The sequence below is a fragment of the Natrialba magadii ATCC 43099 genome (assembly GCF_000025625.1).
Lineage (GTDB): Archaea > Halobacteriota > Halobacteria > Halobacteriales > Natrialbaceae > Natrialba > Natrialba magadii.
Genome location: NC_013922.1, coordinates 908,965 through 966,635 on the forward strand (window position 1 = coordinate 908,965; position 57,671 = coordinate 966,635).

A 57,671-nucleotide genomic window follows, 5' to 3' on the forward strand; every position below is an offset into this window, starting at 1 on the left:
GATGGTAACATCGCTAATATCAACGATGGAGAACTGACTGACTCTGAATCGAGTGATGTTGACAACAACGACTTCGAGATCGCTCAGCAGGACTTCGACGCTGAGTTCGAATCCGACGAAGTCGCTGACAGTAACTCCGACTTCGAAGTCGAGTTCGACTCCATCCGTAACCAGTACGATGTCAACGTCTCGTCTGACGACCTCGACGAGGACGACCTCGACGAACTCCTCGACGAGATCGGCCTGTCCAACGAGGTTGACGACGAGAACGAAGTTGCAACTCTCAAAGACGTCTCTGACGGTGCTTACTCGCTGAACTTCACCGACATTGACGCCGGCGAATACGAGTTCAACTTCGATGTTACGGACACGGCCGCTGAATCCAGCGCCACCGTGAACGTGACTGAGTCTGCTGCTGCAGACCTGAGCTTCGCCGAATCTGACTTCACTGAAGAGCGCAGCAACATCGCTGCAATCGACATCGAACTGCAGGAGACGTCCGATGCCCACGTCCAGATCGGTGAAGAGGACGAAGTCAACTACGAGGTCCAGCTCCAGGTTGAGGACGGCAGCGACGACGGTAACGTCACGCTCCTCGTTGACACCACTGAAATGCACACCGCTGACGACAGTGCATTCTGGGCGGCTCACGAGGAAGATGATGTCTCCGTTGAAGATTACGAAGCCACATCCGACGTTCTCGAGGGAGGCGACTACACGCTCTCGCTCGCGAACGACGCTAGCTTCGACGACGAGCACGACACGGCGTTCTTCACGCTGAACGACCGCACTGAGCTCGCTGACGATGCCGTCTCGATCTACACGGCACCAGATGACGTCGAAGACTTCAGCGATTACAACGACACGACGGTCACCTCGACCGACTACATCGCACAGAACGACACGCTCCTGGCAACTGTCGACACCACCAGCCTCTTCGCGTACTTCGACGACGCTGACGAGTTCAGCGACGTCGACGACACGCTCGAGCTGGCGATCGTCGAACAGGACCCAGGTCCAAACGCTGACCCAGTCGTCTTCAACGCAACTGACAATGACTTCGATGTTGACGTTGTCGACGCCAACCAGTCCGCAGGCCAGCTGATCTTCGCTGTCGACTACAGCGAGGCTTACGATGGCTCGGACGAATTCGAGCTGGAGACTGACTACGATCTCGAGTTCACTGTGAGCGACGAGAACGCCTTCGCAGAGGACAACGAGTCCGCTGCAAGCGAATTCGTCGTTGAAGAGCGCGAACTCGAATGGGACGACACTGCTGAAGAAGTTCCGAACAGCGACAGTGCAATCGTGACGGGTGAGACTAACGTCGCACCAGGTACGGAAGTCACGACCCGCGCTCGCTCGACCGGCAACTTCACCACTACCAGCGACACTGTTGTCGAAATCGACGACGACGGTGACCGGTACTTCGAAGCTGAGTACGACCTCAGCGACTACGCAGCAGGTACCGAGTTCACGCTCACCGCAAACGAGGACGAAGAGTCGGCAGAGATCGACTCCGTGCTCGTTGACGCTGACGAGGCAATCATCACGGTCGACGCTGACGCACCATCCGACGCTGAAGTCGGTGAGGACGTCACGCTGGACGTGACTATCAGCAACACTGGTGGCACCTCTGACGAGGTTGACATCGGTGTTGTCATCGCCGGCGAAAACGTCGATGAAGTGACCACTGAACTCGAATCTGAGGGCACCTGGTCCAACAGCTACGAGTTCACGGCTGATAGCGAAGGTGACGTCGAGTGGAGTGTCACGGCAGGCGACTACGACGAGGAGTCTGGTGTGACCACCTTCTCCGACGACGACAAGTCTGACGACGACAAGTCCGACGACGACAAGTCCGACGACGACGGTGCTGACGACGACGGCGCAGCCGACGACGGCGCTGACGACGACGGCGAAACCGACGACGGCGAAACCGACGACGACGGTTCGCCTGGCTTCGGTGTCGCAGTCGCACTCGCAGCACTCCTCGGCGCTGCAATGCTGGCTCTGCGCAAGCAGAACTAAGCTGAGCAGCTCCCCACACTAACTACCGGACTTCGTCCGGCTTTGCCGCACCTCGATTTTCTTTCGACCGCTACACCAACCAGCGACAGCTATCGCTCGATTGCGTTGATTTTCATACCCGTGACGTCCTCGTCTTCCCGAACTACTGCTGCTCCGGTGCCTGAACGAATACCCGCCGTGGGCGGACAGCCGGTAGTGAAATCACTGCACACTCACTCTCGTAACACTACAAGACGGAATCGGTTCTCGAGATCAGCTCCTCGAGTTGCGAGTTCGGCCTGGGTGGGCTGTGGGTGATGTGGGGGAAGTGTGAGTGCGCGGAGTGGCTGGTAGCGCGGTGGAGTGCTAGGGTGCTGGCGGGACTGAGAGCCGTCGATCGGCGACTGACAGTCGGTGGTCGAGTGGCTTCGATGGCTTCGATGGCTTCGATTGTGGTGACACCGTGATCGACAGCGAGTCACCACGGTGGGTTCGAGCTGTCAGTGGGAGCCGGCCGACGGCAACGAGGCGAAGAACGCCACCCCCAGGGTAACGCCACCCCCGTTGCCAGCACCAGCACACCAACACCATATCGCTACCACACCAGCCCAGCACTCACTCCCACACCCACCCAGTGTTCCGCCGCAACTCGAGTTGGTTGAGACGGTTTGGGTTGGGTTGGGTTGGGTTCGGTTCAGTTCGGTTCGGGTCGGCTTGGTTCGGTTTGAGTCGAACCCAAGTGGGCCAACTCGAGTTGAGCCGAACCGAACCACCTGCTTCCCTGCGGCCGTCACTGGGGGGTCGACGGGAGCGGGAGGGTACTCGAGTGGTGGTGTGATGGTGGTTACTGAGTGTGTGAGTTGTTTTGGGTGTCAGTTTGCGTGTCGGGTTGAGTGGCGGGTGCAGTAGCGTGGCCGCGGTCGGTATCGTGACCAGTCGCGGATGACGAACCGTCCCGTCCGTTGCGTCGGCGGTTGCGCGCCCGCCGAGCGAATCCTGGGGCGACACGACAGCCGCAGGGGCCGGCGATGGCTTCCGTGGGGCTGGTCATGCTGGTGCGTGTGACAGGGTGATCACAGCGGGGACAGTTGGGGAGCGAGGTGGTGTCGGGGTCGGGGGTGTAGTCGGGGTCGAGCCCGAGGGCAGCTTTGAGATCTCGAGTGGTGGTGTACTTGCTGTCAGCGTCAGCGTTCGAGTCCGAGCCCGAGCCCGAGTCGGTATCGGTGTCGTCACTCATGGCGACCACCGAGGAAAAATCGCAGTCCTACGGGTAGTTGGGTGCTGTTCGGTGGGTATCGTGCGGGACGTTTATATCCCGGTCGGATGTATGTAATCATGGCTTCAACGCGAGTCGCGTTTTGGAAGCCACGTCTCGGGTGCTGCAACACCCGGGGCACTTTCGTACCCACGTTGTGGCTTCCGTTCTAATTGTTGACTGGTATTGTCTTATAACTATCGCTGAGGTATCGAATATGATCGCTCGGTTCGTGTTTCGTTTGGGTTGTACTCCGTAGGAACTGTTCTCCGAGTAGTACGCCACTACGAGCACCGTCGAGGTGAGTGCCGCCGCGTTCCCCAGGCGACGAGAACAGGTTCGTCGAGCACTGGCCCACACCGACCTTGTTAAACCCTGATGGAACATTTTTGTAATACTGTCTCGTAATACTCGCACGTATGACCACGGTCTCGGCAAAAATTCCAGATGAGATGAAGGAGGAACTCGAAAAGGAAGATATCAACGTTAGCGAGGTTATCCGTAACGCGCTCGAGGAGGAAATCACCAAGCGCCGGCGCGAGAAACTTCGACGGGATGTCGATTCCCTTCGAGAGAAGATAGATGACGGTGTTGAAACTGACGAGATCGTTGGAGCGGTTCGTGAAACCCGCCAGGAGAATTAATGTCTGACTATCTCTTTGACGCAAGCTCGGTGGTAGAACTTCTCATTGGAGAACGCGGCGTCAATGTGGATATTAGTATCCTGTTCGATGAGTATCTGCTCGATTTGACGATGTACGAGGCGGCGAATGCACTCTGGAAAACCGGCCTTGCTCACGATAATCTAACTGAGTCTGAATTAGAAGACGCTGTTACTATTCTCTCACGACTTGGTACAGAGGTTCGACTCGAGACCGTGAGTAACGAAACCCTCACTTCAACGATGGATGTCGCCCAATCAAACGGACTTACGTTCTATGATGCGGCGTATCTTGCAACCGCAGAGCGTACTGACCTCACCCTGGTAACTGAAGATAGCGCGCTTCGAACGGCCGCACGTGAGCAAGAGATTCGAGTAGAGAGCGTGCGTACGGATGGCTCACTCTAGCTCTCACGTTCCACTCTGACAGCTGAAAGTCAGGATACAAAGCGGAGTTGCGTGGTGATTTACTGCACACCCTGCGAAGCAGGCCGGTGGAGTGGATTGTGAACTACGCCGAGACTGCTCGCTTCGCTGTGCGTCTCGTCTCGTTCAAATCCTCCAGAACAGACATTCGGCTCGCGAACTTGCTCACCGAAACGTAACCGGTGGAGGGATTGTGAACCACGGTCGCAGCGAAGCTGTTCCCTGATTCAAATCCCTCCACTGCTTGCTTTGCTCCTCACGTAGTGTTCGTCGCAAAAGGCAAGCCGGTGGAGGGATTTGAACCCTCGACCTAATCCTTACGAAGGATTCGCTCTGCCAGTCTGAGCTACACCGGCGCGGTTCGAGTGCGTTTACTCATAGGTTCGATAGCAGGCATAAGGATTGCGAATCGTCGTGGTCGTGCCAGTCTGTTTCGTGGAACGGCCTATCGCTCGAGTCGAACGTCCAGACAGACGTTGAGCTCGTGCGGAGCATAGGAACGAACCACTCGCTGCGTTTCCACAGTCACCTCGTACTCCGGTTCCGCTACCTCTCGAATCGCGCGCTCACCCGGCCCGAACGGGTCGTCTTCGGGCTGAATATCGTAGTAGTGAATCACGCAGTCGTCGCCCGCGGTCGCGACAGCAGACTCCACGAACTCGTCTGCGCTGTGGGGTAAATTCATCACGATGCGGTCTGCCCAGCCGTCGTACTCGCTGGAAACGTCGCGCACGTCGTCACAGATCGCCGTCACGCGGTCCGCGACGCCGTTGCGGCGCGCGTTCTCGCGCAGGTATTCGATGGCATCCGGATTCACGTCGACGCCGACACACTCCGCGCCGCGGTTTGCGAACGGGATGACGAACGGGCCGACGCCGGCGAACATGTCGAACACCTGTTCGTCAGGTGCTGCCTGCTCGGTGACCCGGTGGCGCTCCGTCGCGAGCCGTGGCGAGAAGTAGACCGCGGCGAGGTCGAGTACGAACTCACAGCCGTACTCGCGGTGGACGACCTCGGTATCGTCGCCCGCGAGGAGGTCCCAGTCGCGAACGCGGGTCTCGCCTTTCACCTTCGAGGCTTTGTTCAGCACGGTGTCGACGGGGAGGTCGGACTCGAGTACGGCCGCAGAAATGTCCCGCGCTCGCTCGGCGTCGTCCTCGTCGAGGAGGACGGCGGTGCCGAGGCGTTCGTAGGACGGATCGAACCCCAGTAGTTCGGCGGGTGTGGTCTGGGTGTCGCGTTCGCCGACGGTTTTGGTGACGAGTTGGGGGGAGTGGCTGGGGCTGTCGGTGTTGGAGTCGGGATCGAAATCGGAGTCAGAGTCGGAACCGGCGTCGTCTTGCGTCTCGTGCTCCGGCACAGCGCCCTCGGGTGCGAGTTCGAGCACCTCGCGAACGGCGTCGACATCGCTGATCGGGATGTAGAGCCAGCCGTCTTCGACGGTGATCTCGTAGTCGTCGGCAATCAGGTCCGCGTCGGCGAGTGTGCGACGTGTGGCTTCGCCGTGTTCGCGGGCGACGCGAACGCACGGCACTTCCCCGGACATACCGGTAGTCACCGGTCGGTCGCCGTAACGCTGACGTTTCCACTCGAGTAGAATCGTACGTATGGGCGTTCGAATGCGGTTGACGTCGGTGGAGACGGTGTACGAGGAGCGGTCGTGGCTGTTTACGGTTCGTGATCGGCACGGCGACCCGGAAGAGGTGATTCTCGTGCCGTGTACAGGCGAGCGGGGTGAGACAGCATCCGCCTCGGAAGCAGCGGTAGAGCAAGCAGCAGAGGAGAAAACGACGGCTGAGAATCGCGGCGTCGAGGCCTGGGTGAACCAGTGTACGCACGAGTTCCAGCGCCTCGACACGGGACGCGGCGTGGCGATGCGCGATGGGCAGATCATCTGTCCGAAACACGGCTCGATGTTCGACTCCTGCTCGGGCTACTGCGACAACGGCGAGGCCGCGGACACGACGCTGCCCTCGGTCGAAATCACCGTCGACCGCGGCGACGTTTATCTGACTGACGACGACGTGACGTTCATGCACCAGGGCGGAATCGACGGTGGGGACGACGACCCGTCCTCGAGCTCGCACCTGTCGCTGTGAGGTCCGCAGCAGAGCCACTCGAGGAAACAGCCAAATCCGGTCGCTGAAGTACGACCGCAGCGCAGTCACTGCTATGCTCACCTTCATCGGCCTCGGCCTCTACGACGACCGCTCGATCACCGTCGAGGGCCAGGAGGCCCTGCGCAGCGCCGACCGCGTCTACGCCGAGTTCTACACCAGCAAACTGATCGGCGCAACTGTCGAGGAACTCGAGTCCGCCCACGAGATCGAGATCGAGGTCCGGGACCGTGCGGGCGTCGAGCAACACCCCGAAGACATGCTCGACGCCGCCGAGAGCGAGGATGTGGCCTTCCTGACGGCCGGCGATACGATGATCTCGACGACGCACGTCGACCTCCGACTACGGGCACACGACCGTGGGATCGACACCCACGTCATTCACGGCGTGACGGCCCAGACGGCGACGAGTTCGCTCACGGGACTCCAGAACTACCGCTTCGGCAAGGCGACGACGCTGCCGTTTCCCTATGCCCACGGCGCGGACGGCTTGCCCGCGAGCGTCACCGACACCATCGACGAGAATCGTGCAGACGGCCTCCATACCGTCGTCTACCTCGACATCAAGGTAGGCCACGAGCGAACCGACGAAGACGAGTACATGACCGCGGACGTCGGTGCGGACCTGCTCGCCGAGGAGTACCCTGACCTCGTCGGCGTCGTCGTCGCCCGCGCGGGCAGTCCGGAGCCGCTCGTCGAGGCCGGGACGATGACCGAACTCGCGGATCAGGAGTTCGGCGAGCCACTCCATCTGCTCGTGGTCCCCGGCGACTGTCACCTGCTCGAGGCTGACGCGCTGGTCGAACTCGCTGACGCGGACCGCGAGACGCTGGATATCGTGTGAGCTGCCGTCGTTGTACCGCTCGAACTGAGCGCTGTCTCGAAGCGAAGTCCGTACTCGAGTACACCACATCGTCCAGCACCACGAAAACTGAGAGTTCGATCCGCACCACCTGATCGAAAGAAGACAGAACAGCTACAGCCGCTCGATAACCGCCGCCGTCACGTCCGCCGTCGACGCGTTGCCGCCCAGGTCCGGCGTTCGCGGCCCATCCGCGAGCGTCTCTTCGACTGCCGCATGAACCGCCGCCGCCTCCTCGTCGTAGTCTAGGTACTCGAGTAGCATCGCTGCGGAGATGATCGTCGCGGCGGGGTTGGCGACGCCCTCGCCGGCGATGTCGGGGGCGGTGCCGTGGACGGGTTCGAACAGGCCGCGGTCGGGGCCGATGTTCGCGCTTGGGAGGAGGCCGAGACCGCCGACGAGGCCGGCGGCGAGGTCAGAGAGCACGTCGCCCGCGAGGTTCGGGCAGACGATGACGTCGAACTGCGTGGGGTCGAGACAGACTTTCGTCGCGAAGGCGTCGATGAGCACCTCGTCGGTGTCGACGCCGTTGTCGGCGGCGACTTCGGCGACGGTGTCCCGGAAGAGGCCGTCGGTTTCGCGCATGACGTTCGCCTTGTGCGCGATGGTGAAGCCGTCGTGCTCGCTCTCCGGGCCGGCGTACTCGCAGGCGAATTCAGCCAACTGTTCGGAGGCGGACTGCGTGGTCACGCGGGTCAGCGTCGCCACGTCCTCGGTTAGCCGGTCCTCGTGGCCCGAGTAGACGCCCTCGGTGTTCTCCCGGAGGAAGACCAGGTCGGTCTCGGGACGAACGGCGTCGATGCCCGGGTACGCCTTCGCCGGGCGGATATTGACGAACGAGCCGACGGCCTCCCGCAGCGGGAGGATGACGTCCGCAGCGGTCTCTCCCGCCGCACCGAACAGCGTGGCGTCGGCCGTCGCCGCGAGTTCGTACGTCTCCTCTGGCAGTGCTTCGCCGGTCTCCGCTTTGACTGCGTCGCCAGCCTCGGCTTCGGTGAACGAAAAGTCCACGTCCAGCGCCTCGAGCACCTCGACTGCGGCGGGTGTAACCTCCTGTCCGATTCCGTCGCCGGGGATGACGGCGATCTCGTGAGTCATGTCGACACCTCTCTCGGGCGGCGAAAAGAGGGTATCGATAGCGTCAACGTTGCTCCCTCGAGTTGCCACCTCGAGTTGCCCCCGCTCTCGTAGCGTCGACTCTCAGCAGGCGGACTCGATTCGCTCCTGTCGATCCGGCTCATCGAGCGGGCCGTCCGGCCCGACTGGTTGTTCGACGTGGACGACGGTCACCGACTCGACCGGCTGGTCGAACTGCCCGCCGACCTGCTCGCAACTGAACGCAGCCACCGGTTCGTAGTAGACGTCCCCGACGTACCGTACGTTCACCCCGTAGCGTTTCCAGAGTGTCGACGGATAGGCCGTCGTCCCGTCCGGTGGCCGGTCAGCGCGGACGGTGGTTCCGTCCACGTGCGTTTCGACTGTCTCACCGGACTCGAGTGTCGCGTCGATAGCGTACCAGCTGTAGGCGTCGGGTGGATTCGGCGCGAAGAACGACCAGCTACCGAGGTCCTCGTCAGCGTCGGTGATTGCAGCGGGGCCGCCAACGCCGACGGCCGCAGCGTGCCAGAACAGCAGTGTCGCGAACAGACACACGACGAGGGCGGTGCTGAGAACACCCACCCCGCGGCTCGCGTTCAGCGTGGCCCACAAGCCCTGCGGTGAGTCAGATGGCGTGGACGCCACATCATCAGCACCGCGTCCCGCTGTTCCACCGTCACCACGCGCCGGTCGGCCAGCCACCAGCCGCTCCGGCGTCCGCGTTTCGACGACGGACTCGAGTTCCCGCCAGACTGGCGACGGCACGAACAACAGCAGACCCGAGATCATGACGAGCGGGAAGACGCCGAGTCGCATCGTCGCGGCCATCCCTAGATGCGTTCCGACGAAGCCCGCCACGAGTGCGAGTCGGAGTCGACCGGTGACGACGAGCAGCACGACGCTACTCGAGAGCAGCGCGATCCAGAACCAGTTGGCTGCGGTAAGGGCCAGCGAGAGCTCCGAGAGGGCGGAGCCGATCGGCGTCATGTACTGTTCGAGGTGGAGTATCCGCTGGACGGCGATGCCGCTGAGCCAGGCGTCGCTCTGGAATTTGAGGATCGCGTTGGTACCGTAGATGAGCGTGAAGTGGACGAGCATCGTCGCGGTTGCGAGCGAACAGGTGCGACTGTGACTGTCGAGTCCCGTCCGTTTCTGGCTCGCCGAGTCGTTCGCGCGCCGACGTGCGTCGATCGACCATCGAGCGCTGAGCGGGAGAAAAAGCCCGAGTGCGAGAAACGAGAGGAGGATCGTATCGCCGCCGTTGAGCACCAACGGATTGCGGGCGTGGAGCGACGCGGTGAGAGCGAGCGCGCCGACCGTCGCGAGCCGGGTTCGGTAGCCGACGAGCAGCGAGGCTGCGAACAGGCCGGCGAGCGCGAGAAGCAGTGCCTGGAACCACGCAGCGCCCGAGAGGGCGTGGATCGAGACCACTTCGAAGAGGGGGTACGTTTCCGCGAGCGTTTCCCTGGGAAACACGCCCTGATCGGTGTAGAACGTCCGCAGCCCGGGCAGTCGCAACGTAAGGAGATCGATCAGTAGTACGAGACCGAGTCCGATCCGAAACGCAGCCAGCGCTCGCAGGTCGATTCCCAGCCGGGACTCGAGTGCGTCGGTCCAGAAATCGGGCGCTGCGACCAGTGAACGGGGTGTAGACGGACGGGATGTCATCGGGGACCAGCCAGTCGAATACCCAGAGTTTCAGTCAAGACAACAAGTGCTTTGTCCTCTGGTGGCCGGCGAGAGAGGTCGCTTTCAGACGCAGATCGTCACGAGAGGACAGTATCGGAACCAGACAGGCAGCTGAAAACAGGAACCGGCAACCGACGCGGACGTCCCTCAGTCTCAGTCTCAGTCGGCGCTCGAACTGGATTCGGATTCAGACCCGGACCCGTTCGCTTCCGCGTCTGAAACGTAGGGAAGCTCGGCTGCAGTCTCCTGCACCGCACCGGCGTTCGACTTCATCAACGCCGTCGTATCCCAGACGCCCTCGACGAGCGCCTTGCGCTGGGCGTCGTCGACGGTGACGTCGACGGTGGTGTCACCGTACCTGACCTGTTCTGCTTCGACGTCGATCTCGAGTTCCCCGTCGGGATTCGCGTCGACCCAGTCCTGGATCTCCTGGATCGTCTCGCTGTCAGCCGTGACGGTCGGAATGCCGAGCGCCAGGCAGTTGCCCGCGAAAATCTCGGCGAAGCTCTCGCCGATGATGGCGTCGATTCCCCAGCGCATCAGCGCCTGGGGTGCGTGCTCGCGCGAGGAGCCACAGCCGAAGTTGGAGTTGACGACCATCACCGAGGAGTCCTGGAACTGGTCCTCGTTGAACGGGTGGTCTTTGAGGTCGTCGTCCTCGGTAAACCGCTGGTCGAAGAACGCGAACTCGCCGAGGCCGTCGAAGGTGACGACCTTCATAAAGCGCGCGGGGATGATCTGGTCGGTGTCGATGTCGTTGCCGCGGACCGGGAGGCCCGACCCCGAGACGTAGTTGACTTCCGGGATCTCGACTTCATCTGTGTCGGTCATTAGGCAGTCACCTCCGCTTCCGGCAGTTCACGAACGTCCGTCACTTCCCCAGTAATCGCCGCTGCGGCGACCATCCGCGGGTTCATCAGGACGGTGCGTCCGTCCTTGCTCCCCTGGCGACCCACGAAGTTCCGGTTCGAGGAGGAGGCGCAGGCCTCGTCGCCCTCGAGTTGGTCTTCGTTCATGCCGAGACACATCGAGCAGCCGGCGTTGCGCCAGTCGAAGCCGGCGTCCTCGAAGATATCCTTCAGGCCTTCTTCCTCGGCGGCCTCCTGTACGCGCTGGCTGCCGGGGACGACCATCGCGCGAACGTCGTCTGCGACCTGACGGCCCTCGACGATCCGCGCTGCGCGACGGAGGTCAGGCAGGCGCGCATTGGTACAGGAGCCGAGGAAGGCCACGTCGATTTCGTAGCCGTCCATCGTTTCGCCGGGCTCGACGCGCATGTGTTCCTGTGCGCGTCGGGCGGTGTCCTGCTTGTCTTCGGGCAGGTCCTCGGGTGCCGGAATCGGGTCCGTGATACCGATCCCCTGACCCGGGGTCGTCCCCCAGGTGACGACCGGCTCGAGTTCGTCCGCGTCGATGTGGACGACGTCGTCGTACTCGGCGTCGTCGTCCGACCGGATCGACTCCCAGTATGGCTTCAGTTCCTCGAACTTCTCCGGATTCTCCTGGAAGTAGTCGGTCTCTTCGAGCCACTCGTAGGTGGTCTCGTCGGGGTTGACGTAGCCCGCGCGAGCGCCGCCCTCGATGGACATGTTACAGATCGACATCCGACCCTCCATACCCAGGTTCTCGATGGCCTCGCCGGCGTACTCGTAGACGTAGCCGACGCCGCCCTCGGTGCCGAGGCGGCTGATGATCTCCAGAATGACGTCCTTTGCCTCGACGCCGTCGCCGAGTTCGCCATCGATCTGGATCTTGCGGACCTTCTGTTTCTCCATGGCGACTGTGCCCGTCGCGAGCACGTCGCGGATCTGGCTGGTCCCGATCCCGAACGCGAGCGCGCCGAACGCACCGTGCGTCGAGGTGTGGGAGTCGCCACAGACGATCGTCTTGCCGGGCTGGGTGAGTCCCTGCTCCGGGCCGACGACGTGGACGATTCCCTGGTCGCCAGAGTCCGGATCGGAGAACTCGATGCCAGCCTCGCGAACGTTCTCCTCGAGTTCGCGCATCATTTCCTCGGCGGCGTCCTCCTCGTAGGGACGGGACTGGTCCGCGGTCGGGATGATGTGATCGACGGTCGCGTGGGTGAGTTCGGGATAGGCGACCTCGAGGTCGCGTTCCTCGAGCATGCCGAACGCCTGCGGGCTCGTGACCTCGTGGATGAGGTGAAGACCGATGAACAGCTGATCCTGTCCGGTCGGTAGGGTTGTCACCTTGTGGTGGTCCCAGACCTTGTCGTAGAGCGTTCCCTCGCTCATTCCTCTGCTACACCCGTGTCCGTGTCTGTGTCTGCGCGGCCGGCGCCCTCGGTCTGGGTCGTTCGGCCGCGCTCGAAGACGCGGTTCGCGTCGTCGGTTCCGTTCGGTGGCGTGTGGGACACGTCTCGCATCGTGTCTGCGTTCGCGTTTGCCTCTGCTGGCGCATCGGCTGCCGAGTCATCAGCACGGCGCGACTTGGGATCCGTCGCGGCCGGACGCCCACCGTCCGTCGCGACGATCGGGCCGCGGTTGAACAGGTTGCCCGCCGTCTCGCCGGTATAGGGGTTGGTGTGGCTGACTTCGCCCATTTTTTGTGCCGCGTTCGTTCGATTCGTTCGATTTCGGTTCCGTTTCATTTCGGTCGACTGTGATTCGTTCGTGGTCATCGGTTCGTAGGTCGTCGGTTCCTGGTTCCTGTTTCGGGTTGCAGTGCGTGCTGACTCAGTTTCGGGTCGCAGTCCCGGTCTCGGACTCTGCCTCAGTCGTCAGCCGGCACTTCTGCTTTCTCTGATTCGCTCTCGCTCGATTCCTCGTCTGCCCACGCGAAGAGGTCACGCAGCCGCTCGCCGACCTCCTCGATCTCGTGGTCCTTCTCGGCCTGGCGAAGCTGGTTGTAGCTCGGTCGGCCAGCCTGGTTCTCGAGAATCCACTCGCGAGTGAACTCGCCGTTCTGGACCTCCTCGAGTACCTCCTCCATATTCTCGCGGACGGAGTCATCGAGGATGCGCTCGCCGCGGGTGAGGCCGCCGTATTCGGCGGTGTCGGAAACGGAATCCCACATGCCGCCGTTCCCACCTTCGTACATCAGGTCGACGATCAGCTTGAGCTCGTTCAGGCACTCGAAATAGGCGATCTCAGGGGAGTAGCCCGCGTCGACGAGCGTCTCGTAGCCGTGCTTGACCAGCGCGGTGACACCGCCACAGAGGACGGCTTGCTCGCCGAAGAGGTCGGACTCGACTTCCTCCTGGAAGTCGGTCTCGATGACGCCGGCGCGGGCGCAGCCGATCGCCTTCGCATAGGCGAGCGCGCGGTCGTGAGCGTCACCGGTCGCGTCCTGGTCGATCGCGAGCAGCCCGGGGGTCCCCTCGTCGTTCTCGTAGTTCCGGCGCACGAGGTGGCCCGGGCTCTTCGGGGCGACCATCGTCACGTCGATGTCTTTCGGTGGCTGGATCTGTCCGTAGTGGATGTTTAGTCCGTGGGCGAACTGCAGCGTGTCGCCGGCTTCCAGGTTCGGCTCGATCGCGTTCTCGTAGACCGCCGACTGGACGGTGTCGGGAACGAGCACGGACACGTAGGACGCCTGTGAGACGGCGTCTGCCGGCGTTTCGACCGTCAGGCCGTCCGCTTCGGCTGCGGAGCGCGAGGACGAATCCTCGCGGAGGCCGACGACCACGTCGACCCCGCTCTCGTGGAGGTTCTGCGCGTGTGCGTGGCCCTGGCTGCCGTAGCCGAGCACGGCCACGGTGTCGTTGTCGAGGGTCGATACGTCTGCGTCATCGTCGTAGTAAATCTCGGTGGTGAATTCGTCAGTCATCGTCTGCTGGTGCGTATTGATTCTGCGGGTGGCTCGCCGCTTCGGCGGTCGATTCTGTCGTGCTCGCGGGTGCAGCGGTGCTCTGGGTGCCACGGGCGAGCGCCGTGGTTCCCGTCCGGTCGATCTCGCGGATGCCGAACTGCTCGAACGTCTCGATTGCAGCATCGATCTTCTGGCGCGAGCCGGTGATCTGGATCGTCGCCGTCTCGGGGCAGGAATCGACGGTCTTGCCGTCGTACATGTCCGCGACGGCCGCAACCTCCGATGGTTGATCCGCGTCGATCTTCACGAGCGCGAGTTCGCGTCGCATCGCATCGGACTCGAGTTCGCGCACGGAGATGACGGGGACCAGTTTGCGCAGTTGCTTTTTGATCTGGTCGATGCCGGGGTCGGGTTCCTCGACGACCAGCGTGATCCGCGCGCGGTCGTCGTCGGTGGTCGGACCGACGGTGAGGCTCTCGATGTTGAACTGCCGTCTCGAGAACAGCCCCGAGACATCAGAGAGCACGCCGGGTTCGTGCTCGACGAGCGTCGAGATGACGGTCCGGCGCGGCTCTTGCTTGGCCTCGACCTCGGGGTCGATCCGGATGCCCTGTTCGTTGCGCCGCCCTGCTGGGGTCGGCCGCTCCTCGGGAGCGGGGCCGTCGAGGCCGCGTCGGTATCCGGGCTCGTTCTGCCCGTTCTGTTCGTTCGGTTCGGTTGGCTCGTTCTCGCCGCTCATAGCTGATCCTCCGCCAGCGCGAACTGGCCGTTGTCGCCACCGCTTGGAACCATCGGGTAGACGTTCGCCTGCGGGTCGATGTGGACGTCGATCACCGAAGGGCCGTCCTCGGCGAGTGCGGCCTCGATCGTGTCGGCGACGTCGTCGTATTCGTCGATTCGGAAGCCGTTCGCGCCGAAGGCCTCGGCGAGTTTGTCGAACTCGGGCATCCAGCCGTAGTCCGAAGCGGAGTGACGGCCCTCGAAGAAGGCGTCCTGCCACTGTCGGACCATGCCGATGTACTCGTTGTTGAGCACGGCAACGGTGATGTCCAGGTTCTCGCGGACGGCGACGGAGAGGCCCTGCAGCGTCATCAGGAACGAGCCGTCGCCGTCGATGCAGACGACCTCCTGGTCGTCGTCGGCGGCGAGACGCGCGCCGATGGCCGCGGGCAGGCCGTAGCCCATCGTCCCGAGACCGTGACTCGAGACCCACGTCCGAGGCTCGGTGAACGTCCAGTACTGGCAGGCCCACATCTGGTGCTGGCCGACGCCGGTCGTGACGATCGCACGGTCGCTCGTGGCTTCGTCAAGCGCCTCGACGACGAACTCCGGCTGAATCGGTTCGTCCGCAGGCACGTCGTAGGCCATCGAGTAGTCCGACTTCCACTGCTGGCACTGCGCGCGCCACTTGGTCGCCTTCGGCGAGGTTTCGACGGCGCGTGCGAGCTGGGAGACGACGGTGTCGGCGTCGCCAACCAGCGGATAGTCCGCGTGGATGTTCTTCGAGATTTCCGCGGGGTCGATATCGACGTGGATGATCTCCGCGTCGGGCGCGAAGGTTTCGATGCCGCCCGTGAGGCGGTCGTCGAACCGGGTGCCGACAGCGATCATCGTGTCGCAGTGCGTGATCGCCATGTTGGCGTAGCCGGTGCCGTGCATGCCGGCCATCTCCATCGAGAGCTCGTGATCCTCCGGGAACGCGCCGATACCGGGCATCGTCGTGACGACCGGAATCTCGTGCTCGATGGCGAACTCTTGGCAGGCCTCGCTGGCCTCGCCCTTGATGACGCCGCCGCCGAGCAGCATGATCGGTCGGGTCGCGTTCTCGATTCGCTCGGCTGCGGACGCGACGATCGTCGGATCGGCTTCCTCCGTGACCTCGTACGTGTCAGGCGTCGTCGGCTCGTCGGGTTCGCGGTTCGTCTCGGCGTTCGTGACGTCCTTCGGCAGGTCGACCAGCGTCGGTCCTGGGCGGCCCTCACGGGCGAGCGCGAAGGCTTCGCTGACGTCGGTACCGACGCGGTCCGGATCGGCAGCGAACGTGTTATCCTTCGTGACCGGCGTCGTGACACCCGTCGTGTCCGTCTCCTGGAACGCGTCGTTGCCGACGAAGTCCGTCGGAACCTGGCCCGTCAGCGCGAGCATCGGGTCCGAGTCCATGTCGGCGTCCGCGATGCCCGTGACGAGATTTGTCGCGCCCGGCCCCGAGGTCGCCAGACAGACGCCCGGCTCGCCAGAGACGATGCCGTAGGCGTCGGCCGCGTGCGATGCGCCCTGTTCGTGGGCCATCGTCACGTGCGTAATATCCGAATCGTAGAGTGCGTCGTAGACGGGCATGATCGCCCCGCCCTGCACGCCGAAGGCGTACTCGACGCCGGCGTTCTCGAGTGCGCGGACGACGGATTCGGCACCCGTCGTGACTGGGTCAGGCTGCGCGTCGTCACCTGTGGCTGCCGTATCAGTGCTGGTTGCGCCTGCGGTGGTGTCGTTTCCGTCCGCGTTGGCTGTTGCGTCTGCGTTCTGGTCTTGGTCCTGGTCGTCGTGCTGTTCCTCCGGTGGGATCGAGGTTGCGCGTTCGCTCATCGGTTCCCTCCCGCCGTCGTGCGGCGATTCGGTTGGGTGAATCGCTGTGAACGATACCGTTGTGTCCGTGTTGTCATCTGTGTCGTGACTGCTGGCTCTGAAGGCGATGCGGCAAATTCGGGTCGGCGATAAGGAGTGATGTGAGGGGCTAGTAGGCCCCTACAATACGAATCGAAGCGAACGCGCTGCTGTCGCCCGACTGGCGAGCCGACAGCGAAGCGCGGACCGTCATTGCTGGTAACGTAGGTCCGCCGACCGACATAACTGTTGGGGGTGGGGTAATCGTTGCCTTTCGCCACGGGCGAGCGAGAGAGCAGGGGCTCAGGAGTGGGTGCAAACGAGGCGGCCATTGCTCAGATGCGCACCTCCTCGTGCTCCTCGTAATCGCGGTCGTCGCGGTCTCGCTCCGTCGATTCGTGTGCTTGCTCTCGGTCTTGCTGACGGTCGACGTCAGCGTCCTCGGCGAAGCGCTCCAGATCGCTGACCGTGACGCGGCGCTTTTCTGCGCCGTAGTCCTTGACGCGACGGGTTACCGCTCGTACCTCGTCGTCGGTTGGATCGTAGCCGCGCTCGTCCAGTCGCTCCCGTACCGAGTGGGTGCCCGTGTGCTTGCCCATGACCAGTCGGCGCTCGGCACCGACCATCTCGGGAGTCATCACACCTGGTTCGAAGGTATCGGAGTTCTCGATGACGCCGGCGGCGTGGATGCCGCTCTCGTGGGAGAAGGCGTTATCGCCGACGATGGGCTTGTTGCCCGGCGTCGCCATCCCGCTCTTCTCCTCGACGATTTCCGAGAGCTCGGTGATGCGGGTCGTGTCGATACCGGTGTCACACTGGTAGAGCGACTCGACGGACATGACGAACTCCTCGTAGGCGGCGTTGCCGGCCCGCTCGCCGATCGAGTTGACCGAAACCTGTGCCTGATCGGCACCGGCTTCGATGCCGGCCAGCGCGTTCGCGGTGGCCAGCCCGAAGTCGTCGTGGGTGTGGACGTCGATCCGGGCGTCAGTGTGGGCGCTGACCTTCTCGATCATGTCGCCGAACCGGCCCGGCGTCGCGACGCCGCAGGTGTCGGGAACGTTGATCCAGTCGACGTCGGCCTCGCTGACCGCTTCGACGACGTCGATCAGGAACGCCTCGTCGGTTCGCGTTGCATCCATCGGCGAGAACATGCAGGTCACGCCCGCCTCTTTGATGCGTTCGACCGAGTCGACTGCGCGCTGTGCGACCTCCTCCCGCGTGGCGTGCATCGAATCCTCGATCTGGACGTCGCTGGTGCTTACGAACGTGTGCACCATCTCGACGCCAGAATCGAGCGCCGCTTCGATGTCGCCGTCGACGACACGGGCCAACCCGCAGGTTGTCGTCGACGTCGAGGAAGCAATATCACGAACGGCCTCGAACTCCGCGTCGGAATTGACCGGGAAACCAGCCTCGATGACGTGGGTTCCCATGTCGTCCAGAATCGCGGCGATCTGCCGTTTATCGTCGTAGGAAAACGACGTTCCGGGTGACTGTTCACCATCCCGGAGGGTGGTATCGAAGACACGTGCTGACTCAATTTCGTCAGTGGAATCTAACGTGCCCTGGAAGAACTCGACCCCCCTGATTGGTATCAGAGGATGGGCTGTCTTGGTGAGACATTGTATCCGTTCCCAGGGAGGAAGTGGTATATAAACCTGGCGCAGAAACACCCGATTCAGTGTATCGTGATGAATGATGAGGGATTCTTGCTGTTCAAAACCGCCAGACAGCGACGCCTATTGTGTGTTTATATGCCCTAATAGAATACAACGTCGACCGGCCGACGCGTTCGCTCGACGGGGAAACCATGGCCAAATTTGCCTCGACTCCACCCTCGACTCGCTGGCGCGCGCATCGCAATGGACGTTCGGTCACTGACATCCAAGTCGAAAGCCACGCAGTAGTCCTTCGTCCAATAATTGGGGTTTCTGAGAACGCTTGTCCAACAAGCTCTCCGAGAAACAGATGAACGCATGCCCGGCGACGATCTGCTTGCCACCCTGGAAATTCTCACCTGCACATTTCGCCTCACTCACTCTCGAGTGACTCTCTGTGCGCTTCGTACTCGTCGACGTACCGACTCTCACAGGAGTGACAGCAGAACGTCTTTCGCTCCCCACCCACCGTCGTCGTCACGCCGCCATCCGTGATCTCCTTCCCGCAAAGGACACAGTCGAGAGCGAAGCCAGCCGCCGACAGCGCGAGCCGCCGGTCAGAGCGAGTGAGTGGGGTTACGTCGTACTCGAGTACACGCGAGAGATCGAGTTCGGTTGCGAGCCAGGACCGAACGTCGCTGCCAGGGATCGCGGCGTGGACGAGGACGTGGCCGTCCATGCCCTCGAAGACGTGATCGACGCCCTCGAGGGCGGTAACGGTGTCGTAGACGTCGGCGACGGCGTCGGGCCTGGGGTGGAGGTCGACGAGGACGGCGGTTTCCTGGCGGAGCGTCGAGCGGTCGATGTCGACGGTAAAGCCCTGGATGACGCCCTGCTCCTCGAGCCGCGAGATGCGGTCGGAGACGGCGGGTGGGGTGAGGCCGACGTGGTCGGCGATTTCGTTGTACGGCCGGCGGGCGTCCTCGGTGAGCAAGGAGAGGATTTCGAGGTCGGTGTCGTCGAGGTCGCGCATACCTGTGATTCGGGCGGGCGAGTGGGTAAAGACTGTGCTATAGTAACAACTGCAACTATTCACACACTGATCGCCGAGTCATCTGGCGAGCAGGTGTGCAGTGACTTGCAGTGGCTACTATAGGTACCGACCGTCTCGTGTGCAGGTACCAGCATTTTACGCCCGGTTGTGGGAGCACTGCCCGTATGACGACCGACGAAATAACCGACCTGCTGACCGAAGCCTACATCGACGAACTCGAGACCGTGATGAACTACCTGACCAACGCCATCGTCCTCGACGGCGTCCACGCCGAGGAGGTCAAAGAGAGCCTCGAGGACGACGTCCAGGAGGAACTCGAGCACGCCCGTCGGCTCGGCAACAGACTGAAGCAACTCGAGGAGTCCCCGCCAGGCTCAGCCGCGTTCGAGGCGAGTCAATCGAGTCTGCAGCCGCCCGAGGATACGACCGACGTGCAGTCGGTCATCGAGGGGGTACTCGAGGCAGAAGACGAGGCGATCGAGACGTACCGAGCGCTGCACGAAGCCGCCTCGGAAGCGAACGATCCGGTCACGGAGGACGTCGCGGTGTCGATTCTCTCCGACGAGGAGGCCCACCGGACGGAGTTCCGTGGCTTTCAGAAGGAGTTTCCGACGGACTGACGCTGCTAGCTGGCACTTCCGCGGTGCTCGTTTGGCCGACGACGCCAGCCAGAGTGATGCGGCATGCGAAGACTCTCTCGCAGAGGAACGTTTTTCTCGTCGCGCTCCCACGAAGCGCACATGAGCGACTTCGACCTCGATCTGCGGACGGTCGAGGAGCATATCGACGAGGAACTCGATATCGAAGGGAGCATCGTGCTCGGCGTTCTCGACGGGGAGACGCCGGAAGACGAGTGGGCCGAAGCAATTTCGAAGGGGAACGTCCTCGTTCTCTGTGTCGAAGGCGACGTCAACGAACTGGCATCTGGCTTCGCCCGCGACGTCAAGGAAGCAGGTGGGAATCTCGTCCACTTCCGTGGGTTCTTGCTCGTGACGCCGCCGGGCGTCGACGTGAACACGGAGCGGCTGTAGGCAACGAGCACGGGTGGTCCTGTTCTGTCCTGCCCTGCCCTGCCCTGCCCTGCCCTGTCCCAGTAGCGACTCGAGTACCCGTTCGCTTCTCGCACTCACTCGCCGCCGAGCAGTGTCCCACCGCTCCCTCATCCGGATACTGCCATACCCTGTGTCTCACGCAGACGATGAGACAAACGTGAGGACGTGCCCATCCGGATCACGAACGACCACGCGCTCGGCAGACTCCTCGTCTACCTGTCGCACCTGGTCTACCACCGCATTTAGCGCAGCAGTCGGCTCGTCGGTCTTGAATCCAAGGTCGACGTGAACCCCACCCCGGGCGTCCGCGATGCCCAGGTGTGGCTCCCACAACTCGAGTGCCATCGGGCCGCTCATCCGGACCCGCTTTCTGTCGTCGCCGACATCGACGGTCTCGAAGCCGAGGTCGCTGTAAAAGGACTCGGCGCGCTCGAGTGACTCGACCTCCAGGACGACCTCGAAGATGCCGTCGATTCCCGGCCCGGCGACGTCCTGCTGGCCAAGTTCCACGCAGTTACCGTCAGGATCGTAGAGATAGAGCGACCGGACGGGGCCGAACTGGGCCTCGTCGAGGTCGTATCCGGCCGTCTCGAGTCGATCCCACCAGTCGTCGTACTCCGCCTCCGGAATCGAGAACGCGTAGTGGGTGTGCAGGCCGCCGCGGGGCACGCCGTCGGGACGGCGCAGGACGAGGTCCGTGTCGCCGGCCGCGAGCGCGAGTTCGTTCTCGTGGCCGGACTCGCCCACGCCGTGTCTCTCGTCGTTGTCGTTCGATGGTCGTCGTACCGACAACTCGAGTACATCCGTATAGAACTCCCGCGCCGACTCGAGGGACTTGACCTCGAGTGCGAGCCAGGAGAGGGTAGTGAGCATAGCGGCCCTTCTTTGGAGAGATGTATAGAGGCATCGCCGAGTTCGGGGATGGGGACGGTGTCACGGGAGTGGAGTGCGGGCGGTGGGATTGCGGGAGTGGAGTGCGGGCGGTGGGATTGCAGGAGTGGAGTGCGGGCGGTGGGATTGCAGGAGTGGAGTGCGGGCGGTGGGATTGCAGGAGTGGAGTGCGGGCGACGAAAGAACAACTGTCCACGGTAGTTGCCTGTCACGTTTATGTGACGACCGCCCGTAGCGACCAGCATGGCATTTCGCGTCGACGAACGCGCAAGCGAGTTTCAGGTGATCGACCGCTTCGATGGTGGTGTCGGCTGGATCGCCCATCCCGACGAGCGCATGCAGCGTGCGAGCCACGCCCTCGTCGTCGACAGCGATCAGACCCGGAGCGCGTCGGGCAAGGATGTCTGGGTTTTCGACCCGGTCGACGCGGAGGGACTCGACCAGTTGCTCGCCGAGTACGGCGAGGTCGCCGGCGTGGTCGTCCTGCTGGACCGACATACGCGCGACGCAGCAGCGATCGCGAACCGCCACGACGTACCGGTCTACCTGCCGGCCGCGTACGAGGGCGTCTCGGACGAGATCGATGCCCCGGTCGCACGCTTCTCCAGCGAACTCTCCGATACCGGATTCGAGGCCCATACGGTGGTCAACAACCGATTCTGGCAGGAAGTTGCGATCTACGATCCCGAACGCGGAACCCTGCTCGTCCCTGAAGCAGTCGGCACGGTCTCGTACTTCCTCGCCGGTGACGAACGCCTCGGTGTCCATCCGATGCTCAGACCCGTCCCACCGACGGACGCCCTGAGCGGGTTCGCCCCCGAGCGCGTCTTCGTCGGCCACGGCGCAGGAGTCACCGAGTCCGCAGCGGTTGCACTCGAGGAGGCACTGTTGAACGCCCGGCGTGGTGCACCGCGGGTGTACGCTGGTGCGGTGTGGCGGTTGTTGCCGGTGTAGTACGACGGGTGCCCACGGTTCTCGTCGGGGAGTTTTGGGCTGGACTTGGGGTTGGATCTGTGCCTGGGTATAGGCCTGGGTCTGCGCCTGGACTCGGGTCTGGTTCGGGTCTGGGTTTGCCGGGGCGTACATCTAACTACGCGCTCCACGTAGATGCCGCCGACATGGTATACATCACCCGCGCGCTCGTTGACGTCCTGCTTGATCTCGCCAGTGATGCCGACCCGGACCGCGTGACTACTGGCGTCTCGGTGACGCCCGCGGGCGAGCTTGCGGGTGGCGGTGCGGGCGCGATCCCGCCAGACACGCCCGTCTTCACCGATTTTTACCTCCCCGATCCCGGGAACGCGATCAACGCTGTCTTTGGGGTCGATCTCTCGACACCTGCGCGGCAGGCCCAGGGCCGGTTCGTCTCGCACCCGCTGCGGGAACTCGAGGTGACGAAACGCGACGACCTCGCACAGGTGGTCTTCGTCGCGGTGCCGCCGTGGACGGACGACGAGGATTCCTTCGGTGCGTTCGACCGGTCGGGGAACCGCAAGCCACTCGAGATTATCGACGCCGAGCCCCCAGAGCAGTCGCTATCCGGCTAACCGCAGGCGCTGACCGCAGAAGTTGACGGGTCGAAGATGCAAACGCGTCCGCCGAGACGGTAAGCAGACCAACGATCTGTGTCTCCGACAACACTCATACTCCGTAAAATAGTCGATTTGTGGCCGCAGTGGTGAGAACGACACCAGCAGCAGCAGCAGCGGCAGCGAAAGCAACAGCAACAACAACAACAACAGCAACGACGACGACCGCCATCAGCCGCTGTACAGCAGTCTCACCAGCCGCTGGCGACAACGTCAACCGCCACTCGGCACGCCGCCGCCGATAATTCGGTCGATGATACCCCGACGTCCCGTCTCGCTGCGTTCGTCCTCCTCATCACGGTCTGACGATGGGAAGCTCGGAACGTGTGGCATGATTCGGTCGACCTCCGTGTGGGAATACAGTCTCGAGTCGGAAAATAGCATTGCCGAGCGCTGTTCGCCCCCCTCCGCCCCCCCCACACTCTCTTCGGTGCGCACAAGGACTACTCGAGATACCCGAGCCCACGAAGCTGTTCGGTGATCTCTTCGAACTCCGCCTCCGTGAGTTCGCCCTGTTTCTGGTGTTGGATGACGATGCTTCGCAGCAGGAACCGGACGAGGTCGCTCGTGCTCTGAAAGCTCGTTCCTTCGATGGTTTCGTCGACTCGGTTGGCGAGATCCTTCGGGATCGAAACCGTCGTGTACTCGGTCATAGTCGATACTCCGTCGCGGGCGTCAAATGCGTATCGCCACCGAGAGATGTCTCCGGTTTCTGCATTCGAACCATAACACATCCAATTCAGTCCGGAAAACCGCACGAACTCCGTAGCGGTTTTTATATTCCGGCAGTCTACACCATGGTATGGGAGTCCGGCCACCATCGAGCGGAGACGACGACGACCCGGAGAGTGTGGAGTTTGGAATCGCCGCTGTCGATGCGCACCTCCGAACTGCAGACCTCTCGTTTCCGGCAACGAAAGACGACGTCGCAGCAGAGCTCGGCCACGAGCGAATTCCGTACGACGTCCACGGGAACGACGTGGCGCTGGGCGAGATGCTCGACGAGGTCCAGGCGCGCGAGTTTCGCTCGAGACAACAGCTACTGAACGAGTTGCACCAGCCGTTCGAGGAGTATCGCCAGGAGCATTCGGGTGGGATGTTTCAACAGGTCCGGTCGATGCTGCCGTTCTGAGTCTCTGTTCCTGCACGCTGTCGTCGGGCGGTGAACGCGATACGTATCGGACAAATGTCCCCAGAGAAGAGAGATGGGACCGTCGTTCGACTACTCGTCGCGCTGCTCGCTGCCTTCGTCTTCGTACTCGAAGGCGCGATCCGACTCGTTTGCCGGACGCTGATCGCGTGCGTTTCGCGTAATCTGTTCGAGTCGTCGACGCTGCTCGCGATGTAAGGTCACGAGCATGTCCGAGAGGACGCCGAACATGAGTAGCTGTACGCCGAGCAAGATGGCGGCGGCGGAGACGAGCGCGAGAATCTCGTGGCCAACGCCGTACTGGAGCCAGCGCCAGAGCACGTAGGTCGCAATTGCGCCACCTGCTGCGATGCCACCGACGCCGAGGCTCCCGAAGTAAAACAGCGGGTTGTTCGTCTTCGCGAGCGAGTACAGTGCGAGGATGATCGTCCCGCCGTCTTTGATCGGGTGGAGGTTCGTCTCTGATTCCTCCGGGCGAGCGCTGTAACTGACCGGGACGACCGTGGTTTCGACGCCGTGTTTCACACACTCGACGGCGAGTTCGGTCTCGATCGTAAAGCCGTCCGAGTCGAGTGAGAGTCGGTTGAACGAATCGACGGTGAACGCGCGGTACCCAGAGAGGATGTCCTCGTAGTCCGCACCGTGAATGAACCGGAACGAGCGGTTGATGAGGCGGTTCCCGACGCCGTTCAACGCCTTCATCGCGTCGTCGTCCATGTCGGCGAATCGGTTGCCGATGACGTGCTCGTAGCCCCGGGCGAGTGGTTCGAGCATCGTCTCTGCGTCCGTCGGATCGTACGTGCCGTCGCCGTCGAGCATCAGGACGTAGGGCACGTCGATGTAGGACACTGCCTCGCGGACCGCCTGCCCCTTGCCCTCGCCGGACTGGGTCAGTACCTGTGCACCGTGTTCGTGGGCAATCTTGCGAGTGTCGTCCGTCGAGCCGCCATCGATGACGACGACGTTCGTATAGCCGAGTTCCTGAAAGTCGTCGACCACGTCACCGATCGTCGCCGCTTCGTCGAGGGTTGGAATGAGGATGCAGACGTCCTCGGCCGAAATCTCGCGCCGCTCGTCGGTCATGGTGAGCACGCCTCCGGTCTCGGAGGCCGGATCGACCGACTCTGCACGAGTTCCGTCATACTCCATCGCTCGTCACTCGTCGTGCGGTATGCAAAAGGATACTGATACGCTGGTTTGGTGTCGCCATCGTCGCCGCTGGTTTGCTGTCGCGGGCCGGCGCCACGACACCACTATGCCGCTCGTTTTTGGTCCCGACAATACCGACCTCGACCTCAACCTCAACCTCAACCTCGATCTCGACCTCGCTACCAGGTCAGACCCTCGTACACCTCGAGGTCGCGCGCATCAACCTCGATCCGCCGGCCGTCGACGACCACTCGCTGCGCCATTCCATCGAACGACAGCTCGTCGAACTCCGGCCAATCGGTTGCAACGACTGTGCCGTCCGCATCGGCCAGGGCATCCGCCGATGAGGCAGCGAACTCGAGTGCCCCGTCGAATCGCGTCTCCCCGTACTGCTCTCTGACGTTGTCCATCGCGACCGGATCGTAGGCGACGACGGTCGCACCACGCGTTTGGAGTTCGTCGATCACGTCGAGCGCGCGGGACTTGCGGATATCGTCGGTGCCGGGCTTGAACGAGAGTCCCAGGACGGCGATCCGCGCGGAATCAAGTGAAACGTGGTCTGCGAGCAGGGAGACCAGCCGGGTTGGTTGCTCGTCGTTGACTGAGACGACGGCGTCGAGCAAGTCGGGGTCGTAGCCCTGCTCGCGAGCGCCGGCCCGAAGCGCGGCGACGTCCTTGGGGAAACAGGAGCCACCCCAGCCGAGTCCCGACCGCATGAAGCGGGCCGAGATGCGGTCGTCGAGACCGACCGCCTCGAGGACCTCGTAGGCGTCAGCGCCGTACTCCTTGGCGATGTTGCCGAGTTCGTTCACCAGTGAGACCTTCGACGCGAGGAATGCGTTGTTCGCGTACTTGATGAGTTCGGCCTCGCGCACGTCGGTTTCGACAAGGTCCGTTTCCTCGCGTTCGAGGATGGGCGCGTAGAGGTCGCGAAGCGTCGCAGCAGCGGCGTCGCTCGTCGCACCGACGACGACCTTGTCGGGTTCGAGGAAGTCCTGCACGGCGGTTCCCATCCGCAGGAATTCGGGGTTCATCGCGAGATCGAGACCCTCACCGATCGCGATGCCGGACTCGCGCTCGAGGATGGGGCCGACGACGTCTTCGGTGGTGCCGGGGAGGACGGTGCTCTTGACGACGACGAGGTGGTCGTCCTCGTTTGATTTCTCTGCGAGTGCGCGGCCGAGTGACTCCGAGCCGGCACGCATCGGCGCGAGGTCGAGACTGCCGTCCTCGGCCTGTGGCGTCGGGAGACAGAGGAACGTGACGTCAGTCTCGCGAACGTCGGCGTAGTCGGTCGTCGCGCGCAGGTTCCCGCTCGCATTGGAACCATCGGGGCCGTGGTGGTCGGTGTCGGGACCGTCGTGGTCGACATCGGGACCGGCGTGTTCTGCATCGGAACCGTCGTGGTCGGCATCAGGACCGGCGTGTTCTGCATCGGAACCGTCGTGGTCGGCATCAGGACCGGCGTGTTCGGCGATCCGCTCTGCCAGTCCGGACTCGTGAATCGGTGCCTCGCCGGCGTTGATCGTCTCGACGATTCTCTCGTCGATTTCGACGTTGACGACCTCGTGGCCGAGGTCCGCGAGGCAGGCGGCGATCGTCGTTCCGACGTAGCCGCTGCCGATGATAGAGACGTGCATACTGGTAGTCGTACGCGAGCAGACGAGCGACTGCGATTAGTCGTTTTTGGATCGGGAAGACGGCAGTTAGCCGTCGAGAATCGTCTCCATCTGTCGGCGCATCCGCGCGTCGATCGGAATCTTCGCACACCGGTCGTCGAGGCCGATCGTCTGCAGGATGAGACTCGAGTCGTCGAGCAGCGAGAGCTGAAGGTAGGTTCCCTCCCGATAGCCGTCGCTCGTCCGCTTCATGTCGATGATCTTCAGCGTTTCGTACTCGCGCAACTGGTCCGTAATTCGCTTCTTCCCGAGGACGTTCGCGTCGATCGCTTCTGCAAACGCCCGGTAGACGCGGTACATCTCCGTCGCCTTGAACGCCGACCGGTCGGTAAATTCGTCCATCGTCGCGAGCGCGGCGATAGCGATCTTTGCCTGTGTCGGGCAGCCACGGATTAGATCCTGAATACGCGTGACTTCGGCGTCGTCGTTCGCGACGCGGACGTGTTCCTCGCGAACGCAGTCGGCGTCGTTGTCCCGTGCGACCTCGCCGGCGAGTCGGAAGAGGTCGATCGCCCGTCGGGCGTCGCCGTGTTCCTGGGCAGAGAAGGCTGAACAGAGCGGGATTACATCATCCGAGAGGACGTCATCTCGGTAGGCGTCACGCCGTCGAGTGAGGATATCACCGAGCTGGTTCGCATCGTAAGCCGGGAAAACGATCTCGTCCGGTGAGAACGAACTCTCGACGCGAGTGTCAAGCCGATCGCCGTACTTGAGATCGTTGCTGATCCCGATGACCGTGATGCTCGCGTCGACGTCGTTCTCCTCGCCGGCCCGGGAGAGTTGCATCAGGAGTTTGCTGTCGTCGGCGTCCTCCGGTGGGACGTTCTGGACGTCGTCTGGGGGCGCGAGCCGGTCGATTTCGTCTAACACGACGATGATCGCATCGTACAGTTCGTCGATGACTTGCCACAGGCGGTCGTAGTACGCTCCCGTTGCAATACCCGAATGCGGAATTGTGATCCCGGTTTCCTCTGGCTCGTTGAGTCGCTTTGCGAGGTGGATGACGGTCTGGACCTCGGAACGGCGCTGGGCGCAGTCGATAACCGCGCGACCGATCCTGACGTCGTTCTCCTCGCCGCGTTCGACGACTTCTCGGCTGACGTAGCGAGTGACGAGTGTCTTTCCCGAACCGGACTTGCCGAGCAGGAGTGTTCCCTTCCCCGTCCCACCAGAAATCGTCGGCTTCAGTCGCCGCGCGACGGTTTCGATCTGATTGTTCCGCCCGACGATCTTGTTCTGATCGGGCACGTGATCGATCCGCAGCAGATCCTCGTTCGCGAAAATGCGATCCTCTTCGTCGAGAACCGCCAGCGGATCGTCGCGAGATTCAGAGCGAGAGTGAGCAACCGCCCCGTGCTCGGCCGCGAACTCGCCGAGCGTTGCTCCCCCCTCCGTCGACAGTGTCATACACCGCCTTTCAAATGAATTCGGTTTAGTTCTTTCTTTCTCACCGATCTTCGAACGAGAGGGACTCGAGTACTCCTCTCGTGTCACACGAGCGGAATACGGCAACCTAACTGTTGGATGTGGTCGATACGGCGAGACTGACACCGCATTTCAGATGAATTGGGGCCACAGTGTGGTGCTGGTTCCGCTGGTGGCTGTTGGAGAGGGGAGACCCACACCGGGTTTCAAATGATTTCGTGAGTGGATGAGGTGGGGGTCGGTGGACAGCTGAGGTGGTGGGACTCGAGTTGTGACGGCGAAGACGGGAGACCCACACCGGATTTCAGATGTAATTCCCGAGATGGCCCGGTGGTATGGTGGGGAGAAGGAGTGACGAGCTAGTGCTGTAGAACAAGGAGTGTCGAAATAGCGTTGTAGAACAAGGTGTGGTAAAATAATGCTGTAGAACAAGGGGTGACGAAATAGTGCTGTGGGAGCACGAGTAGCAGAACAGGGGAACGGCCTGATAGAAGAAGGACCTGGACAGAAGCTGTTGACGAGTGGAGAACAGCGTGTCGGTTGCCACTGAAATCATCTGAAACCCGGTGTTCCGAGTGAGTGGATCCACATCTACAATGCTTGGACAGTCATCTGGTGACATATAAATCAAACACTATTCCACTCTGTGAATTTCGGTATCCCTGTCATTGTCGTCTGTTACTTCTTTCTACTGGACTAGTAGTAGTACTAGATAACCTGTATAGTAATAGTTATAATAATGTTTCAAATTTGTCGACATCTTACCGCTCAGATATCCGCATTTGAGCGCCCCTGATGCCAATATTCGGCATCTGCGTCCGACTCTACCACAATCTCCACCTCACACCCCACCCCTTACCCCACCCCTCACGTCCGCTGCATTTCATCTGAAATCCGGTGTGGGGGCGTCAGTATTCGTCGTTCGAGTACTCCTCGTCTCGAAACAACCCTCACGGCGAAGATGACGCCGTCATTCAGAACCCTGGCTGTCGTGCCGTCTGCAAGGAGAGATCGGTAACTCTACTCGAGTACGGTTGTGCGTCCGCTCACTCAGTCTGGCTGGCCACTGGTGAGTCCCCCTGGAGACGCTCCGTGGCAGTCTCCTGGTCTTCGGGATAGCCGACGTCGATGCGCCAGCCGTCCATACGAATTGCGTCGATCGTTCGGCCGGACTGGATGAGGAGGTCGATCGCGTCGGGGAGTTCGTACTCGCCGCGGTCGCTGGGCTGGACGAGGTGGCAGGCGTGGAAGATCGCGGGGGTGAAGGTGTAGAAGCCGGTCATGACGAGGTTCGATGGGGGTTCGTCGGGCTTCTCGACGACTTCGACGATCTCGCCGTACTCGTTCGTATCGAGGACGCCGTAGCGCGAGGCCTCCTCGTAGGGGACTTCTTCGACGAGGAACGCTGCGTCGGCTCGCTCCTCTTGCTGGCGGTTGACTACGTCGCCGAGGTTGCCCCGGAAGATGTTGTCCCCGAGCATGAGCATGAAGTCGTCGTCGATGTGCGGTTCTGCCTGCAGGATGGCGTGGGCCAGACCCAGTTGCTCGCGCTGGTGGGCGTAGGTGATCGGGACGTCCTCGTACTCGTCGCCGTAGCGTTCGATGATCTGCTCTTTCTGATAGCCGACGACGACGATGAACTCCGTCGCACCGATCTCGAGAAGATTGTCGAAGACATCTTCGATAAGCGGCGTTCCGTCGACTTCGACGAGGACCTTCGGTTTGTCCTCGGTCAGGGGCCGGAGGCGGGTTCCCTTGCCCGCGGCCAGTACGACTGCTTGCATATAGCTAGTGATCCGATGGAAGTCCTATATGTCTTCGGGCATCGTGATTGTCCAGTTTTATCGGTGCTCCTCTTTTGGTGGTGCTGGTGTACAACCGGAGACCGTTCTTCATTCACGATTCACTCACGAGACAGACCGATGCAAATCTCGGTCGTGGTCTGTCACCCTGAGCCTGCCTACCAGCAGTTATTCAAGGACACTCGGGCAAGAGCATCTATGAGCGAAGAGACCGTGCCGGCCGTCGTACTTGCGGCTGGTGAGGGTCGTCGGCTCGATCCACTAACGAACCGACGACCGAAACCCATGGTTCCGGTCGCGAACCGACCGATACTTGACTACGTCGTCTCGGCACTCGCGGGTGCCGGTATCGATCGCATCGTCCTCGTCGTGGGCTACCGACAGGAACGAATCAGGAACTACTTCGGCGACGGCGACGACTGGGACGTCGACATCGAGTACGTCGTTCAGGAGACACAGCTCGGGACCGCCCATGCGGTCTTGCAGGCCGAGGAGGTCGTCGACGGCCCGTTCCTCGTGCTCAACGGCGACCGGATCGTCGATCCCGCACTCGTCTCGCAGGTCCGCGACGCGGTCGCAACCGACGCCGACCGTCCCGTCCTCTCGGTCACCCGATCGGCTCACGCGAGCGACTACGGCGTCGTCTCCCTCGAGGGCAACCGCGTCACCGGAATCACCGAAAAGCCGATCGCCCCCGCCCGTTCAGAACTGATTAACGCGGGCGTCTACGGCTTTGCGAACGACATCTTCGAAGCGATCCGGGAAACGCCGACAGAAGAAGGCGAGCTCGCAATCACGACGACACTCGAGACCATCCTCGCTGATCGGTCCGCCAGCGCCGTTCAGGAGCACGACATCTGGCTCGACGTCTCCTATCTCTGGGACCTGCTCGACGTCAACGCGGCGATTCTCGGCGACGACGAGTTCGAAACCACGCAGGAGTCGACACTCGAGGGCGAGGTTGCGACGGACACGGCGATCGGGACCGCCGTCTCACTGGGTGCCAACGCGACCGTCGGCGGTAGCACCGCGCTCGGTGACAACGTCACGATTCAGCCGAACGCGGTCGTCTCGAACGCGGTCGTCTTTCCCGACGCAGTCATCGAATCCGGTGCCGTCGTCCGGGACGCCATCGTCGCGAGCAACGCCAGAATCGGTGCGAACACGACGATCGCAGGCGGAACGAGTACCGTTGTCGTCGACGGCGAGGTCCACGAAGACGTCGACTTCGGCGGCGTAATCGGGGACAACGCCACCCTCGGCGGCGGCGTCACCGTCGATCCCGGAACCGTCCTCGGCGACGATGCCGTCGTCGACGCCGGCGCACACGTCACCGGTCGAATCGAACCCGATGCGGTCGTCAGGAGGGGGTAATCATGTGTGGAATCGTCGGCTACGTCGGTGACGGTCCCGTCGGATCGATCGTCCACAACGGACTCGAAAACCTCGATTACCGCGGCTACGACTCGGCAGGCATCGCGCTCGTCGACCGCGACTCCGCCGACCTGGCCATCACCAAACGCGAAGGCGAAGTCAGCGGCCTCGACGTGCCGTCCGTCTCGAGTGCAACCTGTGGCATCGGCCACACGCGCTGGTCGACCCACGGCCCGCCGACCGATACCAATGCCCACCCGCACACGGGCATGACGGGCGAGGTCGCCGTCGTCCACAACGGCATCATAGAGAACTACGCGGCCCTCAAGGACGAGCTCATCGCAGACGGCCACGAGTTTACGAGCGACACCGACACCGAGGTTGTCCCACACCTGCTCGAACAACAACTCGAAGCGGGCCACGATCTCCAGTCGGCACTCGAGTCCGTCGTCGACGAACTCGAGGGGAGCTACGCAATCGCCGCCGTCGAGGCAGGTTCAGACCGAATCGTCGCGACGCGCCACGAGAGTCCGCTGGTCGTCGGCCACGGCGACGGAACTGCCTTCCTCGCCAGCGACGTCACCGCGTTCTTAGAGCACACGCGCGATGTCACGTACCTACAGGACGGCGACGTTGTCGTTCTGGACGACGGCGAAGTGACGATCACACAGGATGGGGACCCTGTCGACCGCCCCATCGAAACCGTCGACTGGGACGCCAACGCCGCCGAAAAGGGCGGCTACGACCACTACATGCTCAAGGAAATCCACGAACAGCCCACCGCGCTCCGGCAGGCGCTCTCGGGACGCGTGAACCTCGACGACGGAACCGCCGACCTCGACCTCGAGTTCCCGCCCGGATTCCTGGAGTCACTCGAGGAGATCCAGCTCATCGCCTGTGGCACCTCGTACTACGCCGCCCAGTACGCGGCAGGGCTACTCGAGAGCGTCGCTGACGTGCGCGCGTCGGCCCAACTCGCGAGCGAGTACACGTTCAACGGCGGCCGCGACCCCTGGCGGACGCTTACTGTCGCCGTCACCCAGAGCGGCGAGACGGCCGACACGCTCAGCGCGCTGCGCCGCGCCAACGGCGCTGGCGTGCGGACGCTCGCAGTGACGAACACGCTCGGTAGCACGGTCACGCGGGAGGCCAACGACAGCCTCTTTATCCGTGCAGGCCCGGAAATCGGCGTCGCTGCGACCAAGACGTTCGCCTCGCAGGTCACGACCCTCGCACTGCTCTCGATCTTCGTTGCCCGAGAACGCGGCACGCTCTCGGCGGCCGACGCTCGGAGTGCACTCGCAGACCTTCGCGGCCTCCCCGGCGCAGTCCAGCAGGTGCTCGACGAAGCCGAGACAGTCCGCGAGGCGGCCGAAACCTACGTCGACGCCTCGGCGTACTTCTTCGTCGGCCGGACCTACGGCTATCCGGTTGCACTCGAGGGCGCACTCAAGTTGAAAGAAATCGCCTACGACCATGCGGAGGGGTTCGCTGCAGGCGAGTTGAAACACGGCCCGCTCGCACTCGTTACTGATGAGACGCCACTCCTTGCCGTCCTGACCGAGGGAACGCGACCGGCAGAGACGCTCAATAACGTTGCCGAAGCACAGACTCGCGGCTCGCCCGCGATCGGTATCGTCGACGGAACGGTCGAGACGAACGCGCTGGACGTTACGTTCGAGGTGCCATCACTTGGAACCGCGACGCCACTCGTGGCGAACGTCTATCTGCAACTGTTCGCGTACTACATCGCGGATCTGCAGGGTCGACCGATCGACAAGCCGCGGAATCTGGCGAAGAGTGTGACTGTCGAGTAAGGCGCACCCATATCCGTTTCTCTGTCTGACTTTACCGTCTGACCTTGCCTTCTGACTCACCGATAGTTGTTCGTGAGAATCGGGGCCAAGAAGTATGTGAAGTGCGTGAACTCTCAGGACACGAGCGGAATCCGAACCGGCGAATTTGCAACGACCGTGGATCGGAACCGACGCGAAATCGTGAACAGCGTCGTAAAGTACGTGCCAGCTCCGACCGCAACGAGGAGGACGAGTATCACCACGTTCTGCTCGAGGATTCCGGTCGCTTCGATGGCGTTCTGGCCTCCGAACACGATTGCTGCCATTACGACGGCTGCACTGAGCTGCCGGGCAAGCTCACCGTACGGAATGTCGAACGCAACGAGCCGGTGGAGTTCGCGAAGCGAGAGTGACAACCCGATCGTTGCGGACAGTGCGGTCGCGATCGCTGCACCGAGCCAGCCGAGCCAGACGATCAGCACGACGTTGAGCACGACGTTCGCAACGATGGCGACCGCGTTGACCCTGAATGCGACATCTGGCCTGTCGATTCCGTTGAGCACGTTGACGAGTTGCTTCTGGTAGCCACGAGCCAGTGTCGCGACGATTAACACGCCGAGGACGGCAGTTCCCTGGACAAACTCCGACCCGTACAGCAGAAGCAATCGATCGCCGAGCAGTATCGCACCGAACAATCCGGGAATGATGACTAACCCGCCGTACGTGAGTGCATCGCTGACGAGTGCAGAAACCGTTTCACTGTCACCTTCAGCGTCCGCAACGCTTAGTTCCGGAAACAGCGTCGCTTTCACTGCTGTGCCAAATACAGTGAGAAACTTCGCGATGCTCCAGGCGACCGAATAGATCCCGACGAGTGCGGGGGAGACTAACGCACCGAGAATAACGATGTCCACGTCGTTGAACGATCTCGACTCGAGATTCCCGAGCCACGAGTACTTCGCGTAGTCGAAGAGACTACGGAAGTGCTCAGTCGAGGGCCGTGCGAGCGTAACCGAGACAAATACCAGCGCAACCAGTGACGCGATCAAGATGCCGACTCCCTTGCCGACGATCATCCCCGTAAGCCCGAAGCCGGCGAACACGAGGCCAATCTGGATGACGGCTCGCGAGCCTGTCTTCAACGGATCGAGGAGTCCGTATATGTGAACCAGGTGCTCACCCTGTAGAACGGCAGTCAGAAGCGAGTGAACGAGTTTGAGGACGAGCAAGAAGACGACGAACACTGCGGCTTCCACTCCGACGTAGTCGTTGACCGCATCTCGAAAGACGATGACGCCGACCGAAAGCACAGCCGCAAGGATTCCGATAGCGATCGCACCTGCGGTAAAGTACGCAGACTGCTCTTCGCCCTCACTCAGGCGCTTCGTTATCGCCGACGAGATGCCGATCTTTCCGCCGAGTTCGAGCCATGCGACGAGTGCGAGAATTAACGCATAATAGCCAAGGATCTCAGCGCCGAGTACTCGAGCGAAGTAGATCGTCGCGACGAAGCCAAGGGCTGCTTTTGCAAATTTAGAGACGAAGACGATGAAGGAGGTTTGGCCAATTCGCATATTACACACGTTGAGATCGTGCTATCCAGTCGTATGAGGGCACATTACAGCTAGTATCGTTGTAATCAGCACCACCATAAAATACCTGTTATTAGCTTATGACGTCTACCGCGTACGGATGAGCAACTTCGGTGAGAAATCAGGCCAGAAATGGCTGCCAGCACAGCGGTGCTGCCTGCCGATATCAAAGTAGAAGGAGGCCATGCTCAAACAATGGATGTGCTACAATCACCAGCTATTAATTATCGAGCCAGTATCGATAGTCGGGATGGTCAAGCATGTCCCTGTTTTGGTAATGTTCCTCGCACTGTTCTACCCATTCTTTGTGTCTGACGATCACTGAGACTGGAACCCGATCCAAATCAAGCAACTGGGCGATTATCAGCCGGTGTCGATTATCGAGTAGCATCATCTCCCCATCTCGAGCGATGTCAATCGAAATTTCGTTTATGCGTTCGTTCAGGAAACCGAACGGCTCGTCGAACGATGGGTTCGGCTCTCTGAGTTCGGACTGGGTTCTATACCCGTGTGTAGCTATTGATTCGTAAAGCGAGTCGAGTCGCTGGCATCGACGGTCGATGTCAGCTACGGTTGTACAGCCATGCCATACCTCGGTCCCTTCACTGACGTGCTCCTGCAGTGCCTCGTAGAGTTTGGTTTCCGTCCAGTCAATACCGTTGACAAAGTGACTTTCTAGTGACTCGTAGAGTATTGTCTCATCAATATATTCCGAAACCATCTCTGTCTCGACGCCGACTTCCTTTTGGTCCCAGTCTCCGTTCTGTATGGCTCCAATGTCGTAGAGACTTTCCCGTCGAGATCGTATTCGAGGTGAGAAGGTTGTGATCGCGTCTGGATCGACGTACAACCGCTCAAGTGGTTTTATCGGAACATCGTACTTTCTGTAACCACGACAATTTTTTATCCTGTACAGGGAAGGAGTGGTATGCCAATAGGACCGAGACGTAACTGCTGTCTGGAGTGCGGCATATTCAAGCGACCGATAGAGAACGTGGCTGGCACCGAGCTTTTTGATTCTCTGCCACACCTTTTGAAGAAGAGCCGATATTGATCGTATGGACATGGTAAATTTATGCGGAGCCGTATCGTACCCGTCGACTGGTTGCCGGTTCTAATTGGAGGTGTATATTCCTTATCAAGCTATGCTAGCGACTCCGATCAATTGCTAGCACGCTATAATTTACTAGTGTCGACACCTTCGCAGTAATCTCGAACACCTTAACAGAGCCCTATCTAATAATATACGAAACCTCTATACTGGTTTGATATTAACCTCCTCAGTATGGATCCCACTATTTCGGATTCGCTACCCCCCTCATTTCAGCGCCACATCTCTCACGAGGATCTCAAATCAAATTCTACGCTACAGTCCATTGATGATATACTGGGTCAGATAGAGATACTCAAGAACCACCAGAACTCGATTGAGGTCATCCTCGATATTGGTTGTAACCGTGGCGCGTTTGTGACCGCTCTCGGCGAATATCTCGGTGCAGACGTGGTCTACGGCATCGACATCGATTCCGAAATGCGCGAGATTGCATCCGAGAGGGGTATAACTGTCTTTGATACGAATATTGAGGAGGATCCGTTGCCATTGGGTGATTCAACAGTCGATCTTGTTCTTTCATTTGGTCTTCTAGAACATCTTCGTTACTATGACAATCTCTTCGAAGAAGTACGCCGCGTCCTGAGGAACGGCTGGTTCTGGGTGACGACACCTAACCTGGCTAGTTGGATCAATCGATTCGCACTGCTGACGGGACACCAACCTCGAAACGTCGAACTATCCCAGCAACGAGCGACCGGCGTCTTACCAGTCTACAAGAAGCACAAGCCAGTCAATCACGTCCATGCACCGACCTACGGTGCTCTCATAGAGTTACTCGAGTACTACGGGTTTGAGCCAATTGACACTGCTGCGCTAACGCCATACCAACGGTCGCGTCTCGTCGCACTGTTAGATACCGTGTTTGGATTGCGAACCAGCTGGAGTCGGCGGGTTTCGGTGCTTACGAAACGATAGTGACCGTCTGCCTCCACGAAATTAGAGCGACTCGAGTATCCGTCGGTATCGTTCAACAGCACCTTCGAAACTGAACTTTTGTTCGATCAGTGTTCGTCCGTTTTCGCTTACGGTTGCTAATTTCTCGTCTCGCTGAATCTGGCTTACTCGGCTCGCGATCGTCTCTGGGTCTGATTCACGCATCAAATAGCCGGTTTTGCCTTCTTTCACGACATCTGGTACACCGGACACCGGTGTTGCATAGACTGGTGTTCCACAAGCGAGCGATTCTAGGATTACGGTTGGCAGCCCCTCGGTCGGTTGGGACGGCAAGATCAGCAACTGTAGCTCGTTCAACTGTGCTGGAACTTCGTCGTGGTCGACCCATCCAGAGACTTCTACCGTTCCCTGTTCAATTTCACTCTCGAGTTCGTTTTCGAGCCACCCACGAAGGTCACCATCGCCGATGAATCGGAACGTTATCTCATCAGGAACGGCTTGGGCAACTGCTGCGAGATTTCGAATGCCCTTCTCTTCGTCTAGTCGACCAAGGAATCCTACGACACAGTCTCGTTCTTCGAACGGAATAGTCGGCGAAAATCGCTCGGTATCGACGTATCGTGCACCGTGAGGATGGAGTGTTGGCTCAGCAGGGTCGAGTCCGAGCTGTTCTGCCATTGCGGGGGTGTACGTGATTATTCGGTGCGAGAGTGCGTATCCAACTCGTTCAAGTGCCCAAACCGATCCGGCGAGCACCCGTGCGATACTGGATGGGACACGTTGCTCCCACTGCAATCGAAGTGTCAGTGGAACATCTCCACGGGGCTCAAGGAGTACGGTTTTACCTACGATACGGGCCCACAGAATGGGGAGAACATACGCTGTCGCTCCGAAAAACAGGACAACATTCTCTTCCCGCTTGGTAACCACATGACACATCCGAAACTGGTTGAAAATAAACTGGATCGCTGCGACGAAAATCGAGTCATGCATGCCGGCCGCTGAAATCTCGTTTACCTCGTACTTTTCACGAATCTCCGATTCGTCCCGCAGATTCGTGGTCACAAGCGCAACTGTCGATATCGCCGCAATGATATCCAGCAGCGACTCGACGTGATTTTCACTAGCTGGGGCGAGCGGATGTGTAACGACGAGTACGTCCTCTTCGGACATCAGTTCGCGTAGTGCTTTTCAAGACGTGGATAAATAGACCGTGGTACCCGAGTGAAATCCATTATGTACGATGTACGCCTCCTCTATGTTCGTCCTGCTTCAAAATTAACTTTTTCTCACTCGGCACTCGTTGTGAGGGATCGGGAAAGTGCATAGAGATATCCTAATCCAACAAACCCAGTCAGAATGAGCAACATGAGAAGTGTCGTCACCGGCATCAGCGACCGAGAACGAATCGCCTTCCCTCCGTACGTGGGAACACTATGGGTGAACAACTCTTTGAGAAACGCTCCTTCTTCCCCACCGGAATCATCGACAATCGACTCGAGTAGTCGCTTCGAATACCCTTGCTGAAACGCGCGTCGGAGGAGCCATCTCGGCTGAATCCGATGTTCGAACACTTTGTGCTCGACCACTGCGTTGGAATTGTAGACAACTCCACTCCCGTACCGCTCCTGCATGCGGGCACAGAGCTCTGCACCTTCGGAGTGGAGATATCGGTCGCTGGTCGGACCCAACTCAGGGTCGAACCCACCGAGCGCGAGGAACACGTCACGGCGGAACGAAATGTTCGACTCGAACGTATTTCGGACCTCCTCGTGGTGGGTTGCAAAGTTCGGGTGTGTGACGCCAACGAGCCAGTAGAACTCCGCTGGAAGATACCACGGATTCCCCGCCCGCCAGTCACCAACGAGTCGCCCCCCTGCCGCGATTGCGTCGGTGCTTTCGTACGTTTGAACGAGCTGTTCGACCCACTCTGGATCGGCTACGGCGTCGTCGTCGATGAACGCGACAACGTCACCGGATGCGATTTCAGCGCCTCTCGTTCGACTGTACGAGACGCCGCGGTTGTCGTCATTGCAAACACAGACAACCGTCTCATCGTCGCCGAATCTCGAGCGAACACGGTCGAAGACATCCTCGTTTCCATCGACGACGAGGACGATTTCCACGGCATCGTACGTCTGGTCTTGTACGCTTTCGACGGCCTCGCAAAATACATCGAACCGGTCCATCGAATACGTACAGACGACGACGGAGACCTCCATTGAAGCCGTCTTTCGGTGATTGAGAGAAAAGGGTTTCTGTCCATCGCTGGTCCCAACCAGTCAGCGTTCCAGAAGGCTTATAGACGCGTTACATCTTCAGTAGGGCAAGATGAGTAACCAAACGCAAGCGGAGCATTCTACCGAGGTTTCCGATACCTCGGGCGTCTACGCTTACCTTCGCCGGCAGTACCATATCCCTGGGATCATTGCCGTGGTTGCGTTTATGTTCTACGTTCGTTTCCAGAACTACGACGCATTCTACGGCGAAGACAGTCTCTCCCTCCAGGCTGTCGACTCGTGGTACCACTGGCGGACGACAGAATGGGCAGTCGAGAATTATCCGAACATGATCCTCGTCGACCCGTGGACATCGTTCCCGGAAGGACACCTCTCTGGCCAGTTCGGAACGCTGTTCGACTTCATCGTCGCAACGGTCGCGATGATTATTGGACTTGGTGATCCAACACAGAACCAGATCCTTCTCGCGGCCCTGATCACGGTCCCCGCAATGGCTGCACTCGTCGCCGTTCCGACGTTCTACATCGGTCGCCGTCTGGGTGGAACGGTTGGCGGTCTCGCTGGAATCGCAATTCTCGCCCTCGCGCCGGGGACCTTCCTCGCTCGCACTACCGCCGGCCAACTCCAGCACCACGTCGCCGAGGTGCTGTTCATGTCGCTCGCGATTCTCGCGATGATGGTCGCGCTGCGCACGGCAGAACAGGATCGCCCGATCTACGAACTCGTCAAGGCGAAGGAGTGGGAACCGCTCAAGCGTCCTGCACTCTACAGCGCGTTAGCCGGTTTCGCGACCCTCCTCTATATCCTCTCGTGGCCGCCGGGTGTCGTTCTCGTCGGTATCTTCGGCGTCTTCTTCGTGATTCAGCTCTCACTGGACTTCCTCCGCGGTCGGTCTCCGGATCACATCGCGTTCGTTGGCGTCATCAGTATGCTCGTCGTCTCCGCAGGAACGGCGCTTCGGATTCAAGAATCCGGATTCAGTGCGACCGGCTTCGACTACTTCCAGCCCATCTTCCCGCTCCTCGTCGCTGGTGGCTGTGTGTTCATGGCGTTTCTGGCACGGCAGTGGGAAGAACAGGGGCTCGACCGTCGTGGTTACCCCGCTGCGATCGCTGGCTCGATCGTGCTCACGATCGTGGCGCTCGCGGTTGTTCTTCCCGATGTCTACAGCACGCTCATCTCGAACATCTCGGGACGAATCGTTCCGTTTGGACACGGTGCCTCGGCACTGACGGTTCAGGAGGTCCAACCGCCGAGCGATCCTGCGGATCACATGTTCTCTGAGTTCGGGCTCGCGTTCTACAGTGCCCTCATCGGGCTGGCGTTGCTCGTTCTCCGACCCGTGCTCGGACGCACGTTCCGCGCAGAGCATCTGCTCGTTACCGTCTGGTCGCTGTTCCTGATCAGCATGGCGCTGACGCAGGTTCGATTCAACTACTACCTCGTCGTGGCGGTTGCCGTGCTTAATGCGTACTTCGTCGCTGTTGCGATGAACTGGCTGACCCTCCCGGACAATCTCGATAGTCTCCGTGACATCGAAACGTATCAGGTTATCGCCCTCGGGCTGGTCTTGATGATGCTGTTCGTTCCGTTGCTTCCACCGATGGCAGACTCACACGCGGCTGCGGCAGGTGGCAACACAGGACCACACCCAGAATCTGTAACGTGGGAGGACTCGAACGAGTGGATGACAGAAAATACGCCCGAACCTGGTGACTGGGGCGATGCAACCAGTTCCGACGAACTCGACTACCACGGCTACTACGAGTACGGCGAGGATGGTACCTTCGACTACCCTGACGGCTCCTACGGAGTTCTCTCCTGGTGGGACTACGGTCACCTGATAAACGTCCAGGGTGAGCGCATGGCGCACTCTAACCCGTTCCAGTCCCACGCTGACTCGTCGTCGGCGTTCCTGACCGCACAATCCGAAGAGCGTGCAGAACTGATCCTCGACGCGATCGCTGCCGGTGAGGAGCCGGCTGACGAAACAAACGAAGAACTACAGGACATCGTCGACCAGGCAGCGGGCGCTGACGACGAGATCCGATACGTGATGATCGACGACGCGATGGCTGCGGGCAAGTTCTCGGCGATCACTGCATGGACCGGACCAGACCACAGCCACTACGTTACGCCGGAGGACTACGACGGAACCGAACAGATCGACCGTGACGAGGTCACAGAAGTGTTCAACGACGTTCCGTACGACGATACGGTCCTCTCGTCGCTGTACTTCAACAACGCAGTCGGCATGGAGAACTACCGCCTCGTCCACGAAAACGAAGAACACGAGACGCAGTTCATGAGTTACGCGATCATCGACTCTGACACCGATCAGGTGCTGACGGCGGAAGACGGTACGCCGCAAGTTCGACTCAACCAGGACCTGTCGAGTCAGCACACGCTCCTCGAACTGCAGCAGATCCAGCAGCATCCAAATCTCGAGTACGAAGAGATCGGACAGCGAGAGACTGCCTCGGTCAAGACGTACGAGCGCGTCGACGGTGCAACTCTCAGCGGAACGGTCGATGACGCTAACGTTTCCGCAGGGGACGTCGTCACCGCCTCGCTCGAACTCGAGACCAACACCGGAACCACGTTCAACTACACCCAGCAGGGTGAAGTCGACGAGAACGGTGCGTTCGAGCTGACGGTTCCGTACGCGACGGACGACGAACTCGGCGTCGAGGATGGCTACACGGACAGTGCTGTCGAAGCACTCGACGAGGAGTACGTCCTCTCGCTCACGACGACTGACGGCGAGGAGTTCACCGTTCACCAGGATGAACAGGCTGTTTCGGAGTCTGCAGTTATCGACGGTGAAACGATCGACGTCAACCTCGAGGAGGTCGAGGATGCGGACGAGGATCCAGCCGACGAGAACGATGAGGCAGCCGATGACGATGGTGAGTCGGACGACGACACCGTTGCTGACGACGAAGCAGCAGACGAAGAGACGGACACGGACACCTGAGCAGACGAATTGTCGAGGTGCTGTGCGTCGTTCGCTGATCTAGCAGATTGTTTGGACGCTGTTTTAGAGCGGTGCACTCTCCAATCAGCGTCTCATATTGCACTCCCGCTGTTCTTTCCCCCGAATTAGTGGGTGATTCCTGTTCGTTTCTGCTCAACTGTGTTTTCTCGTTAGAAGCGATTGCTAATCACCGTTCAATTTCATGTCACTTATTTCTGTAACATTGCATATGAAAGTATAAGATATATTTATTTCCAATGGTGGTAACCATAGGAATGTAATGTCCGTAACTGACAGCATGACGGATTACCTCGCCCAGCACCCACGAATGATCGGCGCACTGTTCACGCTGTGCATCTTGCTCAGCCAGGCAGGAACGGTCGTCGCAGGAACCAACTCACAAGTTGGTCCGTAATCGTGGTACGGTAGATTGCTATCTGTATAATTGCACCGTCGTATTGAAACCAGAACTGAATCTGTTCTGTAGCGGTCTGTTCAGTCTTTCCCGAACGGACCGATTCCATCATTCCATGAAAGTGTCTCTTCCACTAGCATCGGTAACTCGTTCCAAGAGAGATATTCATACAAGTCAGTCTCGGTAACGCTGGAGAACGGTGTGCACCCGGGACTCAAGTGCCGATCTTCGACACATGGAAGGTTTGAGGCAGTCGCCGTTCCTAACTGGAACTCCTTCGTTGAATATGATTGAATAGAAAAGTCCAACTCCCCTGTATCACTGTGATTGAGTTTGACGACAGCGGGCGCACCACCGTCGGACTGCGCAATATCGGCCGACCCATCGCCAACGATGAGATACTGCTCGCCGAGTGCCGTATTCTGCCGGGCGATCTCGAGTGCACCCCGAAGCGGGAAGCCCCGATTGAGCAAGCGGGCCATCGTCTCACCTGCTTCGACGGCGTCCTCGTTTGCGACATCGCCGTACGTACTGACGCCGCCGAACGCGCCGCGGCGGATCATCGCAAGCCCCTGCTGGTAGGAGCGACAGGCGTTCAGGAAGAAGACGCCAACGTCGACCGACTCGAGTGTTCGGATATCCAGATCGCCGTCGGGACAGCGCAGGCCGTCTTCGGTCGCGTGGCCGATGTAGTGGACGAAGTCGTAGCCGCCTTCGGTAAGGAGGGTCGCGAGACGGTTGCTGTCGACGCCGAACTCGGAGTCAATCTCGAAGGGGAGTTCGTCGCGGGTCCCGTAGGCGTCGTCGAGCAGGTCGTGCTCGTCGAGCATCTGGGCGTCGTTACAGACGAGGAGGAGTTCGATGGAGTCGTTTCGCGTGTCGCGGTCTAGCTGGTTCCGGTAGGCTTCAATCGTCGCTTTGGAGGCGTTTTGCGGGACGTTGTTGCCGAACCAGGCGTGTTCGACGGATTCGTCGGTAACGTCTGGAACGACGAACGCGGATTCGTCTGGCGGGGCAGCCGGTGATGGGGAGGGTGAGGGAGACGGAGAGCGCGAGGGTGTCTGGTCGCCACTGCTACTATCGGGTGGTACTTCGCTCGTCGACCGGACGAACTGCGCCTCAGCTGTCGCGGCTCCGGGCGGGTCAGACGGTGTTTCCCCGCTGGAGGGGCGCACGATACCCAGTTCGTTGACGATAAACGGCAACAACTCGATGCTCTCGGGCTCCGGTGGAACGTGTGCGGTCAGCGGCCAGCGAGGCGCGTGTGCCTCAATCTGCTCGAACGGAACCTCGAGGTACTGCGCCAATCGCTCGGGGAGTGGCTCGTCGTACACTGTCTCGAGTTCGAACGGCAACTCGGTTTCGAGTTTCGAGCGCTCGAGAAGATCGTACTGGAAGATGCCCTCCGTCCGCGTCAGACAGTCGAGGAAGAAGAACCGTTTGAGCAAGTCGGCGATTTCGTCGCCGAACGTCTCGTCACTCGGAAGTGGGTACGTAAACGTCGGCGTCTCGAGTGCGGGCTCGTCGCCGGGCTCGATTCGCGCGCCGAGGAAGAACGCGAGCGGCGCGGCCTGAAAGAGCGTGAGGTAGCGTGAGGGGACGGTGATCGTGATGCCGTCGGTCAGTGTTTCGGAGTCGGTGGCCGGGAGGTCGGGTGCGGCTGGTGGTGTCGTCTCCGCTGCGTTCACGTCCATTGTGTCCGCTGCATCGGTGTCTGAGACCGCCCTCATTCTGGCGCCAGTCTCTGGGCCGATATCAGATTTCCTGACCGCATCCGGGATCTCGAGTGTCTCGCCGAGTTCGATGAGCGGCGGGTGGCCGCGAAGCGTTGGCCAGGTCCGCTCCGGTGAACTCGTCTTCAGAGCGGAGGGAAACGCCGAGAGTGCCTGTGCCATCGACTCGATGTCTGGCGGTGTCGTGATCGTTCCCGCAGGTCGGTCGTGAAGCGATCGCGCGCCGAGCGTAACTGTCGTCTCGTGCTCGAGTTCGATCCGGACTGCCGTGAGGCCGATATCAACTGTCCCCGCGGTGTCGATCCGACAGTAGAGTTTGATCGGACCGCTCAGTCCGATGAACTGCGGGCGGTCCTCGAGTGTGGTCTGTTCTCCGACGCCAACGTTCGACTCGGTTCGACCCGTTTCGTCGTGGACTGTCACGGAGTAGGGTTGATCGAATCGAAGTTCGTCGGTTGTTACCGTACAGGTTTTGTTGACGGGAAAGCAGAACTCCTGTGGATCGACTGTCGTCGGTGAGACCGCCGTCGACGTGCCGACGCGGAGATGCCGCTGCTCGATCGAATCGTGGAACTCGAGCCCTGGCCCTGGCCCTGGCCCTGACCCTGACCGTGAGCCTGACCCTGAACCTGACGGATCGGTGACTGCCGCGATCTCAATCGTCATGTCTTCTCCGGGATACTCATCTCATTCATGCCGATTGTTAAAAAGAGTACTATCGGTCGTTCGAGTGGGGACTATTCTCGCGTGTTATGGCGTCTCGGTATCGATATCCGCTGAATTGAGCGCTTTGAAGACGAGCGTGGGGAATCGTGGTTCGACGGTACTTGGGCGGCGGCCGCTGCCGGTCGTTGGGAGCGGAACGCGTTCGATAACGCCGCGGTCGGCGAGTTCGTAGAGGAACCGTTTGACTGTCCCGTCGGTGAGTGTCGACCGCTCGGCGATGGCCACCGAAACCTCACGAATCGGTCTGTCTGCGGTGTCGACGTCGACGAGGTGTGAGAGCACTTGCTGGCGTGTGTCAGACAGTGCGAGCGTCCGGTCAATGTGAACGCCGTTGGCGGGGACCGCGTTGCGGGCGGCTTCGAGATGGGCGGTTTCGATCCGGGTTGCGTCGTCGTCGGCCGCAAGGCAGGCGGCACTAAAGAGCGCGGCGAGTGCGTCGTGTGCGTTGCCGTCGGCCCAGATGGCGAGTTCGCGCACGGATTCGTGGTCGAGGACGCCTGCGGCGAGCCCGGTGGAGGCGCGGTCGGTGATGACGTCGACGAGTTCGTGGTGACGGTATGCTGGGACGGTGACGACCGAACCCAGGGGCTGTGGTTGTGACTGTGGCTGTGGCTGTGATGGTGACGACGACTGTGATGGTGACTGTGATGGTGACTGTGACTGTGACTGTGACGGTGGCTGTGTTTCGTCATCGCTGGTCGTCGTTCCGTTCTCGCTGGTATCAGTCTCGTTTTCGCCCTCGAACTGGTCTGCACCGCTGTTATCCTCGGAGCGAGTGGGCTGCCAGTTTGCGGGAGTCGACTGGCCAACCGCCATCGTCGCGACACTATCACTGACTGGTTCGAGGAGCTCCCTGGCTCGCTCGTACCGCAACGTTTCGGGCTCGTCGTGGTGGTCGATGGCGACGACAGCCCGACGGTCGTGGCGCGCGAGGCGTGCGGTCAGACGCTCTCGAAGGTCGTCCGTTCCGATGCCGCTCTCGGGAACCGGCTCTGCGGAAATAACCGAGAGAACGGCCTGGTAGAACGCGAAGGCGCTCTCGACGCGGCGGCCGTCGACGTAGACGAACCAGGTCACCGGGCCGTTGCTGCCCGCACGCGTCGTTGTCGCGATCGATCGACTCGATTCGCCGAGTCGGTCGTTGAGCGCATCGAACAGCGCGGTGACGATGGCAGACGTTCCGGATCCCGGCGGGCCGACGACAGCCACCGGCTCCGGCAGGTCGCCATCGAAGACGGGCTCGAGTTCGTCCAGCAGCTGTTCCAGGACGGGACCGCGCCCGACCGGTTCCGGGCGGTGGACGACGGGACTCAGGTGGTCGCGGTCGACCACCACCGTCCGTCCCTGGTGTGCCGACCGTCGTCGTGCGATACGCTCTTGTAAATTCATTAGTTCGACTCCGTCGCTGTCGTGGTTCCCGCGTCTGCGTTCGAGCCACTCCCGGCCCCGCTCTCGGCTCTGTCACCACCAAGAGCCGCCTCGAGTACCTCGAGCGTGTGCTTGATTTCGTAGCCGGTGCCGTGTTCCATCTGCATCGAACAGGTCGGACACTCCGTCAGGCCGGTCTCGGCCTCGGCTGCGTCCATATGCTCGAACATCTCCTCGCCGATCTTCATCGACGTCTCGTAGTTCTCTGCCTTCCACCCGTAGGTGCCCGAGATGCCCGAACAGGAGTCTCCCACGTCTTGGGCGTCGATGCCGTCGATCGCATCCATCACTTCGATCGTCTGTCCATCGAGTCCCTGGTTACGTGAATGACACGGTGCGTGATATGCTAGTTCGTCGAACTCGTCGCCGACGGCCGTGTCCTCGAGTGCACCCGTCAGATCCTCGTGGACGCGGAGGTACTCGACGGCGTCCCAGGTGTTCGCGGCGACGGTCTCGGTGTCCTCGAAGTCGAACAGTTCGGGGTACTCCTGGCGGATCGACATCGAGCAGGAGCTACACGACGCAATGACGGCGGCTCCGTCCTCGATGGCTGCGGCGAGTTCGCGGACGTTCGTCTCGGCCGCACGGCGGGCGTCCTCGAGCATGCCGTTTGCGAACATCGGGGTACCGGAGCAGGACTGTTCGGGGACCATGACCTCGTAGCCGAAGTGTTCGTAGACGCGCACGAGTGCCTTCGCGACCTCGGAGGTGTTGTAGTTCGAGTAGCAGCCGTGGAAGTAGGCGATACGCTTGTCCTCGTTTTCGACTTTTGCCCCGCCTCTGTCCGTCCACCACTCACGGAACGTCTCCGTCGCGAACTCGGGGAACTCGCGCTCGCTCGTGATTCCCAGAGTCTTCTCGCCGAGCCACTTCGTGACCGAGAGCCCCATCACGACGTTCGCCGTTCGCGGGAACATCGACGCCAGCGGGGCGAGACGGCGGTAGTTCGCGAGCAGCCGGTTGCGAAGGTACTCGCGCGAGAATTTGCTCATGTTCTCCTCGACGTACTCCGCCCGCGCCGTGTTGTGCATCTGCGAGAGCGGGACACTCGAGGGACAGGCACTATCACAGCGCATGCAGTTCGAACACTTCATCACCGAGTCGTCGATGTCGTGATCGTCCTGGCGCTTTAGCCGCCACTGCTCCGGCCCCTGGAACTTCGGTCCGGGGAACTCGTCGTCGACCTCGGCGACGGGGCAGTTCGTGTCGCAGGTCGAGCACTTGTAACAGTTGTCCGCGCCCGGCCGGAGGTCCATCTCCTCGGCCTCGGGGAAGACCTGGACGGGTTCGAACTCGTCGTTACCGCTGTCGCTGTCACTGTCGCTCCCGTCTGCACCGCCAGTGCTCGGTTGCTCGCCCGGTGCGCCGTCGTCGATCCGTCGCTGTGCATCACTCATAGCTCGGAGGGGGCTGTGTTGTGTGTCGTCTGGGGTGGTACTCGAGTCCGATTCATGATCAGTTGCTGTCGAAACCGAACGGGAGGGGATGAATACAGCATCACTGACACGCCTCCCCGGCACGCGTGCCGGCGACGTAGCCCGTCGCGAGCGAGACGCCAGCGCCGGACTTCTCGGCTGCGTAGTCGTAGTCGCCCAGCACGGCACCCGCCGCTCGCAGGTTCGAGAATTCTGGGTTATCGTCCGTACCGAGCGGCCGGAGCTCTTCGTCTGGAACCACGCCAAAGCGGGCGTAGGGCTGTTCGCCGAAGACATCGTCGACGAACCAGTCGTAGCGATCCGTCGCGTGTGGGACGTAGCAGTCGAAGATCCCTTCGGTCACTCGCTCACGGTTCGATTCGACACCTTTCCCGACCAGCCCGCCCGTCGCGAGGACGTACTGGTCGGCCTCGTGTGGGATCTGGGCACCGTTGCGGTCGACGATGACGTGGTCGATGGCAGCCGTTGTTGTCTCGTCCGCCGTCGAATTCTCCCCCGTCGAATCAGCCGCCACCGTCTCATAATCGACCACCGGCACACCCGAGGTCACGCGAACGCCGGCCGACTCGAGTGCATCGTACAGCAGGTCCTCGAGCCGAAGACCGGGCAAACTCGGCGGCCCCATCGGGACTTCGAAGACAGCTGCGCCGAGCGCGTCCGAGAGCGCTTCGCGGACGGCAGCTGGATGCGCATCTCCCAGAATCGCGGGGAAGCCGACGCGCGACTCCTCGTCGAGATGTGGGTTCACGGTCGCGGCGAGGGCCTCGCGCGCGCCGGTTTCGCCGGTCACGGAAGGCGTCTCGACGCGCTCGTCGTGATCCAGCAGATGTGCGTACCGCGTCACCTTCGCGTCGTCCCGGCCGATACCGGGGAACGAGAGTGTCACACCGCGCGCGTCGAACGGTGCGCCCGCCGCTTCGAGATGGGCCGCCGCGAGCGGGGCATCGAAGTCGGGCAGTGTCTCGAAGCCGACGAGGAGGGTGTCGCGGTCGTCGCTCGCCAGCCCCTCGGCCGTCGAGACCGGATACCGCGCGGTCGGCTTGACCGTGCCGCCGTGGGTCGGGACGAGCGCGTTCCTGTCGGTATGTGCGCCCGCGTAGGCGTCGCCGGCGATTTCGTCGAAGAAGGCGAGTGCGTCCCGGACGGCATCGATCCCGACGCGCTGGTAGGGGTGGCTTTCTGGGAGGGACTCGAGTGCGGTGTACGGGTCGGCGATGGGCTGTTGCTGATCGTCAGTGGTGCCCGGCGCGTACCCCAGAACGTCGATCAGTCCGCTCGCGTGACGGAGAGTGCTCTGCTTATACGTCACCAGACGGATTCGCGCGTCTTCGGTCGTCTCCGCGGCGGCGAGCGCGGCGGTCGCGCCGGCGAGACCGCCGCCGATCACGAGCACGTCGTCGGTGATCGCCATCTAGGCACCTCCGTCGAACTGTGCGTAGTCGAGCTGTGTCGATTCGCGGGCGGGATCGTTGTCTCGGTTCATCGTCGTCGCGTGCAGCGCGTAGTTCAACATCGCCTGCGAGAGCTGTTCGCCCCAGAGGGCGTGGCGCTCGCCCTTCCAGCGTTCCTGAAAGAGTTCGTCGAGCGCCTCGCGGACCGTCTCCTCGTCGTAGCGCGGATGGAGTTCGTTCGCCATGTTCTGACAGCAAAAGCCGCCCTGGCAGTTGCCCATGGAGGCGCGGGTGCGGATGCGGACGGCGTTCAGATCCGAACCGGACTGGTCGATCGCGTCCTGTATCTCGGCGCGGGTGACGCCCTCGCACTCACAGACGACCGGGTTTGGCTCGTTCGTCTCCAGTACGTCCGCGGCGCGGCTACCGAGGCGCTGGTTGCTCCGGCGGGCGATCGGTGATCGAAGACCGAAGTCGTCCATCCCCTCCTCGAGTACCCGCACGTCCTCGCTGCCGGGCAGGGGTTCGTCGGCGGTCGCACAGGCCGCACTAACGCCGAGTTTCGCACAGACGTGATCCGAAATCTCCTCGGCCATCGCGCGGTAGGTGGTGAACTTGCCGCCGACGATGCTCGACATGCCGCTGACGCCGTCGCGCTCGTCGTGGTCGAGAAGGAAGAAATCCCGCGTGATGTCGGTCGAGTCCTGCGTGCCAGTTCCGGGCGGCTCGTACAGCGGGCGGACCCCCCAGAACGAACGGATGGTACGGGCCTCCTCGAGTATCGGCACGAGTTCGGTGAGGGTGTCGATCATCATGTCGACTTCCCATTGCTCTTCGGGGTAGTCGTCCGGATCCGAGACCTCCTCGTCCGTGGTGCCCAGGATGGCGGTCGTCTCGTGGGGGACGATGATGTCGGCGTCGCCCTTCGGCCGGCAGCGGTTAATCACGGTGTCGACCTGTCGGACGTTCATGATGGTCATGACGCCCTTCGAGGGTCGGACGGCCACGTCGAGGTCGGCCATCGCGCCGATCTGGCCGGCCCACGCGCCCGTCGCGTTGACGACGTATTCGGCGGTAATCTCCTCGGTCGTCCCGGGGGCCTTGTGCGTGCGCTTTCCGGGACCGGAGTCGTGTCGGACCTCGACGCCGTAGATATCGTCGCCGTCGCGCAGCAGGTCGATCACCTCGGCATGAGTCTCGACGCGCGCACCGTGACGTTCGGCATCCAGTGCGTTCGCGACGCAGAGACGGAACGGGTCGACCGCACCGTCCGGAACCTGAATCGCGCGCGAGACATCGTCAGCGAGATACGGCTCGACTTCGCGCGCCTCGCGTCCCGAGAGCACCGTCGCTGGAATGTCGCAGTCACGACAGCCCTCGAGTTTCTCTCGAAAGTACTCGTCCGAGTCCTCGGGACGCTGGACGAACAGGCCGCCGGTCTCCTCGACGCAGTGGCTCGCGATTTCTCGGAGGACCTCGTTCTCCTCGATACATTCCGTCGCGCTGGCCTGGTCAGAGACAGCGTAGCGGCCGCCGCTGTGCAAGAGACCGTGCATTCGGCCAGTCGTTCCATCCGTGAGGGTCCCTCGCTCGACGAGTGTGACGTCGACGCCGCGCATCGCCAGATCGCGGGCGATGCCACAGCCGGTCGAACCGCCGCCGAGGACGAGGACCGCCGTATCGTGTGCCATCCCTTCGTTCGAGACAGTCGTTCGCCGCGACCTTTATTTTATCGACGGGAGTTAAGCGCCCATAACGAATGTCGGCTCTGTGAACATGGGACATAGATTGGTGCAGAGGCGGTTCGTGTTCAGCCGGAACGATAGAACGCTCTGCAGCACCATGCTCCACGGCGATTTGGGGTTGACTTCAGACGTTCACATCTGTTAGAATACCACGATTTCGGTAACATTTATAATGATCGTCGTGGCTGTTTACCAATAGCACGTAACCGACGGTAAATTCGGTGCGTGACCGATCCGGGTGACTACCGTGACAGACACAACATACGTCGGCGCAGTTGACCAGGGAACGACCGGCACCCGCTTTATCGTCTTCAATCACGATGGGCAGGTCGTCGCAAACGCATACGAAACGCACGAGCAGTTCTATCCCGAACCCGGCTGGGTCGAACACGATCCGATGGAGATCTGGGAGAATACGAAGACTGTCATCATGCAGGCGCTTGGTCAGGCCGGTATCAGCCCCGAGCAACTCGAGGCCATCGGCGTCACCAACCAGCGCGAGACCACCCTGCTGTGGAACGCCGACTCGGGCAACCCAGTCCACAACGCCATCGTCTGGCAGGACCGCCGGACTACCGAGCGCGTCGAGGAACTCGAGACGAACGGCACGGTCGAGACCATCCGCGAGAAGACCGGCCTCGAACCGGACGCCTACTTCTCGGCGACCAAGGCCGAGTGGCTGCTCGACGAGGCAGATCCGATTAAGATGGAGCGCGCCCGCCCGGCAGACATCCGCGACCGCGCGGCGGACGGCGACGTGCTCTTCGGGACGATCGATAGCTGGCTGATCTACAACCTCACGGGCGAGCACATCACCGAAGTGACGAACGCTTCGCGGACCATGTTATACAACATCCACGACCTCGAGTGGGACGACGACCTCCTCGAGGAGTTCTCGATCCCCGAAGCCATGCTTCCCGAGGTTCGACCCTCCAGCGACGACGAGACCTACGGCACGACCGATCCCGAGGGCTTCCTCGAGGCCGAGGTTCCGGTCGCCGGCGCGCTCGGTGACCAGCAGGCGGCCCTGTTCGGTCAGACCTGTTTCGACGCCGGCGACGCCAAGAACACCTACGGCACGGGCTCGTTCTTCCTGATGAACACCGGCAACGAGGCCGTCAAGAGCGACCACGGCCTGTTGACGACGATCGGCTTCCAGCGCTCGGGCGAGGACGTCCAGTATGCACTCGAGGGCTCCATCTTCGTCACCGGCGCGGCCATCGAGTGGTTAGAGGACATGTCGCTGATCGACAACCCCTCTGAAACGGCCGAACTCGCCCGCAGCGTCGACACGACCGACGGCGTCTACGTCGTCCCGGCGTTCACCGGCCTCGGTGCGCCCCACTGGGATCAGCGCGCCCGCGGCACCATCGTCGGGATGACCCGCGGCACCCGAAAGGGCCACGTCGTCCGCGCGACACTCGAGTCCATCGCCTACCAGACCCGGGATGTCGCGGAGGCGATGGAGGCTGATTCGGGGATTGCGATGACGACGCTGAAGGTCGACGGCGGCGCGGTGAAGAACAATTTCCTCTGTCAGCTCCAGTCGGACATCATCGGCTCGAAGATCGTTCGCCCGGTCGTCGACGAGACGACGGCGCTCGGGTCGGCCTACGCGGCCGGCCTCGCAGTCGGTTACTGGGACGACGTCGATAGCCTACGAGACAACTGGCAGGTCGACTGGACCTTCGATTCGAGGATGGACGATGCGGTAGCGGATGCCCAGTACGACCGCTGGCTCGACGCGGTCGACCGCTCGCTCGACTGGGCGCGGGACGGTTCTGACACGGAAGCCGGCAGTGACGCGAGCGACAGCGGTGGCGGTGTATGATCGAGCAACTGTTCGACCTCGCCGAACTGATCGCTGCTTTCGCGGGCGGTGCGTTCGGTGCTGCACTCGGGCCGCTTCCGGCGTTCATCTTCACTGGCTTCATGGTGATCGCCGGGGAGGCGGCGGTGCTCGCCGACCCTGATGCCGCTGCGATCACCGATCAGATTGCGTTCGGACCGCCGTTCTCGCCTGCGATCTCTTTTGCCGGTGGTGTGGCCGCGACGGCCTACGCGGCCCGGAAGGGCTACCTTGACACTGACTACGACTACCACGAGGCCAAGAACATCGCCTACGCGCTCGGGACGAAGCCCGACGTACTCGCCGTCGGCGGCGCGTTCGGTATCCTCGGCTACTGGCTCGTCATCGCCTCAACTGAGTTGGGAATGCCCTACGACCCAATCGCGATGGGCGTCGTCCTCTCCGCGCTGTTTCACCGGCTGATTCTCGGCTACAGCATCATGGGAACGGTTCGCGGGTCGGGTGTCCTCGACATGACGCCGTTCGAGCGCGAGGAACGCCGAATGGCAACCGACGGCGGCCAGAATCAGGCTCACCCGGAGCGCGAAGCGCAGGCGGTAACCGACGCGTCGGCAACGCAGACGCCCACGCAGCAGGCTCGGCTTGCCGTCGAACCGTGGCTCCCACACCAGTACCGCTGGAGTCACGTCGCCATGATCGGCCTCGTCGCGGGTATCCTCGGTGCGTACGTTGGAATCGCGTCCGGCAGCGCCTTCCTCGGCTTCGGGATCAGCGCAGCCTCGCTGGTCTTCCTCAACTGCGGCGTCGAGAAGGTGCCGGTGACTCACCACATCACGTTGCCAGCGGCGACCGCTGCGCTCGCCGTCTCGCTCCCTGCTGAGGCAGCAGATGGCGCGCCAGTCGCCTACGACAGCGCCGCACTCCTCGCGAATACGGGACTCGAGGTCGCACTGATCGTCGGCCTCGTCTTCGGGACCATCTGCGCGCTCTTCGGTGAGGTCTTCCAGCGGACCTTCTATGCCCACGGCGACACCCACGTCGACCCACCCGCTGCGGCAATCGTCTTCGGGACCTTCCTGGTGGCACTGCTCTACGTCGCCGGTGTCTTCCCGACGACGGTCTGGGTCCCGTGGTTCTGATCGCCTCCCCGTCGTTGTCGGTCCTTTCTTCTCCCGTTGGTGTCGCCGACTCTCACTGACCTCGTTCAGCACTCGCTGTGAACTGCCGTTCGGTCCAAGAGTGAGCGGCGGCCGGTTCACCAGCGATCACACGGACGCCGTCAGCCCCCCATCGACGCAGATGTTCTGCCCGGTCAGATAGCTTGCCGCAGGCGAGAGCAGATACGCGACCGCGTCCGCAATCTCTGTCGTCTGTGCCGGCCGCTCCATCGGAATTTGCGCTTTCGTCCCCTCGTCTACGTCGTAGCTATCGACGAATCCGGGCTGGACCGTGTTCATTCGGATGCCCGCCGCCGCGTACTGGTCGGCGTAGAGTTTGGTGAAACTCCCGAGGCCAGCCCGAAGCACCGACGAGACCGGAAACGCACTCGACGGCTCGAACGCTGAGAACGTCGAGATATTCACGATCGACCCGTGACCCTGCGCTTCCATGATCGGTGTAACGAGTCGCGCCATCCGGACGGTATTCAACAGCACGAGGTCGAGTCCCTCGTGCCACTCCTCGTCAGTGATTTCGAGGAGGTCGCCGGACGGCGGGTGGCCCGTGTTGTTCACTACGGCATCGATACGACCGTACCGCTCGTGTGTCGCTTCCACGAGCGCTGCCAGGTCGTCAGGCTCCGTCACCGACCCTTCGAAGCCATCCCCGCCGAGGTCGTTCGCCACCTCGACGGCACTCCCTGATCGTGACAACAACACCGGCGTGTAGCCATCCGCAGCGAGTTTCCGGGCACACGCTTCGCCGATACCGCTTCCTGCCGCAGTCACGATTGCGACCTTCGTATCAGCCATACAACTGCTACCAGTGCTGTCTTGATAAAATCACTCGCAGCCAACAGTACTCGCAGCCAACAGTACTCGCAGCCAACAGTACTCGCAGCCAACAGTACTCGCAGCCAACACGTACTGACACTGCACACACGCGCTCTCCCAGCACACCACGGAAAACAGTTCCTCGAGAACCATCGGTAAAACTCCGCTTCCGACACCAATCGGAGCGGAAGTTCAGCTACGTACTCGAGTCGGTTGTGTCTGCGGCCTGCTCCGCAGCCTCGTTCTCGGTGTCGTCCTCAGCGCCGTCTTCGGCGTTGTCTGCAGGTTCTGTGTCGTCGGGTTCGCCGTCATCGTCGCTACCGTTGTCATCGTCGCTACCGTTGTCACCGTCGCTACCGTTGTCGCCGTCGTCACCGTCATCGTCGCTCCCACTCTCATCACCCCCATCACTCTCTTCGTCACCTTCGAGTCCGGACTCGAGTGCACTCGGTTCCGACTCGTTCTCGCCAGCGGGGAGTGCGTGAGGGGCGTCGTCATCGTCGCTCTCTGCGCGTTCTCCGCCCGCATGGCTCTCCCGACCCTCCTCGAGTGCATCCGATTCGCCAGCATCCGCTGGCAGTGGTTCGGGGCCGTCTGGGTCGACGTACTCGAGTTCGGTGCCGGGCTGGTTGTCGTCGCTGTCGTCGCTGTCGGTGTCGGTGCTGGTGCTGGTGCTGGTGTCGGTCCGCTCGTCAGTCCCACCCGTCTCACCGTCACCGAGGTCAACAGCGGCTCCGTCGACATCGGTCGTGAACGCGGCGAGTGACTCCTGGAGCGTCACCGACTGCTCGGAGAGGTCGTCCGCGTTCTCGCTCACAGTCGAAATTGCAGCCGTTTGCTGCTCGACGGCGGCAGCGACGTCGCTCGCCTCGCTCGCCGTCTCGGTGCTGATTTCGGTCACGTCGTCGACCATCGTGACCAGATCCTGCGTCGACGTGGCGATGCCGTCGGTTGCGTCGCTGATCTCCTGGACGCCGTGGTCGGCTTCGGTCACCTCGGCTTCGATTTCGTGGAACGTCGTCGCGGACTGCTCGACCGTTTCGGTGCCCGCAACGACGTGTTCGCGCATCGTCTCCATCTCGTCGACCGTCTCGTCGGTCTGGGACTGGACGGTGTCGATGAGCTGGTCGATCTCTGCGGCGGACTCTTTGGTCTCTTCTGCGAGCTGTTTGACCTCGCTGGCGACGACAGCGAAGCCGTTTCCGGCACGGCTACTGCCACCGTCGCTCGCGCTCGCGCTCGCGTTGCTGGCGTGTGCCGCCTCGATAGAGGCGTTCAACGCCAGAATATTCGTCTGGTCGGCGATATCCGTGATGACGTCGATAATCTCGTCGATTTCGGCCATCGACTCGTCGAGGTCGCGAATCGACTCGAGTGTCGCCTCGGTTCGCTCCTCGATCGCTTCCATCTCGCTGACGAGGTCGCCGGCCGACTCGCGGCCGTCGTTGGCGCGCTCGGCCGCGTGCTGTGACGTTTCCGCGAGGGTGTCGGCGGTCGCTGCAATCTCCTCGATATTCGCGGAGATTCCCTGCACCTCGCCGGAGATGGTCTCCATGCGCTCGTGTTGCTGGTCCGCGTAGCCCGTAATCTGCTGGACGGACTCGCTGACCGTCTCGCTCGTGGACTCGAGTTCGGTCGCGCGAGCCTGGACGTCGTCGGTCGCCTCGGAGACATCGCCGGCGAACGTCGAGACGGTGTCAACGGTGTGTTCGAGGTCGTCCAGCATCTCGTTGAACGTGGCGGCGATGTCGGCCATCGGCTCGCTCTCGGTGTCCGGATCGAGGCGCTGGGTCAGGTCGCCGTCAGCGCAGGTTTGCATGACGGCGCAGTATTCGGTCGCGGTCTGTTCGAGCTGCTCGTTCATCTCCTGGGCGTCCTGGCGGGCGCGTTCTGCGCGCTCTTTTGCCACTTCGGCCTCTTCGCGAGCCTCGTCGGCCTGTTCTCTGGCCTGTTCTGACTCCTCGCGGGCCTGCTCGGCCTGCGTTCGGGCCTGTTCGGACTCTTCAATCTGGTCGACCAGCGAGATACGCATGTCGTCGATCGAGCCGTAGAGGCCGCCGATTTCGTCGATACGATCGGATTCGACGGCGGTATCGTACTCGCCGTTTTCGATCGCTGCTGCCCGGCCAGAGAGATCGCTGAGCGAGCGGGCCGTGTTTCGACCAAGGACGGTGCCAAACACGCCGATGACGGCGACGCCGACGAACGTGATCAGTAGTCCGAACTGGGTCGCAGTGTTGGCGAAACCGAGCGCGTTCGCTTCCGTCGTATGCACGAGGACGGTCCAGTCGTCGCTCGTCGTGTAGTAACCGGCAACGTAGCCGTCCGGATCGAAGTTGTACGGCTCGCTCTGGAGTGTTTCGCTCGGTGCTCCATCGACGCGAAGCGAGCCGCGGTTCTCGAGTTGGGCTGCCTCGAGGACGCCGTTTCGATCCTCGTAGGAGTCGAGGAACGACAGGGTTTCGTCGTCGCCGTCGTTGCCCAGATAGGCGTCGTCGCTGACGATCTGTCCGTCTTCGTTCAGGATCGTCACGACAGTTCCCGAGTCCGCAGCCGAGACCATCTCGGTCGAGCGCTCGGAGAGATCGAACGTGAACACGAGTGCCCCATCACCGCCGTCGACGCCGACGTAGTAGGACACGACTGGGTCTGCGTCCGTGGACAGTCCCAGCTGGTCCGGCATCAGGTACGGCTCCGTCTGCTGCACCAGATTCGTCGAGATGTCCTCATCGAGGTCTGCAGTGGCAGGGAACTCGAGTGCATCCAGATCGTCGGCGTCGGAGCCGATGCCCGTGATGATATCGCCAGATTCCGTGTCGACGTAGAGCGCGTTCATGCGCTCTTCGGGCATGTCGTAGTAAATCTCCTGGAGATAGTCGTCGACCTGTTCTGGATCGCCGCTATCGGTGACTGGGGCATCTGCCGTCGCAGCGACGAGGTTGTGATTCTGGGCGAGCCAGTTTTCCATGGCAATGCCTTCCTGGTAGGCTGCGTCCTGGCGCTCCTCGAGGGCGGTTTCTTCGACGTTCTCGGTGAGCAGCGTCGTCGAAACGAGCCCAAGCCCCCCGATCGTGAGCCCGAGGACGAGGAAGACAACACCGAACTTCAATGCGTAACTTCGTCTGAT

The 57,671-nt window shown here is 61.5% G+C and carries 46 protein-coding genes and 1 tRNA gene (2 of these 47 only partly in view); 17 read left to right on the forward strand and 30 right to left on the reverse strand.

Annotated elements, in window-relative coordinates:
• On the forward strand, positions 1 to 2,031 hold the 3' portion of the coding sequence (locus tag NMAG_RS04245; protein WP_237076837.1) for a DUF7827 domain-containing protein. 300 nt of this gene lie to the left of the window's left edge; the window shows 2,031 of its 2,331 coding nt (coding positions 301-2,331); the start codon falls outside the window, past its left edge; its stop codon occupies positions 2,029 to 2,031.
• Between the two features lie 823 nt (positions 2,032 to 2,854).
• Here NMAG_RS04245 and NMAG_RS04250 read toward each other — a convergent pair.
• A complete protein-coding gene (locus NMAG_RS04250; protein ID WP_012996434.1) occupies positions 2,855 to 3,247 on the reverse strand; it encodes a hypothetical protein in 393 nt (130 codons plus the stop codon).
• 437 nt (positions 3,248 to 3,684) lie between these two features.
• Between NMAG_RS04250 and NMAG_RS04255 the strand changes: the two genes are divergently transcribed.
• Positions 3,685 to 3,909, forward strand: coding sequence for a hypothetical protein (locus tag NMAG_RS04255; protein WP_004216672.1), 225 nt, complete (start codon positions 3,685 to 3,687; stop codon positions 3,907 to 3,909).
• Positions 3,909 to 4,334, forward strand: a complete 426-nt coding sequence (locus tag NMAG_RS04260; protein WP_004216673.1) for a type II toxin-antitoxin system VapC family toxin — start codon at positions 3,909 to 3,911, stop codon at positions 4,332 to 4,334. The genes NMAG_RS04255 and NMAG_RS04260 overlap by 1 nt, the downstream gene beginning before the upstream one ends.
• Before the next feature lie 300 nt (positions 4,335 to 4,634).
• On the opposite strand, the gene NMAG_RS04265 is transcribed toward NMAG_RS04260, so the two are convergent.
• Positions 4,635 to 4,708: transfer RNA gene (locus NMAG_RS04265), tRNA-Thr, on the reverse strand.
• A gap of 89 nt (positions 4,709 to 4,797) precedes the next feature.
• The gene (locus NMAG_RS04270; RefSeq protein WP_004216674.1) at positions 4,798 to 5,898 is read right to left on the reverse strand and encodes a class I SAM-dependent methyltransferase; all 1,101 of its coding nucleotides are present in this window, start codon (positions 5,896 to 5,898) and stop codon (positions 4,798 to 4,800) included.
• 61 nt (positions 5,899 to 5,959) lie between these two features.
• On the opposite strand from NMAG_RS04270, the gene NMAG_RS04275 reads away from it, so the two are divergent.
• The gene (locus NMAG_RS04275) at positions 5,960 to 6,451 is read left to right on the forward strand and encodes a Rieske (2Fe-2S) protein (RefSeq protein WP_004216675.1); all 492 of its coding nucleotides are present in this window, start codon (positions 5,960 to 5,962) and stop codon (positions 6,449 to 6,451) included.
• A gap of 73 nt (positions 6,452 to 6,524) precedes the next feature.
• Positions 6,525 to 7,313, forward strand: coding sequence for a diphthine synthase (dph5, locus tag NMAG_RS04280; RefSeq protein WP_004216676.1), 789 nt, complete (start codon positions 6,525 to 6,527; stop codon positions 7,311 to 7,313).
• Between the two features lie 132 nt (positions 7,314 to 7,445).
• Here the strand turns inward: dph5 and NMAG_RS04285 are convergent, their stop codons facing one another.
• The 10 genes from NMAG_RS04285 to NMAG_RS04330 all read right to left on the reverse strand — a co-directional run bounded on the left by NMAG_RS04285 (position 7,446) and on the right by NMAG_RS04330 (position 19,124).
• Entirely contained in the window at positions 7,446 to 8,429 is a 984-nt protein-coding gene (locus tag NMAG_RS04285) for an isocitrate/isopropylmalate dehydrogenase family protein (protein WP_004216677.1), read from the reverse strand.
• Positions 8,430 to 8,531: 102 nt separating this feature from the next.
• Entirely contained in the window at positions 8,532 to 10,097 is a 1,566-nt protein-coding gene (locus NMAG_RS04290) for an HTTM domain-containing protein (protein WP_004216678.1), read from the reverse strand.
• A 180-nt stretch (positions 10,098 to 10,277) separates the two neighbouring features.
• The gene (leuD, locus tag NMAG_RS04295; RefSeq protein ID WP_004216679.1) at positions 10,278 to 10,949 is read right to left on the reverse strand and encodes a 3-isopropylmalate dehydratase small subunit; all 672 of its coding nucleotides are present in this window, start codon (positions 10,947 to 10,949) and stop codon (positions 10,278 to 10,280) included.
• On the reverse strand, positions 10,949 to 12,373 hold the full coding sequence (gene leuC / locus NMAG_RS04300) for a 3-isopropylmalate dehydratase large subunit (protein ID WP_004216680.1): 1,425 nt from the start codon (positions 12,371 to 12,373) through the stop codon (positions 10,949 to 10,951). The genes leuD and leuC overlap by 1 nt, the downstream gene beginning before the upstream one ends.
• Positions 12,370 to 12,759, reverse strand: coding sequence for a hypothetical protein (locus NMAG_RS04305; protein WP_004216682.1), 390 nt, complete (start codon positions 12,757 to 12,759; stop codon positions 12,370 to 12,372). The genes leuC and NMAG_RS04305 overlap by 4 nt, the downstream gene beginning before the upstream one ends.
• A gap of 92 nt (positions 12,760 to 12,851) precedes the next feature.
• Complete coding sequence (gene ilvC / locus NMAG_RS04310; RefSeq protein ID WP_012996435.1) at positions 12,852 to 13,907, reverse strand: ketol-acid reductoisomerase; 1,056 nt, start codon at positions 13,905 to 13,907, stop codon at positions 12,852 to 12,854.
• The gene (gene ilvN, locus NMAG_RS04315) at positions 13,900 to 14,628 is read right to left on the reverse strand and encodes an acetolactate synthase small subunit (protein ID WP_004216687.1); all 729 of its coding nucleotides are present in this window, start codon (positions 14,626 to 14,628) and stop codon (positions 13,900 to 13,902) included. Before ilvN ends, ilvC begins: the two co-directional genes overlap by 8 nt.
• Complete coding sequence (ilvB, locus tag NMAG_RS04320; protein ID WP_004216690.1) at positions 14,625 to 16,472, reverse strand: biosynthetic-type acetolactate synthase large subunit; 1,848 nt, start codon at positions 16,470 to 16,472, stop codon at positions 14,625 to 14,627. Before ilvB ends, ilvN begins: the two co-directional genes overlap by 4 nt.
• Before the next feature lie 353 nt (positions 16,473 to 16,825).
• Positions 16,826 to 18,121: a LeuA family protein gene (locus NMAG_RS04325; protein ID WP_455363788.1), complete on the reverse strand. Its 1,296-nt coding sequence runs from the start codon at positions 18,119 to 18,121 to the stop codon at positions 16,826 to 16,828.
• Positions 18,122 to 18,524: 403 nt separating this feature from the next.
• Complete coding sequence (locus tag NMAG_RS04330) at positions 18,525 to 19,124, reverse strand: winged helix-turn-helix transcriptional regulator (RefSeq protein ID WP_004216692.1); 600 nt, start codon at positions 19,122 to 19,124, stop codon at positions 18,525 to 18,527.
• A 185-nt stretch (positions 19,125 to 19,309) separates the two neighbouring features.
• Between NMAG_RS04330 and NMAG_RS04335 the strand changes: the two genes are divergently transcribed.
• Together NMAG_RS04335 and NMAG_RS04340 are read left to right on the forward strand one after the other, a co-directional pair.
• Positions 19,310 to 19,765, forward strand: a complete 456-nt coding sequence (locus NMAG_RS04335) for a ferritin-like domain-containing protein (RefSeq protein WP_004216693.1) — start codon at positions 19,310 to 19,312, stop codon at positions 19,763 to 19,765.
• A 120-nt stretch (positions 19,766 to 19,885) separates the two neighbouring features.
• Positions 19,886 to 20,176: a DUF5779 family protein gene (locus tag NMAG_RS04340; RefSeq protein ID WP_004216695.1), complete on the forward strand. Its 291-nt coding sequence runs from the start codon at positions 19,886 to 19,888 to the stop codon at positions 20,174 to 20,176.
• A 156-nt stretch (positions 20,177 to 20,332) separates the two neighbouring features.
• Here the strand turns inward: NMAG_RS04340 and NMAG_RS04345 are convergent, their stop codons facing one another.
• On the reverse strand, positions 20,333 to 21,070 hold the full coding sequence (locus NMAG_RS04345) for a VOC family protein (RefSeq protein ID WP_004216696.1): 738 nt from the start codon (positions 21,068 to 21,070) through the stop codon (positions 20,333 to 20,335).
• Between the two features lie 261 nt (positions 21,071 to 21,331).
• Here NMAG_RS04345 and NMAG_RS04350 point away from each other — a divergent pair, with 261 nt between their 5' ends.
• Both NMAG_RS04350 and NMAG_RS04355 read left to right on the forward strand, forming a co-directional pair.
• Entirely contained in the window at positions 21,332 to 22,042 is a 711-nt protein-coding gene (locus NMAG_RS04350) for a hypothetical protein (protein WP_004216697.1), read from the forward strand.
• Positions 22,043 to 22,206: 164 nt separating this feature from the next.
• Positions 22,207 to 22,635 carry a hypothetical protein gene (locus NMAG_RS04355; protein ID WP_004216698.1) on the forward strand — a complete coding sequence of 143 codons (429 nt, stop codon included), beginning with the start codon at positions 22,207 to 22,209 and terminating at the stop codon, positions 22,633 to 22,635.
• 485 nt (positions 22,636 to 23,120) lie between these two features.
• Here NMAG_RS04355 and NMAG_RS04360 read toward each other — a convergent pair whose 3' ends face one another.
• Positions 23,121 to 23,330: a ribbon-helix-helix domain-containing protein gene (locus NMAG_RS04360; RefSeq protein ID WP_004216700.1), complete on the reverse strand. Its 210-nt coding sequence runs from the start codon at positions 23,328 to 23,330 to the stop codon at positions 23,121 to 23,123.
• 149 nt (positions 23,331 to 23,479) lie between these two features.
• On the opposite strand from NMAG_RS04360, the gene NMAG_RS04365 reads away from it, so the two are divergent.
• Entirely contained in the window at positions 23,480 to 23,809 is a 330-nt protein-coding gene (locus tag NMAG_RS04365) for a hypothetical protein (protein WP_004216701.1), read from the forward strand.
• A 90-nt stretch (positions 23,810 to 23,899) separates the two neighbouring features.
• Here NMAG_RS04365 and aglJ read toward each other — a convergent pair whose 3' ends face one another.
• The 4 genes from aglJ to aglF form a co-directional block, all read right to left on the reverse strand.
• Positions 23,900 to 24,976 carry an S-layer glycoprotein N-glycosyltransferase AglJ gene (aglJ, locus tag NMAG_RS04370; protein WP_004216702.1) on the reverse strand — a complete coding sequence of 359 codons (1,077 nt, stop codon included), beginning with the start codon at positions 24,974 to 24,976 and terminating at the stop codon, positions 23,900 to 23,902.
• 179 nt (positions 24,977 to 25,155) lie between these two features.
• Positions 25,156 to 26,616: a UDP-glucose dehydrogenase family protein gene (locus tag NMAG_RS04375; RefSeq protein ID WP_012996440.1), complete on the reverse strand. Its 1,461-nt coding sequence runs from the start codon at positions 26,614 to 26,616 to the stop codon at positions 25,156 to 25,158.
• Between the two features lie 66 nt (positions 26,617 to 26,682).
• A complete protein-coding gene (locus NMAG_RS04380; RefSeq protein ID WP_004216706.1) occupies positions 26,683 to 28,062 on the reverse strand; it encodes a Cdc6/Cdc18 family protein in 1,380 nt (459 codons plus the stop codon).
• A gap of 1,064 nt (positions 28,063 to 29,126) precedes the next feature.
• The gene (gene aglF / locus NMAG_RS04385) at positions 29,127 to 29,864 is read right to left on the reverse strand and encodes a UTP--glucose-1-phosphate uridylyltransferase AglF (RefSeq protein WP_004216707.1); all 738 of its coding nucleotides are present in this window, start codon (positions 29,862 to 29,864) and stop codon (positions 29,127 to 29,129) included.
• Positions 29,865 to 30,080: 216 nt separating this feature from the next.
• On the opposite strand from aglF, the gene NMAG_RS04390 reads away from it, so the two are divergent.
• Both NMAG_RS04390 and glmS read left to right on the forward strand, forming a co-directional pair.
• Entirely contained in the window at positions 30,081 to 31,256 is a 1,176-nt protein-coding gene (locus NMAG_RS04390) for a sugar phosphate nucleotidyltransferase (protein ID WP_004216708.1), read from the forward strand.
• 2 nt (positions 31,257 to 31,258) lie between these two features.
• A complete protein-coding gene (gene glmS / locus NMAG_RS04395; protein WP_004216709.1) occupies positions 31,259 to 33,073 on the forward strand; it encodes a glutamine--fructose-6-phosphate transaminase (isomerizing) in 1,815 nt (604 codons plus the stop codon).
• A 113-nt stretch (positions 33,074 to 33,186) separates the two neighbouring features.
• Here the strand turns inward: glmS and NMAG_RS04400 are convergent, their stop codons facing one another.
• Entirely contained in the window at positions 33,187 to 34,626 is a 1,440-nt protein-coding gene (locus tag NMAG_RS04400) for a lipopolysaccharide biosynthesis protein (protein WP_004216710.1), read from the reverse strand.
• A 238-nt stretch (positions 34,627 to 34,864) separates the two neighbouring features.
• Positions 34,865 to 35,710 (reverse strand): hypothetical protein, encoded by an 846-nt coding sequence (locus tag NMAG_RS04405; protein WP_012996441.1) that lies wholly within the window; start codon positions 35,708 to 35,710, stop codon positions 34,865 to 34,867.
• A 219-nt stretch (positions 35,711 to 35,929) separates the two neighbouring features.
• Between NMAG_RS04405 and NMAG_RS04410 the strand changes: the two genes are divergently transcribed.
• Positions 35,930 to 36,673 (forward strand): class I SAM-dependent methyltransferase, encoded by a 744-nt coding sequence (locus NMAG_RS04410; RefSeq protein ID WP_004216712.1) that lies wholly within the window; start codon positions 35,930 to 35,932, stop codon positions 36,671 to 36,673.
• A 21-nt stretch (positions 36,674 to 36,694) separates the two neighbouring features.
• On the opposite strand, the gene NMAG_RS22740 is transcribed toward NMAG_RS04410, so the two are convergent.
• Positions 36,695 to 37,825, reverse strand: coding sequence for a glycosyltransferase family 4 protein (locus tag NMAG_RS22740; RefSeq protein WP_004216713.1), 1,131 nt, complete (start codon positions 37,823 to 37,825; stop codon positions 36,695 to 36,697).
• Between the two features lie 116 nt (positions 37,826 to 37,941).
• Positions 37,942 to 38,874, reverse strand: coding sequence for a glucosyl-dolichyl phosphate glucuronosyltransferase (gene aglG, locus NMAG_RS04420; protein ID WP_004216715.1), 933 nt, complete (start codon positions 38,872 to 38,874; stop codon positions 37,942 to 37,944).
• Between the two features lie 109 nt (positions 38,875 to 38,983).
• Between aglG and NMAG_RS04425 the strand changes: the two genes are divergently transcribed.
• Positions 38,984 to 41,869, forward strand: coding sequence for an oligosaccharyl transferase, archaeosortase A system-associated (locus NMAG_RS04425; RefSeq protein WP_012996442.1), 2,886 nt, complete (start codon positions 38,984 to 38,986; stop codon positions 41,867 to 41,869).
• Between the two features lie 280 nt (positions 41,870 to 42,149).
• Positions 42,150 to 42,284, forward strand: a complete 135-nt coding sequence (locus tag NMAG_RS22625) for a DUF7503 family protein (RefSeq protein WP_012996443.1) — start codon at positions 42,150 to 42,152, stop codon at positions 42,282 to 42,284.
• A gap of 80 nt (positions 42,285 to 42,364) precedes the next feature.
• On the opposite strand, the gene NMAG_RS04430 is transcribed toward NMAG_RS22625, so the two are convergent.
• From NMAG_RS04430 to glpA, 5 genes are all read right to left on the reverse strand, one after another.
• Complete coding sequence (locus NMAG_RS04430; RefSeq protein ID WP_004216719.1) at positions 42,365 to 44,683, reverse strand: hypothetical protein; 2,319 nt, start codon at positions 44,681 to 44,683, stop codon at positions 42,365 to 42,367.
• 84 nt (positions 44,684 to 44,767) lie between these two features.
• On the reverse strand, positions 44,768 to 46,132 hold the full coding sequence (locus tag NMAG_RS04435) for a Cdc6/Cdc18 family protein (RefSeq protein WP_004216720.1): 1,365 nt from the start codon (positions 46,130 to 46,132) through the stop codon (positions 44,768 to 44,770).
• Positions 46,132 to 47,568: an anaerobic glycerol-3-phosphate dehydrogenase subunit C gene (locus NMAG_RS04440; RefSeq protein ID WP_004216721.1), complete on the reverse strand. Its 1,437-nt coding sequence runs from the start codon at positions 47,566 to 47,568 to the stop codon at positions 46,132 to 46,134. Before NMAG_RS04440 ends, NMAG_RS04435 begins: the two co-directional genes overlap by 1 nt.
• 100 nt (positions 47,569 to 47,668) lie before the next feature.
• A complete protein-coding gene (gene glpB, locus NMAG_RS04445; protein ID WP_004216722.1) occupies positions 47,669 to 49,018 on the reverse strand; it encodes a glycerol-3-phosphate dehydrogenase subunit GlpB in 1,350 nt (449 codons plus the stop codon).
• Complete coding sequence (glpA, locus tag NMAG_RS04450) at positions 49,019 to 50,689, reverse strand: anaerobic glycerol-3-phosphate dehydrogenase subunit GlpA (RefSeq protein ID WP_004216723.1); 1,671 nt, start codon at positions 50,687 to 50,689, stop codon at positions 49,019 to 49,021.
• A gap of 301 nt (positions 50,690 to 50,990) precedes the next feature.
• Between glpA and glpK the strand changes: the two genes are divergently transcribed.
• Positions 50,991 to 52,574 (forward strand): glycerol kinase GlpK, encoded by a 1,584-nt coding sequence (gene glpK / locus NMAG_RS04455; protein WP_004216724.1) that lies wholly within the window; start codon positions 50,991 to 50,993, stop codon positions 52,572 to 52,574.
• Positions 52,571 to 53,692 carry a hypothetical protein gene (locus NMAG_RS04460; RefSeq protein WP_004216725.1) on the forward strand — a complete coding sequence of 374 codons (1,122 nt, stop codon included), beginning with the start codon at positions 52,571 to 52,573 and terminating at the stop codon, positions 53,690 to 53,692. Before glpK ends, NMAG_RS04460 begins: the two co-directional genes overlap by 4 nt.
• 126 nt (positions 53,693 to 53,818) lie before the next feature.
• Here the strand turns inward: NMAG_RS04460 and NMAG_RS04465 are convergent, their stop codons facing one another.
• Complete coding sequence (locus NMAG_RS04465; RefSeq protein ID WP_004216726.1) at positions 53,819 to 54,523, reverse strand: SDR family oxidoreductase; 705 nt, start codon at positions 54,521 to 54,523, stop codon at positions 53,819 to 53,821.
• A 217-nt stretch (positions 54,524 to 54,740) separates the two neighbouring features.
• Positions 54,741 to 57,671, reverse strand: partial view of a methyl-accepting chemotaxis protein gene (locus tag NMAG_RS04470; RefSeq protein ID WP_004216727.1) — the 3' portion only. 36 nt of this gene lie beyond the right edge of the window; only the last 2,931 of its 2,967 coding nucleotides appear in the window; its start codon lies beyond the right edge, outside the window — the gene reads right to left on this strand; it ends in the stop codon at positions 54,741 to 54,743.

Excerpts from the sequence above, each read along its gene's own strand:
- glmS (WP_004216709.1), top strand. The coding sequence starts at position 31,259 with ATGTGTGGAATCGTCGGCTACGTCGGTGACGGTCCCGTCGGATCGATC.
- NMAG_RS04335 (WP_004216693.1), top strand. The coding sequence starts at position 19,310 with ATGACGACCGACGAAATAACCGACCTGCTGACCGAAGCCTACATCGAC.
- NMAG_RS04330 (WP_004216692.1), bottom strand. The coding sequence starts at position 19,124 with ATGCGCGACCTCGACGACACCGACCTCGAAATCCTCTCCTTGCTCACC.
- aglJ (WP_004216702.1), bottom strand. The coding sequence starts at position 24,976 with ATGGAGTATGACGGAACTCGTGCAGAGTCGGTCGATCCGGCCTCCGAG.
- NMAG_RS04255 (WP_004216672.1), top strand. The coding sequence starts at position 3,685 with ATGACCACGGTCTCGGCAAAAATTCCAGATGAGATGAAGGAGGAACTC.
- NMAG_RS04270 (WP_004216674.1), bottom strand. The coding sequence starts at position 5,898 with ATGTCCGGGGAAGTGCCGTGCGTTCGCGTCGCCCGCGAACACGGCGAA.
- aglG (WP_004216715.1), bottom strand. The coding sequence starts at position 38,874 with ATGGAGGTCTCCGTCGTCGTCTGTACGTATTCGATGGACCGGTTCGAT.
- NMAG_RS04340 (WP_004216695.1), top strand. The coding sequence starts at position 19,886 with ATGAGCGACTTCGACCTCGATCTGCGGACGGTCGAGGAGCATATCGAC.
- NMAG_RS04410 (WP_004216712.1), top strand. The coding sequence starts at position 35,930 with ATGGATCCCACTATTTCGGATTCGCTACCCCCCTCATTTCAGCGCCAC.
- ilvC (WP_012996435.1), bottom strand. The coding sequence starts at position 13,907 with ATGACTGACGAATTCACCACCGAGATTTACTACGACGATGACGCAGAC.
- NMAG_RS04425 (WP_012996442.1), top strand. The coding sequence starts at position 38,984 with ATGAGTAACCAAACGCAAGCGGAGCATTCTACCGAGGTTTCCGATACC.
- NMAG_RS04430 (WP_004216719.1), bottom strand. The coding sequence starts at position 44,683 with ATGACGATTGAGATCGCGGCAGTCACCGATCCGTCAGGTTCAGGGTCA.
- glpB (WP_004216722.1), bottom strand. The coding sequence starts at position 49,018 with ATGGCGATCACCGACGACGTGCTCGTGATCGGCGGCGGTCTCGCCGGC.
- leuC (WP_004216680.1), bottom strand. The coding sequence starts at position 12,373 with ATGAGCGAGGGAACGCTCTACGACAAGGTCTGGGACCACCACAAGGTG.
- NMAG_RS22740 (WP_004216713.1), bottom strand. The coding sequence starts at position 37,825 with ATGTCCGAAGAGGACGTACTCGTCGTTACACATCCGCTCGCCCCAGCT.
- NMAG_RS04365 (WP_004216701.1), top strand. The coding sequence starts at position 23,480 with ATGGGAGTCCGGCCACCATCGAGCGGAGACGACGACGACCCGGAGAGT.
- NMAG_RS04260 (WP_004216673.1), top strand. The coding sequence starts at position 3,909 with ATGTCTGACTATCTCTTTGACGCAAGCTCGGTGGTAGAACTTCTCATT.
- ilvN (WP_004216687.1), bottom strand. The coding sequence starts at position 14,628 with ATGAGCGGCGAGAACGAGCCAACCGAACCGAACGAACAGAACGGGCAG.
- NMAG_RS04345 (WP_004216696.1), bottom strand. The coding sequence starts at position 21,070 with ATGCTCACTACCCTCTCCTGGCTCGCACTCGAGGTCAAGTCCCTCGAG.
- NMAG_RS04465 (WP_004216726.1), bottom strand. The coding sequence starts at position 54,523 with ATGGCTGATACGAAGGTCGCAATCGTGACTGCGGCAGGAAGCGGTATC.
- NMAG_RS04360 (WP_004216700.1), bottom strand. The coding sequence starts at position 23,330 with ATGACCGAGTACACGACGGTTTCGATCCCGAAGGATCTCGCCAACCGA.
- ilvB (WP_004216690.1), bottom strand. The coding sequence starts at position 16,472 with ATGAGCGAACGCGCAACCTCGATCCCACCGGAGGAACAGCACGACGAC.
- aglF (WP_004216707.1), bottom strand. The coding sequence starts at position 29,864 with ATGCAAGCAGTCGTACTGGCCGCGGGCAAGGGAACCCGCCTCCGGCCC.
- NMAG_RS04435 (WP_004216720.1), bottom strand. The coding sequence starts at position 46,132 with ATGAATTTACAAGAGCGTATCGCACGACGACGGTCGGCACACCAGGGA.
- NMAG_RS04355 (WP_004216698.1), top strand. The coding sequence starts at position 22,207 with ATGGTATACATCACCCGCGCGCTCGTTGACGTCCTGCTTGATCTCGCC.
- NMAG_RS04305 (WP_004216682.1), bottom strand. The coding sequence starts at position 12,759 with ATGACCACGAACGAATCACAGTCGACCGAAATGAAACGGAACCGAAAT.
- glpA (WP_004216723.1), bottom strand. The coding sequence starts at position 50,689 with ATGGCACACGATACGGCGGTCCTCGTCCTCGGCGGCGGTTCGACCGGC.
- NMAG_RS04440 (WP_004216721.1), bottom strand. The coding sequence starts at position 47,568 with ATGAGTGATGCACAGCGACGGATCGACGACGGCGCACCGGGCGAGCAA.
- NMAG_RS04405 (WP_012996441.1), bottom strand. The coding sequence starts at position 35,710 with ATGTCCATACGATCAATATCGGCTCTTCTTCAAAAGGTGTGGCAGAGA.
- NMAG_RS04460 (WP_004216725.1), top strand. The coding sequence starts at position 52,571 with ATGATCGAGCAACTGTTCGACCTCGCCGAACTGATCGCTGCTTTCGCG.
- NMAG_RS22625 (WP_012996443.1), top strand. The coding sequence starts at position 42,150 with ATGTCCGTAACTGACAGCATGACGGATTACCTCGCCCAGCACCCACGA.
- NMAG_RS04350 (WP_004216697.1), top strand. The coding sequence starts at position 21,332 with ATGGCATTTCGCGTCGACGAACGCGCAAGCGAGTTTCAGGTGATCGAC.
- NMAG_RS04390 (WP_004216708.1), top strand. The coding sequence starts at position 30,081 with ATGAGCGAAGAGACCGTGCCGGCCGTCGTACTTGCGGCTGGTGAGGGT.
- NMAG_RS04380 (WP_004216706.1), bottom strand. The coding sequence starts at position 28,062 with ATGACACTGTCGACGGAGGGGGGAGCAACGCTCGGCGAGTTCGCGGCC.
- NMAG_RS04275 (WP_004216675.1), top strand. The coding sequence starts at position 5,960 with ATGGGCGTTCGAATGCGGTTGACGTCGGTGGAGACGGTGTACGAGGAG.
- NMAG_RS04400 (WP_004216710.1), bottom strand. The coding sequence starts at position 34,626 with ATGCGAATTGGCCAAACCTCCTTCATCGTCTTCGTCTCTAAATTTGCA.
- leuD (WP_004216679.1), bottom strand. The coding sequence starts at position 10,949 with ATGACCGACACAGATGAAGTCGAGATCCCGGAAGTCAACTACGTCTCG.
- NMAG_RS04375 (WP_012996440.1), bottom strand. The coding sequence starts at position 26,616 with ATGCACGTCTCTATCATCGGCAGCGGCTACGTCGGAACGACGATCGCC.
- dph5 (WP_004216676.1), top strand. The coding sequence starts at position 6,525 with ATGCTCACCTTCATCGGCCTCGGCCTCTACGACGACCGCTCGATCACC.
- NMAG_RS04250 (WP_012996434.1), bottom strand. The coding sequence starts at position 3,247 with ATGAGTGACGACACCGATACCGACTCGGGCTCGGGCTCGGACTCGAAC.
- NMAG_RS04290 (WP_004216678.1), bottom strand. The coding sequence starts at position 10,097 with ATGACATCCCGTCCGTCTACACCCCGTTCACTGGTCGCAGCGCCCGAT.
- NMAG_RS04285 (WP_004216677.1), bottom strand. The coding sequence starts at position 8,429 with ATGACTCACGAGATCGCCGTCATCCCCGGCGACGGAATCGGACAGGAG.